The sequence below is a fragment of the Paenibacillus ehimensis NBRC 15659 genome (genome assembly GCF_004000785.1).
In the GTDB taxonomy this organism is placed as follows: Bacteria; Bacillota; Bacilli; order Paenibacillales; family NBRC-103111; genus Paenibacillus_G; species Paenibacillus_G ehimensis.
In genome coordinates this window covers 1-56,130 of record NZ_BILX01000041.1, presented here as the reverse complement: position 1 = coordinate 56,130, position 56,130 = coordinate 1, and the positions used below count along the sequence as shown (strand labels likewise).

Below are 56,130 nucleotides of genomic sequence, written 5' to 3'. Positions count from 1 at the left end.
GGCGAGCCGGGGTCGCGGGAGACGCCCTTGTAATAAATCGGCTTGCCGATATCGCCGCGTGCGATTCTTTTCTTCGCCTCAGCGTAAGCGGGGTCAAACCTTCTCATGAACCCGACCTGGCAGACGACCTTCGTTTCTTCGAGGACGCGGAGGACGTCCGAGGCTTCCTGCAGATCGACCGTCAGAGGCTTCTCCACAAAAATATGCTTGCCGTTGCGTGCAGCCTGCGAGATCATGTCGGCATGCGTACTTGTCGGAGACGCGATAACGACCGCATCGATCGAGTCGTCCTCGAACACTTCATTCAAGTTCCCCGTGTACCGGTCTACGCCGAGCTCTCCGGCCACCTTGGCCGCATGAGCCGTTTGCGGATCGGCCACGCATACGAGCTTGGCTCCCTTCACCTTCGAGGCTACATTTTCCGCGTGCCAGTAGCCCAATCTTCCAAGCCCCAGCACCGCGCAGCGAATCGGTTTTTCCATTGTGTTCTCTCCTTGTACGGGTTTCGGTGATTTCGAAATGATGCCGCCGTCTATTTCTTGAAGGAGCGCTGGCGCAGCACGTCCACATAAACCGCCGCTACGATAACCAAACCGATGATCGCCATCTGAAAGTCGGCGGAGACGTTAAGCAGATTCAAGCCGTTGCGGAGCACCGCGATAATCGTGGCGCCGATCAGCGTGCCCCAGACCGTGCCGACGCCGCCGAAGAAGCTTGCGCCGCCAATGATGACCGCAGCGATCGCATCCAATTCGTAGCCCATTCCGGCCAGCGGAAACGCCGAGTTGACGCGCCCGACCATAACCAGTCCGGCCAAACCGGCCATCAAGCCGCTCAAGGTGTAGACGATGACGAGAATTTTATTCACGTTAATCCCGGACAGACGGGCCGTTTCCTTGTTCCCGCCGATCGCGTAGATGTAGCGCCCTGTCGAAGTGCGGTTCAAGAAAATATCGAAGAGAATATAAACGACGATGACCAGAATAAAACTGAACGGCACGGGACCGATGAACTCGCTGCCTGCGAATTGGATCGGCGCGGCGAAGCCGGCAATCGGGGCCGCTCCGGTAATAATCAAGGCGATCCCGCGGGCGATGTTCATTGTGCCCAGCGTGGAGATGAACGGATGCGGCAGCTTCAGCTTCGTCAGCATGATGCCGTTCGTCCAGCCGAGCAGCGCGCCGACACCGAGACAAACGACAATGCCGAGATATGGGTTAAGCCCCATATTGACGGAAACGATCCCCATGATCATGATGGACAGCGCCAATATCGAGCCGACGGACAAGTCGATCCCCGCCGTCAAAATCGGCAGCAGCATCCCGATCGCCAGCAGCGCGTTAATCGAGGATTGGCGGGCGATGTTCATCACGTTGTCCACGGTCAAGAAATTATCGCTTAGGATGGTCAATACCGTACATAAAATAATCAAGCCGATCAATGCGCCGAATTTGCTTATAAAACCGTTGGACTTGACTTTCCTTGCTTCGCTTTTTTCAACGATGACAGCAGACATCTTAATTCCCCCTTGTCGCGGACTTCATGATTTTTTCCTGATCCGCCTGTTCCCTGAGCATGTCGTCGACGATCTGCCCTTCGTTCATGACCAGAATGCGGTCGCAAATGCCCAGTATCTCGGGCAGCTCCGACGATATAATGATCACCACCGCACCGTCCTGCACCAATGAATTGATCAGCCGGTACACCTCAACCTTCGCGCCGACGTCAATCCCTCTTGTCGGTTCGTCGAAGATGAATACTTTAGCGTTCGTACAAAGCCATTTGGCGATGACAACCTTCTGCTGATTGCCGCCGCTGAGCTTGCGCGCCTGTGCGGCAATATCTCCGGGGCGCACCTGCAGCTCCTTCAAATAATCGTTAGCAAGCGCTTTCATCTTGTCTTTGTGCAAAAACTTGTTTTTCTTCAACTTCTTCAGGCTGGCGACGGTGATATTGAATTCGAGCGTCTGGTCGAGGATCAAGCCTTCGCCCTTGCGGTCCTCGGTAATAAAAGCAAGTCCCGCTTTGATCGCGTCCTCCGGGCACTTGATCTTGACCTCTTTCCCGAACACGTACACCTTGCCCTGATCGATCGGATCGACCCCGAAGATGCCCCGGGCCAGCTCCGTTCTCCCGGCGCCGACAAGTCCGGAGATCCCCAGGATTTGTCCTTGATACGCCGTGAAGCTGACCTCCTTGCTCGAATTCTTCAGCCGCAGCCCTTCGACTCTCAGGCCTTCTTCTCCGAGCTGGAAGTTCATTTTCGGATATTTCTCGTCCAGGCTCCGGCCGACCATCAATTGGATCATCTTCTCGGTGTCCGTCTCCGCCATGCTCAGCGTTTCGATTTTACGGCCGTCCCGCAAGATCGAGATCCGGTCGCCGATCCGCTTGTTTTCTTCCAGCTTGTGCGAAATGTAAACGATCGCAATTCCTTGCTTGCGCAGCTCCATCACCGTCGTCAGCAGCTGCTCGATTTCCGATTCGCTCAAGCTGGAGGACGGCTCGTCCATGATGATCAGCTTCGCATTGATGGTTAACGCTTTCGCAATTTCGACCAACTGCTGCTGCCCGATTCCGAGCGAGGAAACCTTGGCGTCCGGGGAAATATCCTGCCCGAGCTGCTTCAAATATTCCTTGGCCTTGAGCCGCATTGTCTTGCGATCCAGCAGCGAATATTTGCCGTTCTTCTTCAGCTCCCGGCCCAAAAAGATGTTCTCGTATACCGTCAGCTCGGGAATAAGGTTAAGCTCCTGATAGATCGTGGCGATCCCGAGATTCATGGCGTCGACCGGGCCGTTGATTTCCACCTTGTTCGACTCCCAGAGGATGTCGCCGGAATCTTTCGTATACGCGCCGGTCATAATCTTGATCAGCGTCGATTTGCCGGCTCCGTTCTCTCCCAGCAGGACATGCACCTCGCCCGGCCGGATGTCCAGATGAATCTCCTTCAGCACCTGGTTACCCGAGAAGCTTTTGCTGATTCCCCTCAGTTCCAATAAAGCATCGCGTTCTCCCATGTCGTAACCCCTTTCAAAAAGCAAAGCCTTTCTCCGTGTGTACCGCCAGGATGAAAGTAAGCGCTTAATCAAAATCTAAAAAAAATAATCCGTTTCCCCCCGTATAAGCCGCTTTACCATGACCTTGATAACGTTCCATTTTCCACGACTTTCCTTTATTTATCGGCATTGTCATTTGGAAGAGCTATCCCAATCGAGATAAATAAAGCGCTTTCCTTAATGCGATTATATCTAGGGTTTTGAGAAATTGCAATACGCTTCTGTGATTTTCTTTACACGTTTTTTTATTTGCCGACCGTCTCCCATTTTTTCGTGATGACGGACTTTTCCACGGCGGCCAGCACCTCTTGATTGGCCACTCCATCGTCAAAATTGGGCTGCGGGCTGTCCCCCCGGGCAATGCCGTTCATCAGCTCCGAAACCAGATTAATAAACGTATGCTCGTAGCCGATGATATGGCCGGACGGCCAGTAATTCCCGGCAAACGGGTGCTGCGCCTCCGTGCAAAGAATCGTGCGAAAGCCCTGCAATCCCGGCTCGTCGTCCACGAAATACACTTGAAGGTGATTCATATTTTCCATATCCCAGCGCACGGAGCCCTTTTCCCCATTGATCTCAAAACGGTTGCCGACCCGGTTGCCGCCGGCAAAGCGCGTCGCCTCGAAAACGCCCGTCGCCCCGTTCTCGAAGGTGGCCAGAAACGAGCAGGCGTCATCCACCGTCACGTCGCCCATGGGGGCCCTATCCGGCTCCTCTGACATGGGCTGTCCCGGCAGCGGGCGCCGTTTCACAATCGTGTCCATCCTGCCGACAACCTCGCTGATGCCGCCGACCAGAAAACGGGCCAAATCGATAATATGCGAGCCGATATCCCCGAGCACGCCCGAGCCCGTCAGCTCCTTCTGAAGCCGCCATTCCATCGGGTAGCGCGGGTCGATCAGCCAGTCCTGCAAATAGGTGGCGCGAAGATGATAAATTCGGCCGAGCCGTCCCGATGCAATCAATTGCTTGGCGTACTGGACGGCCGGAGCGAAGCGGTAGTTGTGCGAAAGCATGTGCACGACGCCGCTTTTCTTCGCCGCGTCCCGCATCCGGTAAGCCTGCTCCAACGTCATGGCGAGCGGCTTTTCGCATAAAATATGCTTGCCCGCTTCCGCTGCGGCAATCGCAATCTCCGCATGCAGATGATTCGGAGCAACGATGTCGATTAAGTCGATATCGTCCCGCTCGATCAACCGCCGCCAGTCGGTCTCGCAGCTCAGCCACCCCAGCTTGGCGGCCGTCTGCTTCAGCTCCGCTTCGTTGCGTCCCGCGATCGCCTGCAGCACCGGCACAGCCTCCGGCTCGAAGTAGAACGGCACGTCGCGATAAGCGTGGCTGTGCACCTTGCCCATAAATTTGTAGCCGACCATGCCGACGCGAACTTGCTTTTTATTGCCGTGGTTCATGCCGAAGCTCCCTTCTATGAATCGGACGTGCGGCTTCGCTGCCGCCATGCTGCGGCAAGCGAAGCCGCCTCCCCTTAATAGCGGGCTGTCACCATTTTTTTGCGCGTGTAGAACTCGACCCCGTCCTTGCCGTTGGCGTGCAGATCCCCGTAGAACGACTTCTTGTAGCCGGAGAACGGGAAGAAGGCCATCGGCGCGGGCACCCCTACGTTAATGCCGAGCATGCCGGCGTCGATCGTTTCCCGGAACTGGCGCACGGCTTTGGCGCTGTCCGTGTACAAGCAGGCACCGTTGGCGAATTCGGACTGGTTGGCGATTTCAATCGCTTCGCTCAAGCTGTCCGCGCGCACGATCTGCAGCACGGGCGCAAAAATTTCATCGTTCCAGATCGTCATGCCCGGCTTCGCGTGATCGAAGATCGTCGGCCCGACGAAATAGCCTTCTCCCGAAGCCGCTTCGCATTCGCGTCCGTCAAGCAAGAGCGTCGCTCCTTCTTCGCTTCCTTTTTCGATATATCCAAGCGTTCTTTCTTTATGCGATTGGCGGATGACCGGGCCAAGGAAGTTGCCTTTTTCGATGCCGTTGCCGATCGTGAGCTGCTTGGCTGCCGCAACGAGACGCTCGGCCAGCGTATCGGCGGCATCGCCTACGGCCACGACAACGGAGCAAGCCATGCACCGTTCGCCCGCCGAGCCGAAAGCCGCATTAATAATTTCTTTGACGGCCAGGTCCATATCCGCATCCGGCAGCACGATGGAGTGGTTTTTGGCTCCGCCGAGCGCCTGCACCCGTTTGCCGTGAGCCGCTGCCGTTTTATATACGTATTCGGCCACCGGCTGCGAGCCTACGAAAGAAATCGCCGCTACATCCTGATGCTCCAGCAGGCCGTTGACGACATCGTGCGCCCCGTGGACGATGTTGAACACGCCGTCCGGCAGGCCCGCATCCTTCAGCAATTCCGCCAAGCGGCACGCCAGAATCGGAGTTCTTTCCGATGGCTTCAAGACGAAGGTATTGCCACAAGCGATGGCGAGCGGGAACATCCAGCAAGGCACCATCATCGGGAAGTTGAACGGCGTAATTCCGCCGACTACGCCGATCGGATAACGGTACATGTTCGATTCCAGACCGGTCGCGATATCCGGCAGCATGCTCCCCATCATCAAGGTCGGCACGCCCGCAGCGAATTCGACGCATTCGATGCCCCGCTGCACTTCGCCGTAAGCCTCGGCGTAGTTTTTGCCGTTCTCCAGCGTCACCAGCCGGGCCAGCTCATCCCAATGCTCCACGAGCAGCTGCTGGTATTTGAACATGATGCGCGCTCTTCTCGGCACCGGCACGCGGCTCCACTGCTTGAACGCTTCTTTCGCCGTCCGGACCGCTTGGTCGAGATCGTCCCGCGAAGACAGCGGCACTCTCGCCAGCACTTCGCCGGTAGCCGGATTCGTCACGATATCTTCTTTGCCCGAAGTGGCATCCACCCATTGCCCGCCAATGTAATTTTGCAGAAGCTTTTTGTTAGACATGCTCTATGTTCCCCTTTTCTTTGTGGTTGTGTGGATTAAACGCCGCTATTCGCCCGGTGCTCCTTGATCAAATTCTCGATCTGCTCCACCGTCGGCATCGCATCGGAGCAGCTGTGGCTGGACACGACGATGGAAGCCGACGCGCTGCCGAACTCCTGGCACTTCTCGACCGGCCAGCCCTGCAGCAGGCCGTAAATGAACGCGCCTGCGAACGAATCGCCCGCACCGAACGTTTTGATCACCTGCTTCGCCGGGAAAATGCCGCCCCGGCTGCTGCCCCCGTCCTTCGTGAAGACAATGGAGCCGTCCCCGCCATGCTTGACGACGACGATTTTCGCCTGACGCTCGAACCAGCGCTGCGCCGTCGCAAGATCGTCCTTGATTTCCGGTCCGGTTACGATTTCCATGACATCAAATTCTTCTCTGCCGGCAATAATGACATCGCACTGCTCGGCTACCAGATTGCAGTAAATGGCTGTCTCTTCCTTCGACTTCCACGTCCAGCGGCGGTAATCGACGTCGAAAATAATGACCACTTGATGCTTCCGCGCATATTCGATCGCTTGGAATACGGCTTCCCTGGACGGGCTTTGCGCCAGCGCCGTGCCGGAGATCAAAATCGCCTTCGCCCGCTTGATGAAATCCTCCTGCACCTCGCCCGGCTCCAGCTTCAGATCGGCCACGTTGTCACGGTACATCAGGATGCTGCAATCGGTCGGCGACTTGATTTCGGTAAACGCCAGTCCCGTCACCGCGCCGGTATGATCAGTCACCACATTGCGCGTATCGATGTTCAGCTTGTGCAGGTAGCTCTTGATGAAACGGCCGAATTGATCGTCCGATACTTTGCCGATAAAACCCGTGCGCGCGCCTAATTTGGCCAACGCAATCGTAATGTTGGCGGGCGATCCGCCTACATATTTCGTAAAGGTAAGCGTTTCCTCCATCGGCCGGTTAATCTCGTTGGCGTTCAGGTCAATGCACAGCCGGCCAAGCCCGATAAAATCCAGCTCCCGGTCCTGCCGGAACGTGATATGATTCATCTCTCGTCGCACCTCCGTCGTATGCGCTTGGATTTATTTTTGGGGATTCGTCATCAGCCATTCGTGCGCCGGATCGTTATAAAACCGCCAGGTGCGCACCGGACCCGCCATCACGTTCAAATAGTAGACATCGTACCCCGGAGGGGCGGACACGGGATGGAAGCCTTTAGGCACCAGCACGGCGTCCCCGTTTTTCACGATCATCGTTTCATCCAGCTCTCCGTCGAGCGTGTACACCCTTTGCACGGCAAAGCCTTCAGCCGGGTTGATTTTATGGTAATACGTTTCTTCAAGATACGATTCGCTCGGCAAATTGTCCTGATCATGCTTATGCGGCGGGTAGCTGGACCAATGCCCATTCGGGGTAAATACCTCGACCACAAGCAGGCTGTCCGCAGGCGACTGCTCCGGCAAAATGTTATGGATATGCCGCTCGATATTTCCGTAGCCTCTCGTCTCCACTCCGACCTGATCGGGAGCAATGAGTCTCGCCGGATGACTGCCGTAGCCCGGCGCCGCACATACGGCCAGCTCCAGCTCCGTCGTCGCCGTTACTTCGAAGAAATCGCCGTTCGGGACATACACGCTGTACGGAGGGATTTGCTCGAACACGCTCATGCGCTGCCCGATGTTGTTCAGCTTTAGCTCGGAGGTCGCCACATCCGCCTTGCCCGACAGCAGCACCAGGCACACCTCTTGGTCGCCCGTTTCCTTCTTCAAGCGCTGTCCCGGGTTCAGCCGGTACACTTCAAAGCCGACATAGGTCCAGCCCGCCGATGCCGGCGTAATCGCGAGTACGTTCCCTTGCTCGTCCGCCGTCTTGCGGCTCGGCACAATAAGATCCGCCATCTGAAAACATTCCCCTTCCCGTTATCCCGAAATGTTGGTCGTTAAATCGCTGACGATCGCAGCAATATATTCCTTCGACTTCCGCGCGTATTCCACCGGATTAGCCACGGACGGGTCCTGCTCCGCTTCGATGATCATCCAGCCGTCGTAACCGCGGGCGAACAACTCCCGGAAAATCGGAGCGAAATCGATGCATCCGTCCCCCGGAACCGTATAGACGCCCTGGATCACCGCCGACTGGAACGGAATCTTGTCCCGCCTTACCCGGTCGAGCACGTCCTGACGCACGTCCTTAAGATGCACATACGCGATCCGGTCGGCGTACCGCTGCAGCAGCGCAAGCGGGTCGGCGCCGCCGTAGTAAGCGTGGCCCGTATCGTAAAGCATATGAACCAGCTCGGGGTCGGTCGTGGCCATCAAGCGGTCGATTTCCTCCGGACGCTCGACATTCGTGCCGATGTGGTAGTGGTACACCAGCTTCATGCCATGCTCGCGGCAAATTTCCCCGGCTTGATGCAGGCCGTCCACCATATGATTCCATTCCTCGTCGGTAAAAGGAATCACGTCCCGGTCCCCGGGCGACCGTCTCGGGTCGCCGATAATCGATCCTCCGAGCTCGCACGTGACGACATGCTGGCTGCCCATTTTTTGCAGAAATTGCACATGCTTGCGGTAAGCCTCCAGCTCCGCCTCCCGATAGCCCGGGTCCGAAAAAAGCACGCCCTTCCACTGCGAGGTCATCCGAATGCCTTTCTCCGCCAAGGCTTCCCGCAGCACGTCCGGATCTTTCGGGAATTTGCGGCAGTTCTCCGTCGCAACGAAGCCGAGAGACGCGAAATCGGTCACCAGATCTTCGAATGTATAATGATCCCCTAATTCAAGCACATCTTCATTCACCCAGTTAATCGGGGAAATTCCCAGCTTCAAGCGATCGATGTTCATATGCAGGCCCCTTCTTAATAAAAATTAAATTTCCTTCGCGACTTCAAGCTTTTGCCGCATCGTATCGTAGGCTTGATGCACCTTCTCGCTCTCCGATACTTCCGCCACGCCGACGCGCCACCACGATTCGTAGCCGTCCGTATTCGTGCCCGGGAGCACCTTGATTTCGATCAAGGTAGAGACGGTTTGCTCCTTCGCGCTCTTCAAAGCTTCCTTCAGCTCGTCAATCGTGCGCACCGAGTAGGTCTTGACGCCGAGCGCCCGCGCATAGAGCGAGAAGTCGACCGGCATATAGTCGCCTGTCAGCCTGTTCGTGTCGGCGGAGCGGTAGCGGAATTCGTTGCCGAAGCCCTGGCTGCCGTGTCCGCGCTGGAGATTATGAATGCACTGATAGCCGTGGTTATCGAGAAGCAGCACGTTGATTTTTCGCCCTTCCTGGATACTGGTCAGCAGCTCGGAATGGAGCATCAGGAAGCTGCCGTCGCCGACGAACGCATACACCTCGCGACCGGGATCGGCCAGCTTCACGCCAAGCGCCCCCGATACTTCATAGCCCATGCAGGAAAAGCCGTATTCCATATGGTACGTATTCGGGCTGCTGCATCTCCACAGCCGGTGAAGGTCGCCGGGCAGGCTGCCCGCAGCGCATACGATCACGTCGCTTGGATGGAGCGACGCGTTGATCTCGCCGATGACCCTCGTCTGCGACAAACCGTCCGGCAGCTCCATGGCGTACAAGCGGTCGACCTCTTGGTCCCAGGCCAGCTTCTCCGCCTTCAGCTCCTCAGCCGGGTAGGAGCTTTCATATCCAGCCCGCCCTAAGGCTTCCTGCAAGGCGGTAAGCGCTTCCTTCGCATCAGCGACTGCCATGAGCGCGTTCAGCTTCATCGCGTCGAAGGAGCTGACGTTAATGTTCAGGAACGATACGTCCGGATGCTGGAATGCGCTCTTGGATGCGGTCGGGAAGTCGGCCAGACGCGTTCCCACGGAAATGATCAGATCGGCTTCCTTCGCCAGCCGGTTCGCGGCAAGCGACCCGGTTACCCCGATGGCGCCCATATACAGCGGGTGATTCCATGGCATCGCGCTTTTGCCGGCCTGCGTCTCCGTCACCGGAATTTGGAACGTTTCCGCGAAGGCGATCAGTTCCTTCACCGCGAGTGAGTAGTGAACGCCGCCTCCGGCGATGATCAGCGGTCTTTTCTTGCCGCGGATCGCTTGAACCGCCCGGTCCAACGCCCCCTGCGACAAGGTGCGCCGCTCGATGTAATGGACCCGCTTCGCGAAAAATTCCGCCGGGTAATCGTAAGCCTCGCACTGCACGTCCTGCGGAAGCGACAGCGTCACCGCGCCCGTATCGACGGGATCGGTCAGCACGCGCATCGCGTTCAGCGCCGCCGTGATCAGCTGCTCGGGCCGGGAAATACGGTCCCAATATTTGCTGACCGGCTTGAACGCGTCGTTAGCCGAGATCGTGTAGTCGGCCGGATCTTCGATTTGCTGCAGCACGGGGTCCGGCTGTCTGCAAGCGAAAATATCGCCGGGCAGGAACAGCACCGGAATGCGGTTCACCGTAGCGGTACCCGCTGCCGTCACCATATTCAACGCGCCCGGACCGATGGAAGAGGTGCACGCAAAGATTTCAAGCCGGTTGTTCTGCTTCGCGTAAGCCATCGCCGCATGCGCCATGCCCTGCTCGTTTTTGCCTTGGATGAACTGAAGTGAGCCTTTGTCCTGCTCCAGCGCCTCGCCAAGACCCGTGACGTTCCCGTGTCCGAAAATCCCCATGACGCCTTTGACGAATTTGCGTTCTTGCCCGTCAATCTGGATATACTGGTTATCCAAAAATTTCAGCAATGCCTGTGCCATCGTTAAACGAATCGTTTTCATACAGGTCCTCCCCTTTATGAGTATGCGCTTTCCCAATATTCATGAGTAAAGAGCGACATTTCACAAAAAAACGTTTTCATTTTACTGCGAATTCCTTCAAGTAACTCACTTTATTCGGTGGATTTGGAATTTTACGTCGTCATATAATGACCGTTTCGGCAATAAAACCGCTTACAATTCGACAAAAAGCTTCAAGTATTTCGCTTCAAATCAAGAATGTTCATGTTCTTTCCAGAGTAAGCGCTTTACCTTATGTGTGATTATTATAACTCAAGCCTTCCTTCGTTGGCAATAATCAATTTCAAATGTGTGACGAAAGTCCCTATAATTTGAACCTATGAACCGTTCCCTGCAGCTCTTCGGCCATGGTCGTCAATACCGAGGTATTCGCCGACAGCTCCTGCACCGAAGCCAATTGCTGTTCGGTCGCCGCCGACACATGCTGGGTCCCTGCGGCCATCGTCTCGGATAACGAGGCGATCGATTCCATCGACCGGACAATCTCGGCCGCCCCGGCAGACAACCGGCTGGCATCGACGGACACGGCTTGAACCTGCTGCGTCGCCTCGTCGACCAGCTGCTTGATCCCTTCGAATATGCGTCCCGCAGCGCCGGCCACCCGGATTCCGTCCGATACCTCATGCGACGCCGCAGCAACCGAGCCGACCACCTGCTCCGTCTCCGCTTGAATATTATGCACCAGCGCCGCGACTTGTTTGGCGGACTGCTCCGTCTGTTCGGCCAGCTTGCGGACTTCCGCAGCAACGACCGCAAAGCCCCGCCCATGCGCGCCCGCCCTTGCCGCTTCAACCGCCGCATTCAATGCCAGTAAATTCGTCTGGGTGGCGATATCCGATATCACTCTGTTCAACTGTCCGATTTCGGCGGAACGCCGGTTCATTTGTCCGATCACTTGGTCCAAATTGTTCATCGTCGTCTGGATCGAATCCATCTGGCGGATGACAATCCCGATCTCCTTGTCCCCCGCCGATGCCTTGTCCAATGCAAGCCCGGCTAACGAACCGGCCTGCCTGCCGTTATCGGCAATGCGCCGAATGCCCTCCAGCATGCCGCCGATCGACTGTCTGCTTCTCTCTACGGATTGCACCTGCTTCTCCGAGCCGTCCGCAAGCTGCTGCATAATTTCCGTAATATGCTCGGCGGCCGTCCCTGTTTGTTCCGAGCTCGACCGCAGCTCCCTTGAAATTCCTACGACCTGGCCCGAGCTATCGTCGATTTGCCGAACGAGCCGCCGCAAGCTTTCGGCCATCTGGTGAAAGGAATTAGCCAAATCCCCGATTTCGTCCTGCCGCCGGACACGCACATCCTTGACCCCGAGATTCCCCTCGGCGATCAAATCAGCCGCCTTGCTGAGGGCTACGAGCGGTCTGGACAAATATCTCGAAAAAGCAAAGCCAATGATGACAGCCACGGCTAAATTACCCAGACTCACCCATAAGGTGAACATCGTTATATTGTGGACGAGACTCCGGTTCGCTTCCATCTCAGCGGCCATCGCCCGGTCCTGCCGGTCGGACAAATCCTGCGCGAACTTCATCATGGCAGCCCCCAATGGAACAATGCCGGTTCTCGCTTCCTGGCGCGCAACTTCGGCATCTTTTCCGGCCAGCCCGAAGATCTGTTCCGCTTTCGTGCGGTATTGCCGGTTCAGCTCCATGATATAACCAAGCTTCTCTTCCTCGCCGGAATCCGCGAGCAGCGTTTTGGACTGCGTCAGCTGCTTCTCGATCAACTCATTCGCCTGGTTCAGTTCTGCGATGTAAGCAGGATCCTGCGTCAAAAGGTATGAATTCAGGCTGCCGTTCTGCACGGCCGTATGAAACTTGACCTGGCCCGCGATCGTTTTCAGCTCTCCCTGCTTTTCGATCAAATCGGCATACGACCGGTTCATTTGCTGCAGCGAGCTGTAAAACAAAGCGCTGGAAATGCCGGAAATGACCGCCAAAGCCAAGAAACCTCCTGCCAACTTTTTACCGATGCTCATTCTCACCCGGATGACCCCCATTTTGTCATTGTGCTGGAACTCCTTTTGTTGTAAGCGTTTACCGTTTTTTCGTTGCTTTTCTTCGGATGACTATATATAATTAAGCTTAACCAGATGGTTAAGCGCTTTATTAATTTTAAAATAACGGATTCACCCGCGATTTTCAATCCTTTTGTGCAAGCCATATTCCGAAGAATATTCCACTTGATGAAGGAGCGACCTTGGATGAAGACGAATGAACCCGCCCAATTTGAAATGTTCCGCGATCCGTTCAAAATGCTGATCGTTCTGCTGAACCTTATCGCCGAGAAGCAAGGCACGGAACTGGACTACGAGAAGGTGCCCACGTTTGAGAACGAGACGTTTTTGATCCGCCATGCGAACGACGGCGATATCTCCGACGAGCGTATCCCTAATTTTATTTACAAAAAGGATGGGACGGAAATTACTTGGTATCAGTATTTGGGCCGGGATATTTACTGCAATAAAGACTTGTCCCGCGAGGAGTATAATAAAATGTTCGTCGACTGTATGGCTTCGCTGTATCAGTTGAACGGGTAACCTTGCACTCCGGCGGTTGGCGCTCTGACATAACGTGCGTCAGCCTGTTTGGTTTGTCCGGATCGCTTTCTGAAAGCAAAAGTAACCCCGCCGGCGGCAGCAGCGGAGTTAGAAAATAAAACAGACATATCTCCATCAACTTGGGACGATTGGACGTTTTAACACAGGGGCACCTGCTAAGCTAACATGCTGCAAGGGGCAAGTTTTTCCGGTGCTTCCGAATTAAAAGCAGCGTGCACAACGATGGCACCGGAAACAACCGCAACCAAAGCAGCGGAAACAGCCGAAGCAGCCGAAGCAGCGGAAACAATTGAAGCAACCGAAGCAGCCGGGACCGAAACAGGCGAAGAAGCATAGACGAGCTTCAGACGCACCGGGCTGGCCTTGAAAATGAAGCGGCATCGTCCGGCCTGCTTTAAAATCGGAAACGTTCAATTTCTGAAGCTCATTTTTGAAATCGTCCATTGTTTAACCTCCGTTTTATAGACCTCATAGATCATACTTTAAATTTATGAATTGGAATCCGCTCTTGTTACGATTGGCAAGCTTCTTTTGTCAAAAAAAACATAAAGCCATCATTCCCGATGGAAAGATGGCTTTGGTGAAATTTTCGCAATTATGTCGCCGGGCAGCGAATCGTACATGCCGTAGACCGTTTTTCCTACTGCGGATTTAGACGCACATTAGCTTTCACCGGACTTCACGTCATGTCATGAAAAGTTCAGCAGCCACTCTTCCGCTTCCCCGGCACTGCCGAATACCCTGAAATCATTTCCTTTGTTGGCTTCGGTCAGCAGCTCTTTAAATCTCCCCTTCACAACCCGTTCGTTCGTTATAATAAGGGCTGCTTTCACACGATAGTTCATGAATTTTTGCAGCATCTCTCCTGCCAGACCCGTTCTAAGGTTGAAGAAATCGTCGGAAAGCGCCTCCGCGTGAAGCATTAATAGATTGGTGTCATTTTCAAAGCATGCCGCGATCAGATCCAATGCATCTTGTCCTGTGCGCAGCGTCGTTTCGGCAGAAGCGCATTCCACGTATTTTTTCGTACCTCTTTCAACGACTTGAACCTTCAATTGATTGACCTCCTTCTCCATCGGAATAAGCAGTTCATTGCGCAGCTTTTGAATCCATTCCCACTCGCGTTTATAGAAATCGATCACATTATCGTAGATCATATCCCACAAGTAGATTTCTCTGGCGGTTCTGCCGGGAGAAAACGGGCCTCTGAGCTTTTTTTCCTTCTGCAATAAGACCTGCGTTCGGACTTCCTCTTCATATTTTGTGAGCAGGGCGTTCAGTTCGTCTGTGTTTAGCTGGTCCGCCCAAGCAAGCTGAATCAGAAACGACTTTTTCAAGTCAGGAGGTTCGGGCGTGGAAACCACCCAATCCTTCAGCTCGGCCAGTCCCTCTTCCGTGATCGTATAAATCTTCTTCGAGGGCGAGCTTTCCTGATGCTGAACTTCGCAGGTCACGAAGCCTTCGTCCAGCAATTGCACCAGCGATTTGTAGATCTGATTGTTGTTGGCCGACCAGTACATGAAAGGGGAGTCCTGAATGATTTTTTTCAAATCGTAGCCCGTAACAGACTTCCAGCTTAAAATTCCCAGAATGGCGTGCGTAATGGACATGAGCAGCTACTCCTCGATCAGTATCATATGTTAATAGTAACATAGGTTATTTGATGTTTCAATATTCGGTGGAAGGAAACTTGCTCTCTGGCACGGCAAAACAAAAAAGCCCTTCATTTCGAGGGCTTCTGGAACAGTTCTATATTCGTTTGTTGTGTTGGACCAGCCGTTTCCTTAAAACAGTTCCCGTAAATAGTCTCTTCGGCTGTGCAGGATCCGATGGATGATCACTTCGTTATTTATGATTCTGTAGAAAACCAGGTATGGCGAAACAACAATAAAACGATACCCGCGCTGTATTAATGTATAGTCATCCTCTGACAATACGGATCCCATATGGGGAAAATCAGCAAGTCCTCCGATTTCACGGTTCAACTTTTCCAGCATCTTTTCGGCGTTCTGCCGGTTATCCTGGGTTATATACGAGAAAATTTCATCCAAATCATCTACCGCTGCCGGTGTATATCTCACTCTACTCTTTGGAGGCATTCACTTTCCTCCGCATGTTCGTCATGACTTGATCATGATCCAATAGTTCAGCACCTTCAGCAACTTGCTTCTCGGCTACCAGAAGCTTGGCTTGCAATTTGATTCTGGCTTCCATACGGCGAAAAGCATCATGGCTCATAACCACCAAATCGGCTTCTCCATTGCGTGTTAGCACAACTGGTTCATCAATCTCATGGCAAAACTTCGAAAACCCGTTGTAATCCTGACGAATGCTCGTAGACGGCTTTATATGCATCGTTTCACGCCCTTCCCCATACCATTAATCTGACTATATTATATCATTATTATTGTATCCAAGTCATCCCGTTTTAGTACGTAATGCGCTCTCAGAGTGATAACTTAACGGATAAGGATCCTAAGCATACTTTTAAAGAAGCGCTACGCATTGCTCATTCTCTTCGCAAGAAAAGATCTAAATACGAGTCAGGAGAATACTACGAACTTTTAGCAAGAACTCTTAATATTGATACATTACTACGTGTTCCTGCATTTTCCGTCTTTTATACAGAGCTAACTGAAACACTTAGACGAATTAGAATTATTTCATGAACATTTTAAGTTACAATGACTTTTATAAAATTCACCCCAACATTAAGAGGCCGCTAAAGCAGCAGCCTCCTATTTTTGTTCCAATAACTATTGAAAAGCCCTTCTTGCTCCTACCTAACTAATACAATCGCTTCGTGTAGCTCTCCTGCAGCATTTGATCCACTTCATCCACTGTAAGCTCCGCTTTGCCCTTGACATGGGCGGCGAGGATCTGCGCAGGGGACGGTCTGTCGCCCTCCGGCAGCCAGGAGTCCGGCTTCCACAGCCCGGACCGCTTGAACGCTTTGGCGCAGTGCATGTAGCACTCCTCCACCTCGACTCCAATGCCAAGTAGCGGCTCCTTACCGTTCACGGCGGTCAGCTTGAGCAGCTCCGGATCGCGGGTAACACAGGCTTTGCCGTTCACGCGGAACGTTTCTTCCAGGCCGGGGATGATAAAAATCAGACCGATGTGCGGATTGGCGATAATGTTATGAATGGAATCCATCCGGCGGTTGCCGGGACGCTCCGGGATGAACAAATGCCGGTCGTCGAGCACATGCACGAACCCGGGAGCATCCCCGCGCGGCGAGACGTCGCAATGTCCCTCGGCATCCGCTGTCGCGATGGCGACAAACGGCGCTTTGGCAATAAACGCTTTGCTGTGAGCGTCAAGCGCATGGATGACTTTGTCCGCCGCAAGCTTGCCTGGTACACCCAAGACCGGACGCAAAGCTTCGAGCTGGTCTTCCGTTGTTATCCGCTCCCGAAATACATGTTCCATACCGCTTCACCCTCGTTCCCAGAAATATAAGCTCATTGTAACATGTTCCGGCAAACGGGGGCGAATCCCTCGGCGATATTTAGCCGCTCATAAATCCGACCCGGGACGATTTTTGATCGGAATGCCACATCTGGGTGCGTCCTTTGCCAAGCTCCGCATTCATCTCGCTCACAAGCTGCTCCACATCGACGGTTTGCTCGTAATGCTTGCGCAGCGCAGCCGATACATACAGCTCGCCGAGCTGCGCGAAGGTGAATCCTTCCGTCGCTCTCGCCGCCACCGCGACCGCTTCGTCGTCGAGAAGCTCGTGCAGCCGCTTCAGCCGCAGGTAGCTGTGCCGCTGATCTTCGTCCGGCAGCTTGATTTCGTATGCCCGGTCGAACCGGCCGGCCCGGTTCATCAGCGCCGGGTCGATTTTCTCCGGATAGTTCGTCGTCCCGATCAGGAAAATGCCTTCCTTGGAGGTCGCCCCGTCGAGCGTGTTCAGAAAATACGACCGCGCCGACTCCGGCATGGAATCGATATCTTCGATCACGAGCACCATCGGGGCCATGCGGACAGCCGCAGCGAACACCTCCTGGATCGAATCGCTTGTCGTATATTCGGTAATTTGCCAATAGGCAACCGGCGCGTCCACGCTGCCCGCGATCGATTTGACCAAGGTCGTTTTGCCGTTGCCCGGTTTGCCGTACAGCAGAATGCCCCGTTTGTAGGGGATGCCGTACGTTTGGAAAAAGTGCCGATCCTGTGCGAAAAACTCGTCAATGGAACGATAAATTTCCGTTTTCACGCCTTCGTTCATCACCACTTCGTCACGGCTTACCCCGCGGGTCAAGGATTCGCGCTCGCGGTCCAGCCCGTCGCGGGTGTCCTTGAATACGGTCACCTGCTCCCTGTCGTACTGCCGCTGCCGGCGGGACATATCGGTCAGGAACTCGGCCAAGCCCGCGTCGGATTCGGCCCATATAAAATCCTCATTGAAAATGCCATGCTGCCGGAACATCGGGACCCGTGCCATGGCCACCCGAAAACGCGGGTAGACAAACACATTATTGCGCACCGACGGAAACATGCGCGGTCCTTCCCCCTCCAGCGCGTCTCCGAACGTGAAAGTTCGGGCCTCCACCGTATCGAAGACGGCGCAAAGCCGTTCGGGCTCGGGATTCGCCGCCTGTACGTCGCGCTCCAGCTGGTCCCAAAGATCCTGTCCGTAATCCTCTTGGATATATAGTTGAAAACGGGTCCGGTAATGACCCTCCAGCCGGGCCTGGATGGACTGAATGACGAAGGCGTAATCGCCATACTCGACGATCTCGATGCCCGGTATGCCGTCACCGGAAGCGGTAATGATCGGCTGCGGATGGTTTGCTTTTTCGTTTATTTTAATGATAGAACTCATCGTAAGTGTATTTCCCCGTTTCTTTTTTTGTTTCGATTTAAACACCCTTGATGCTTGCCAGCGGCTTGCATTTGGCGACGACGGACGCGAGTCCGGCTCCGACTACGCTCTCGATGATCTGATCGACGTCCTTGTACGCCTGCGGCGATTCGTCGATGATCGATTCCAGCATACGCTGGTTGACGACGATTTCGTCCGCCGTCCCGACGCGCAGCGACGATTCGAACTGATCGACGGTTACAAGCCGCTTCGTCGCGCTGCGCGAGCGAATCCGGCCGGCTCCGTGGCAGATGGAGTAATAGTTGCGTTCCCCGCCCGGCTGGCCGACCATCAAATACGACGAGGTGCCCATGGACCCGGGGATCAGTGCCGGATGGCCGGTCGCCAGATACGGCTCCGGATTGTCCGGATGCTGCGCCGGCAGCGCCCGCGTCGCCCCCTTGCGGTGCACGAACATAGGCGTGCCGCCATGCGTTTCTTCCCAGGCGTAATTGTGCATCAGATCGTACAGCGTCGTCATCTCGAACTTCGAGCCGCAGACGTCCCGGAACGCTTCCCGGATGGCGTATGCGATCAGGTGCCGGTTCGTCACGGCATAATTCAGCGCGGAATACATCAGATGGACGTAAGCCGCAGCCGCTTCGCTGTCCAGCGGGGCAAAGATCAGCCGCGGATCGGCCGTTCCCGTCCCTGTGCGGCGCATCCATTTGCCGATCTCGGAGCCGCCGTACTGGCTGACCGCGCCGCCCCAAGCCCGCGAGCCGGAGTGGATCATGACGATGATTTGACCGTCGCGCAGTCCCCATTTCTCGGCAATGGCGCGGTTGTCCTCGTGAATCTCAATCGCCTGAATTTCGGCAAAATGATTCCCGCTCCCCAACGTTCCCAGCTGCCGGTGGGACCGGTGCCAGTACATTTCGGGCAGGCGATCCAAGTGCGACTCGTCAAAAGCAAACTTGCTGTGCTCCACATGTGTGAGCGACGTCGCTTTTTTCGGCGTGTAGCCGTCCGGGATGTACTTTTTGGGGAGACCGTGCAGCCCTTTGCGCAGCACGTGCTCCAGCCGGATGTCCGAGAAATGCCCGCGGGCATGCTCTTCGGCAGGAAGCAGCTTCTCGATCGCCTTGACCAGCTTGCGCCGCAGCTTTACCTCCTGCAGATCGTCCCGATGCAGATTTGTCAGGTGAACGCGCATCCCGCAGCCGATATCGCTGCCGACAATCGACGGGGAGACGTAGCCGCTCGCGGCTTCCCACACCGCTGTCGTGCCGATGCACGTACCGACGCCCACGTGTACGTCCGGCGTATAGCTCATATAGAGGCGGTTCGGAATTTGCAGATTGTTGTTGGCCATGTCGAACACTTTGTAATCCAGCGCTTCGAACAGCTGGTCTCCGGCAAAGACGTGCAGATCGCCCGCCGGCAGCTGCACCTTGCGATAATATTTTTCGTTTGCTTGTTGATCGTTGTAAGTAAACATATATGATGACAAACTTCCTTCCTGATTCTCTTATTCCGCTAAAAATGAATGCAAAAAGACCGTAAGCCATAAGCCTACGGTCGTCGTATCACGCGTCAATGCGTACGATAGCATGGAGCAAGACGCATTTGTGCGTCCGCTGCGCCGCTCTTCTTCATGCCGCTGTATCGATGCAAACGAAGGACCCTGCCGGAAACGTCGTTTATGAAACGAACGTGCCGGGGGTTGCCCTCGCTTACGTCGGGCCCGTAGAGGCCGATGGAACGAATTCCGATATGCGATTGTCGCTCAAACGGTCGGACAACAAAACAACATGGCGGATCATGCGGATCGGCCTCCTTTCTCCATTCAAGATATGGTTATCATAAACGCGACAGGGAAAGTTTGTCAACCATAAAACAAAAACTATTTATTCGTTATATTTGTTTTTTCTATTGCACCGGTAAATGAGGCCGGAGTGTTTACGGTTACAGGAGAGAGCTTTGGCGGATGCTTGGGGTTGCTTGAGCTACTTTGGGGATGCTTGCTCCCGTCCCTGGCTTGCCAGCCTATGGTTAAAATAGCTTAAAAACCCACATTCCCCCATCGTCTCTGTAATAGAGGAACTCTGATGCGTTAAGAAGGTCGGGAGAGCTGGTAGCAGGAATATAGAGGAACACACGTTCGTTATCCGTGTCGAATTTTATCACCTTTGCCCAGTTTGGCAGACATAGCGCATCGCAGTTCCTTTATCCTGTCGGCTCCAACCAATACAGCCAAATAAGGCATCCACGGTTCGCTATCATGGCGAGCAATAGGAGAGATTGGTGCCGTGTGCTAACGCAGAAAAACGCGCTCCTGCAACGGATAGCCGTTACAAAAAGCGCGCCCTCGGCACGGACCGAATACGGGCAGCAGCTTACCCTCGTCCGATCATCTGTCGGATACGGGCAGCAGCTTACTCCCCTCCGATCATCCATCGGATGCGGGCAGCAGCTTACTCCCGTCCGATCATCTGTCGGATACGGGCAGCGCCTGGCTTGCCCTGCCGCCATGAATCCCGCTTTGCACGGGCCGCTGCATCAGATACGGATACAGCAGTATCAAGCCGCCTACATACAGCAGGCAGGCGAAGTACGCCGGAAGCAAATGAATAAAATCGGTGTAGCCGATTTGAAAATGCACGCTGAGGCCCGCCAGAAAGCCGGGCAAGCCGCCCAGCAGCAGCGTCCACCAGACCCAGCGCTGGCCTTGGCCGATGCCCCACAAAGCGATGATCAGCACGGCGAGGGCGTTCGAGAACAAAGCCCCGCCGAAGCCCGCCCGGTCGTGCGCGATCAGCGGGATCAAACGCTCGTTGATGTCCGCGAGCATCTCCGCCGAAGCGCATAAATAAGCAAGGTCCGTCGGCACGAAGACGAAGGTGATTCCGACGCCTGCGATCACGACGCCGCCGACGGCAAGCGCGAAGCCGAGCGTGACGAACAGAAGCTGGCCCCATTGGGCGCGCCGCCAGATCCGGTCGTTCGCCAGATTCGGCGGATCGTACGAAGGCCGGTCGGCCCGCGCCCGCATGGACAGGATGAACATCGGCAGCAGCACCGCCGCCGCCAGCGCATGCAGCGGGTCGAAATACCCGTACCCGAGGTACAGGAAAAAGCTGCTGAAGCCGACCAGGCCGGAGGTCATCAAGGCTGTTTTCGTCCAGTGCAGGCCTTTTCGGAGCCCGTGCCTGGCTAATTGGTAATACAAGATGCCGATCGAGATCATCGTTCCCGCCAGCGTCACCCGGTCATGCGACATAAAGCCGAGCAGCCAGCGGTTCGCCTGTCCGAGCATCGTCTGGTCCATGCCGAGATATAACACGTCGTAGGGCAGCATGACCGTGGTCGCCGCGATCATCCAGGCCAAAATGCCGCCGAGGATCATGCCGATGCCGAGCAGGCACATCCAGCCCCAATCCCGCCAAAAGGACGCTTCCGGCGGACTATCCGTCTCCCGCACCTTCTCGTAGATCAGCGCCTCGTTGATCCGCTTCGGCAGTCCCGGCCCGGAGTAGACGAGCCCGCTGTGAAGCTGCACGCAATCCGCTCCCGCTTCCACCGCCAACAGCGCGTCCAGAGGCTCGTGGATGCCCCCGGCCAAAACGATCGTCAGCTCCGGCCCGGCAAGCTGCCGAAGCTGCTTCACCCGTTCCACGCCCGGCGCAAGCGCCTCCCGCCCGATGACGAAGCCCTCGGGCGTCCGCACGGCATCGCCTATGACGATGCCCTCCCATGCCGCCGTGTCGATCCGGCTGAGCAGCGCTTGCAGCTGTTCCGCCGGATCGTCCGGCGCCACGTACAGCAGCAGCGGCTTCCCCGGCGCTGCCTCACGGGACGCCTGCCGGACCGCGTGCAGATACGCTGCCGTCGCTTCCGGCGGCCAGCCCGTATCGATGCTGTCGATGTAGAACGCGGCGGCCCACGGGGCGAGCCGCTCCATCATCTGCCGCAGCTCCGCCTGCGCCTGTTCCGGCGAAGCGCCGGGCATCGGCCGCAGCCGAAACATCAGCGGCAGCCGGTGTCCCTGCTTGCGCTGCATGCGCCCGGCGAGCTTTTCCAGCCCTTCGTTCGCGCCGACGTTCGGATAGAGCAGCGCTTCGCCGGATACCTCTCTCCGAATCGGGCGGTCGTCCGTCACCTCCCGGACCGTCACCGGGCCGATCTCGATAAAGCCGAACCCGAATTGAGCCAGCGCCCGATGCGCCGTGCCGTGAACATCCAGTCCGCCGCTAAGGCCGACGGGATATTTCAGGCGCAGCCCCCCGCAAGCTTCGCTTTCCAGAATCGGATGCGACTCCATATGCCCGAGCGTCTTGATGACCAGCGTCCCCCCGGGCAGTCTGCTAAGCAGGCCCATCGCTCCCAATGTGAAATCCCTCGCCGTCTCGGCGGGCAGTCCGAATAACAACGGGCGAAACAACGTCTGATACGACCAATCCGGCATCCTCTCACTCCCGTACTCCGTCATCCATATGCTGCCATTGTATCACGCGCCGGGGTTGTTTTGTACATAGCACATGTACGCCATCGTTAAAGTACTCGTATCGGCGGTCATTATCGGGATCATTACGGAAGTGGCGCGCAGATTTCCCGCTCAGGGCGGAATCATTGCGGCGTTGCCCATCGTTAGTCTTTTGAGCATCGTGTGGCTCCATATGCAGGGCGAACCGACGGATATGTTAAGCAAATTTGCTTTTGGCGTCGTATCCGGACTTCCTGCAGCCGTGGTCATGCTGGTGATCGTGGGCCTATCTTTACAGCATTCTCTTCATCTTGTCGGTTCGTTAGCATTGACTCTATACGCTCAGGACATGATCGTCAAACATTGGGCTTAACCGGGATCAGCCGCGCCCCTCTCCTGCCGACAAACGCTGCCGGAATTCGGTCGGCGTCTGCATGAATTTTTTGCGGAACACCTGCGTAAAATGCCGCATATCCTGGTAGCCGATCCGCTCGGCCACGTCGGCGAGCCTAAGCTGCGGGTCCTGCAGCAGCTCTTTGGCCCGTTCCATCCGCAGGTGGATGACGTATTCCTTGTATCCCTGTCCGGTCTTTTGCTTGAAGAGCTGGCTGAAATAGACCGGATTCAAGTACACGACGGACGCCACCTTCTCCAACGACAAATCGCTGTGAAAATGCATGCGGATATATTGCAGCGCCACCTCGACCGGGCTGTCTCCGCAGGGCTCGCGCTCGGCCGCAGCCTCCGGCGCCGCCGTCCGGGAGCGCAGCTGCCTCACCTGCTCCGGCACGGATTGGATATCCGTCACCAGCCCGCTGTGAACGATCTGGAACGGCACCTTCACATAGCGCTTCAAGTGGGCATGAAGCTCCTCGCGGAAGGCTTCCGCCGACGTATCCGCACGCAGCATCACGAGCCCGAGCAGATGATGGCTGTCGAGGCTGGCGGCGAATCCGCCGCCCCGCATCTCGATCAGCTCGGAAAGCACGTTGTCGACGATAAAATGCTCCAGATGCGCTTTTCCCGGACTGCCCAGCGCGACCAAGACCAGATGAAATTCGGGGTAGCTCCGTTCGAGAGCCGACATGTCGAAGCGGCCGATATCAAGCCCTGCCGCCCAACGCTGGAATACCGCCTCGCGCAAATATTTCAAATTTTGCTTCAAAAGCCGGCTTTCCGCCGATACGGCATGCTCTTGACGCAGCTCTTCCCGCAGCGTATGAATCAGCTCGATCAGCCGCTCCTTGCCGATCGGCTTCAGCAGGTAATCGCGGGCTCCGAGCCGGACCGCTTCCTGCGCATAAGCAAATTCCGAGTGCGCGGAGATGACGACCCATTTCACCTGCGGATGCCTGCGCCGGGTAAGCCGCATCAATTCCAGTCCGGTCATTCCGGGCATCAAAATATCCGTCAGCACGACATCGATCCCGCAGGAGCCAAGCGTCTCCACCGCTTCCTCCGGCGTAGCGGCCAAATGCACCTCCGCGTCCGGAAACGCGCCCCGGACCGTACGCTTGACTCCTTCCCGGATCACCTTTTCGTCATCCACAATGAGCAGTTTCATGCTTCGGTTCTCCCTTCCCCGGGCAGCGGCATCGAAATCGTCACCTTCGTTCCGCCCCCCGGCGAGCTATCGATGCGCAGCCCGTACGCTTCTCCGAACATAAGCCCCAGCCGGCGGTGCACGTTCTGCAAGCCGATCCCGCCCCGCCGCACCTCGCCGGCCTCAAGCACCGCAGTCCTACTACCGTCCTCTCCCGTCGTCACGGCATTCGCTCCAAGCGTATGCCGCAGCCGGTCGAGCACATGCGGCTCCATACCGCTTCCGTTATCCTCCACATACAGGCAGAGCCGACGGTCGTCCGCCTTCGCGTAGACGCGCAGCACGCCGGGCCGGTCCAACCGCTCAAGCCCGTGCTTGACCGCATTCTCGATCACCGGCTGCAGCGTCATCTTGGGCAGGCGGATGTGCTCCCACCCGGGATCGACGTCCATTTCGACGGAAACCCTTCCTTCGAGCCGCGTTTCGATGATCGTCAGATAGTCCCGGATCTGCTCCAGCTCGTCGCGCAGCCGAACCTCGGAGGAGCCTTCCCAATGACTGCTGTAGCGGAACATATGTGAAAGCGATAACACGACTTTGCCGAGCCGTTCGTTGCCTTTTTCGTCAAGCATCCAATAAATCATATCGAGCGTGTTATACAGAAAATGCGGGTTCACCTGCGATTGCAGCGCCAGCAGCTGCGCGTTTTTTTCGCTGATGGACACCGCTTTGACCCGTTCGATCAATTCGTCCATCCGGTTGACCATCTGGTTGAAGGACGCAACCAGAATATTGATCTCTTCGTACGATTTGACGTGCAGCAGGCCGCGGAAATTGCCGCGCTCCACCTGCCTCATCTCCTGAATGAGCCGCTTGAGCGGAGACGAAATCGTCCGCGACACGAACGTCGCCAGCGCCGTCGAGACGACGACGAGAACGGAGATGACCAGCAGCAAAAAGCGCTTCATCTGGTCCTGCTCCACGTTCAGATCGGCGTCCGGCGTCGAGCTGACGACCTGCCAATCCGCCATGGACGGCTTGGAGGCAACGATCAGACGCCCCGCCTGCGGATCGACGCGGACCTCGCCTTCGCCGAGCGCATCGCTCCAATGGTCCGCGGCGGAAAGCTCCTTCGGCGTCCCTGCGGATACGGCCATCACCTGCTTCGCTTTCGAAAGGATGTAGACCTCGCTGCGCGGGCTCAGGCTCAGGTTCGCAAGCCCCGACAAAATCGGCTTCGGGTCCGTCTCGATGAGCACGATGCCGATCGGCCGGTGCTCGTGCAAATCGTAGAGCGGCCGCCCGAAGGCGAACACCGGCCTCTTCTCCGCCTGATCGATGATCGAATGCTCTTTGACGCCGAGCCAGACCATTTCGCCGGACGATTCGCGTATGCTCCGGTACCATGAGGATTCCGCGAAGCCGGGGTCGATGACGCTCATCGAGTTGCCGTAGCTGTAGACCGCGCCTGAGTTTGACATTACATGAATGCCGATCGTATCCTCCCGGGAATAATAAATCGCCCCGATCAGATTCGTAATCGTCCGTTCGTTGATCATGCGCAGCGCGGAATCCTGTGTCGGCGGCGCCTGCAGCAGCCGCTGCAAATCCGGGTTGCCGTTCAGCGACTTGGTCAGGCTGTCATATCCTTTGAGCAGCAGGTCGAACAAGTCCATCGTTTGCGAAAAGTTTTTTTGCGCGATCTCCCCGATCTTCTGGTGCAGCTGGTCCGTTGTCCGCTTGTAGTACAGCGCGCTGACGATAAGCAGCAGCCCGAGCATGCAAAACAGGAACAGCAGAAACAGACGGGTATGAATGGAATGAAGACCTCGCTTCAACCGGAAACTCCCCTTTCCGTATCTTTCCTGTTCCTATCATATCACGCAGGCTTGGAGGGCGAATATGGGGGGTGATCTTACGCTTCTTACCCCTTCACCGCTCCGGCCACCATGCCCTTCGTAATCCGTTCCGACAATGCAAAATAGATGAGGATGACCGGCAGCGCCCCCAGTACGAGCAGCGCCCCGATTGCGCCGTAATTGACCGAATATTGGCCGATGAAGCTGTTGACGCCGAACGGCAGCGTTTTGAGCTTCTCCGACGAAATGAACGTCGCCGCCAAAATATACTCGTTCCAGATCGAGATAAAGGTCAGGATGCACACCGTCATGATCGGCGGAACCGAGACCGGCATAATGATGCTGCGGAACGTCCGGTATACACTGGCCCCGTCCATGATCGCGGATTCTTCGATTTCGTACGGGATCGATTTCATGAACCCGCTCAACACGAACACCGCAATCGGAGTCGAGAACGTAATGTAGGGCAGGATCAAAGCCAAATGCGTATTGAGAATGCCGATGTTTTTGAAAATGATCATAAGCGGCAGCAGCGTGGCCTGAAGCGGAATCATGATGCCGATCAGAAACACCGTCATGACCAGCGTGCCGTAGCGCCAGCGAAACCGAGTGATCGCATAAGCAACCATCGAGCTTAGAACGATGACCAGCGCCACCGTCACCGAGGTGACCAGCAGGCTGTTGAACAGATATTGCAGATAATGCCCCGCCTCGTAGGCGTCCTTGTAGTTCTGCCACCGCAGCTCGCGGGGAAAGGAAAAGAAGCTGCCGTCCAATATTTCTTCGTTCGTTTTGAACGAATACAGCACCAGCCAGACGAGCGGATACAGCTGCGTGACGAACAGGACGGACAGGAACGGCAGCACCGCCGCCTTTTTCCATTTGAACGTCTTGCTCCGCAGGCGTACGGAAGTCTGCTGCACCGCTGCATTCGGGGATGAATTCATCGACATCGGAACGTCCCTCCTGTCCTTAAGATAGCTTGTGCTCGATCCGCCGGAATACCGCATTCAGCAGCAGCGTAGCGGCCAGACATTCGACGACCAAAAATACCGCCATCGCGCTGCCGTAGCCGTAACGCATCGACAGGAACGACATGTTGTACATATGGGTGGACGTCACGTCCGTCGCATGGGCCGGACCGCCTCCGGTCATGACCATGATCATGTCGAACGCTTGCAGCGAGCCGATGATGGCGAGCACCAGCGAGATTTTAAAAATCGGGACGACCATCGGGAACGTAATGTAGCGGTCCGCCGTAAAGCCCTCTGCCCCGTCGATCCGCGCCGCCTCGTAGATTTCCGACGGAATGTTCTGGATGCCCGTGAACTGGATCAGCACATGGTAGCCGAGATACTGCCACAGCGCGACGAAATACAGCGCGATCATCGCCGTATTCGGATCGGTCAGCCACGGCTTCGTCCACGAATCCAAGCCGACCATCATCAGCAGTTGGTTCAGCATGCCTCCGAGCGAAGCGGGGTTATAAATGGTTTTCCATAATTGGCCTACGACGACAACGGATAAAATGACCGGCAGAAAGTAGCTGGAGACGAGAAAATTAGGCTTGCGCACATAACGGCTGATCAAGATGGCGACGAACAGCGCGACCGGAATCTCGGCCATGGAAAATAAAGCGAACATCAGCGTCCGCCCCACGGACGGCCAAAACACCGCATCCCGCGTAAACAGCTCCTTGAAATTGTCCAGCCCGATAAACCGCGCTTCGCCGATGCCGTTCCAATCCAGCATGGCGCTGTAGAACGACACAAGGATCGGCACGAACACCAGACCGATATAGAGCAGCAGGCAGGGAAGAACGAAGACGGCGATCGTCCGCCGGGAAACCTTCATGGCATGCACGGCTCAAGGGCACCTCCTTTGGTAAAATGTGACTAGCAGTGTAAAGCATGAGATGATCAAAGCGAAACCTATTGGTTTCGTTTTCTTGCCCGGCAAGGGAACGCGCGCCTCTTCGGCGCGCGCTGCGGCAACACTGTTGAAGCCCGCTTCGCAACAGCAACCCTCGCACAGTCGGTCTTTCGTTACTTGTTGTTCGTTTCGAAGGCGGTCTGATGCTCCTTGCCGACATCCTTCGGATCTTTTTTCTGCACGAACAAATTCTGGATGCTGGTCAGATGCGCCTGCGCCGTTCCCGGATTCATCGTGTTGTCGAAGGCGAGATCGCCGCCCTGTACGTTTTTGAACAGCTCAAGGATATCCATGGCAAGCTGCGAGTAGCCGGCCGCTTTGAAGTCGCCCTCTACCTTCTGCGCAATCCCGACAGCGTTCTTCATCTCGAAGGAAACCTTCGGGAAGTTGACCATAAAGTAGTTCAGGAATTCCTTCGTCTCCTTCAAATGCTTGCTCGTCGCCGATACGGCGAAGGCGCTGCCGGGAGCGATCATGTACTGGTCGGGGTTGCCCTTGCCGCCTACGGTCGGGAACTTGAAGACGCCGATTTTGCCTTTGACCGACGAATCGTCGATCGCGCCGGTGGCCCAGGTTCCCATGAAATACATCGCGCTTTTGCCCGTCTTGAACAGGTTCTCCCCCGCATTGTAGTCGAAGGAGGTCGCCCCTTCCTGGAACGCGCCAGCCTGCACCAGGTCTTGAAACTTGCTTGCCGCATCGGTAAATGCGGAGTCGCCGAACGTTTTCTTCTTGTCCAGCACGTCTTTCAGGAAGCCGGGACCGTTGTTGGTGCGAAGCAGCATGTTCATAAACAGGAACGACCCGGTCCAGCTGTCCTTTTCCCCGATGGCGATCGGCGTAATGCCTTTGGCCTTCAGCTTCTTGACCACTTCGATCATCTCTTCGAACGTCTTCGGCACTTCGACGCCCGCTTGGCTGAACAGCTCTTTGTTATAGAAGACGACTCCGATATTGTTGCCGTCCGGAAGCGCATACACGTTATTGTTGAACGAATAGTAGTCGAGGATGCCTTTTTGGAACGTGTCCTTCAGTCCGTTCTGGTCGAGCATATCGTTCAGCGGCGCGAGCAGGCCCGCATCGACGAACGGCTTCATCTGGGCGGCGGGGTTCACAATCGTAATGTCCGGCACTTCTTTGGCTGCGGCTTGCGTTTTGAGCTTGAGCTTTTGCTGGTCCGTGTTCAAGGAATCGAGCTCGATCTTAATATTCGGGTGCGCTGCCGTGTAATCCGCGACGATCTTCTTCATGATTTTATGGTTCGGCGCGGTCGGGTCCGGATAAATGTTCTGGAAGGTGATCGTCACCGCGCCCGGCTTGTCCTTCTCCTTCGCCGCCTCTCCGCTTGACCCCGTGCCGCCGCTGCCCGCCGCCGGTTTATTCGCGTCCGTTCCGCATGCGGCAAGACTTACGGCCAGCGTTCCGGCCAAGGCGACCTGCGCCCACTTCATCGCTTTTACCATCGTTCGTTTCCCCCTCTGGTTTAATAAGCTCATTATGGCGGATACGTTCCGTTCGAACAATGCATGAACTTCAGGAATGAGGTTTGATTTTTTCAGGTGGTTAGGTGGCGGGACGGAAGGTGCGAGCCGGACATCGGTAATAAGATGAACCAAGGTTAATCAATTGCAATTTTCATGGAAAAACAGTGTAAAAATATTGAAAAAAATTCAGGGTCCCGTAGGATAAGATGACCTTATAAGCTGTATCACTTGAGCAAAGAGAGGAGGTGGGAATAAGCCCGATAAGCAGGTTCATGCTCTAATGCGGATTGTTTGTAATCAATATGCTTGATTCATGTGCTTTCCCAAAAGCTTTAACACCTACACTAAACATGCAAAGGAGTACTTCATATGCCAACTGATATTTATAATGTGATGAGCTATAACGGTTCGGGCAGCACCCAAAGAACGTCCGGCAGCATTGCCGCCGGTACGAATACCCTGACCGTTACGAATGTGATTGATTTTAAAGTGAATCAGGGCATCGCCATTTATGGAGCCGGTCCGGGCGGCAGCGTATTGCTGGAAGCGGTAAAATCAATTAACACCACAACGAAAGTCATTACCCTGTACGGCAATGCAAATACGACTGTAACCAACGCGATCGTCGAGCATGACGATCAAACGGCTGTCGAACTAGCGGCTGCGGCGGCAAGGAATGCAGGTGGAGGCGTCGTTTATTTCCCGAAAGGAACCTACCTTACCCATTCCATCAACTTCGGCGTCTACGATAACGTAACGTTTCGGGGGTCGTCTGCCCACGCCTCGATCCTGCAAAGCCATATAGGCACCACGATGCTGAGAATTCGCGGCTCCAATATTGTCATTGAAAATCTAACGTTACAAAGCACAAGGGATGTGGCGGACGACCCGGATACGAAGGATACAGACGAGAGTACGAATATACTGCTATCCTTCGAAGGAAATAATTCCAATATCAAGATCCGCAATAATATTTTTACCGGAAAAACGAATACGACGACCGGCTTGCCTGCCGCAACAGGAATCGAAATCAATTCGAAATTAAATTCCAATATTGAAATCGCCGGCAATGTTTTTGATAACTTGGGATACGGTTTTCTGGTCAATGACCAGGCCAACGATCTGCATGACGTACTTATCACGAATAATAAATTTACCAATATTTCAGGAGACGCTATTGAACTGAATCATCCCATTCAGATTCCCGGATATGACCGCAAACCCGAAGATGCAGGCTATAATTACGTCATTTCGAACAACATCATTACCGCTAATTTAGGCAAGGGGACAACCGCCGGATTTGGGATTGGCATTGCCGGCGCTACCAGGGTCTGCATCATGGGCAACCAGATTTCCAACTTTAGAAGACAAGGAATTCATCTCGAAGATTACTGCAGGTACATTACGATCACAGGCAATGTCGTTACGGGAACCAATGCGGCTCCCGACCCTGCTGACGCCATTCATTCGGGAATTTATTCGATCGACAGCGATTATGTAACGATTTCGAATAATGAAGTGACATCCTGCTCCAATTACGGAATCCATCTCGATTATAGCGATGGCACGCAAACGCAAAGCAGCGTTATTTCAAACAACATTGTAAAAGGATGCAAAAACGGCGGGATCAGCTACGGGGCAAATGTTCAAAGCGATGTCATCATTTCAAACAATATTGTCGAAAACAATACGGGTTCCGGCATCGTACTGCTTGGCGATGGAAGAAATGTCAAGGTCGTAGACAATATTTGCAGGCTCAACTCGGAGTACGGACTGAAATTGGCACATGCCAGATTTGGCTTGGACATCAGGGGCAATTCCTTCTACGATAATACGGCCGGGGATATAAACCACGGAGGCTTTCTGCATGCGGTTCCGGTAAAAAGCGCGATCAATGTTTTCGAGTCTGCTGTCTCTGCGACCATGGATCCTGCGACAACGAAAAGAATTGTAAATAAAGTAAATGGCATGTACTTGGGCATCTGCGCAGAAGGGCTGCTCTTTATTACGGCACGGGAAATGGGCTCGGTAAGCAATATGGATAACAGGATGTACAAATTGAGCTGGAACGGGACTTCGCTTGCTGTAACCGAATTAAAAAGCAAACAAGTTGGAAACTTAATAATTCAAACTCCGACAGTAAATAATTCGTATCTGCAAATCAATGCCGTTAGCGGAAGTTCGAGCGGTAAAATCATTTGGTTCGAAATGCAATTTGAAGGCATGATTATGCATATGTGATTTTTTAGTCCAGCGCATTTGGCCGGTCTGTGAAAATTAGCGGAGCCGCAAGGGGAGTATCGAGCCGAAATCCGAGTGAACGAAAATTTTTCGACACGGATGCAGCCCCCTTGTGCTTCCGCTATTTGCCGACAGACGTTCAAAATGCTCCGACTATCCTATCGGAGTTCCTTTATTTTTCCGGCCGGATTTCCTTCTCTTTCAAGGCGTCTCCGACCGAGAAGAGATCCTGTTTCAGAAGCTCTCTTTTATTCTCGTCGCGAAATACGGCGGACGGATGGTAGGTGGGCATGATGCGAATCCCGTCCTTTTCCTGCCACACGCCGCGAATATCCGTTATTTTCGCTTTTCGATCCAAAACGGCCTGCAAGGCGATGCTTCCCAGACAAACGATGACCGCCGGGCGGATCAGTTCAATTTGCCGGAGCAAAACCGGCATCGCCTCTTTCACCTCCGAGATCCGCGGCGTCCGATTGCCGGGAGGTCTTACTTTGATGACGTTCGTCACGTAAGCCTCCTCCCTGAGAAGGTCCGCCTCCTGCAAATATTTATCCAGCAGTCTTCCCGAATTGCCGACGAACGGCCGGCCGGTCTCGGCTTCTTTTTCCCCGGGGGCCTCCCCGATGAGCAGCAAGCGGGCATGCTCCGGTCCTTCGCCGAACACAAGCCGCTCTCCGGGTTCCGGTAAAAAGACACGCTGACAGAAGGCTTGCAATGCTTCCAGATGGCTGATCGCATGCAAATCCTGAGGGATGGTCGTCGCAACCGTCATGTGGGAACCGCCTCCTGCTCCAGCATCTCCCGCAGCATCCGCCCGTTGATGACCGCCTGCGCCCGGTAATGGTTGTTCATGCTGATGAACGTCTTTTCCGTTTTTTCGGCAAGCTTGCGAATATTCGGAACCCAATTCTCCAATTCGTTCTCGCTGTACAAATAATCATACCGTTCGTACGCCTCTTTGTGATGCCACCATTTCTTATAATTCCGGCCGTGAAACCGGACATACCCGATCGGGCCCGTCGCCCGGATGATCGGCGGAACGAGCGTCTTAAACTGCGGCTCGTCCACGCAGACGTAACCCAATTGCTCTTCTTCCAGCAGGTCGAATATCCGTTCGTCGATCCATTCTTCGTGACGAAATTCCACAACGACCGGAATGTCGCCCATTTGTTCCTTGAATTCCTTCAAATAATCCCGGTTTTCATCCCGGTTCCGGAAGCTGGTTGGAAACTGGGCCAGCACGCATCCCAGTTTGCCCGCTTCGATTAACGGCTTCAACGATTCCTTAAAATCGCGGAAGTGCTGCTCGTTATCTTCCCTTTTGTGCGTCATCCCCCGGTAGGCTTTGATGACAAACTGAAAGCCCTCCGGCGTTTTTTCCCGCATATGATACAGCATAAACCGGTTGGGCATCGCGTAAAACGACGAGTTTACCTCGGTAAACGCAAATTCCCGGGCGTAGAAGGACAGCATTTCTTTTTTGTCCAAATCCTCCGGATAAAAGACCCCTCGCCAATCCTCATAGCTGTAGCCGGCCGTTCCGATCAAGAGCATAGTCATCCTCCAAGCGCTTTGATTTTATCCGCAACGACGTGCACGCGCTCGTTCTGCAGCCGAACGATGCCTTCCAGTAATATGCCCCGGGGATTCAATTCGTATAAGAAAGATTTGTATGTTTTGGGATACACTACGACTTCGATCATATCGGTATGATCCTGTACGACGAGCGTAAGCACGTATTGTCCGTCATGGGTCGGATACCGTCTGCTTTGAATGATTGTTCCGCATAGGCGGACACGGGTATAATCGGCGGCATCAAGTAACGCTTGGATCGGCACGATGTTGTAACGCTGCGCAAACTGTTTCCATTTGCCGGAAGAACACGGCTCCAGCGAAAATCCGAGCAGCGCCTTTTCCAGCTTTCGTTTTTCCGGTTCGGTAAAATCGGGTATCGCTGCTGCGGATAGCGGATCATCACCGACTGCGGTCGGCAAGCCGTTCAAGTAGGCCATCATCTCCCGCCGGCAGCCCATCCGATCGCAGGCGCCCGAAGCGACCCAGGCTTCGAGCACCGGCTTTTTAACCCGGCCTGCTTTCATCCGTTCAACCCATTCGTGAAAAGACCGGAATTCGCCGTCGCCGCAGCGGGAGCGCAGCAAAGCGATCACCGATTCCGGTCCGGAGCCTTGGATCGCATCCATACCTGCGCGTATCCCTTCGTCTTCAGCCTGATAACCGAACCCGCTCCGGTTAACATCCGGGCCCAGCAGGGAAAGCCCCATGTTCAAGATCTCCCTAACGTATACTTTTTTGTCGTAGTACCCTCCCTCCGCGCTTAATAAGGAGGCCATATACTCTTTCGGGAAATGCGACTTTAAGTAAACGGTCCAGTAGGCGAGATAGGCGTAGGAAACGCTATGGGCTTTATTAAAGCTGTACCCGGCAAACCGGGCCAAAAAATCGAATACGGCCAGCGCCTCCTTCTCCGTCACGCCCCGCTTGGCCGCTCCCTCCAGAAACCGCCGTTGGTGAGTGGACAGCGCTTCGACGGATTTGGCGGAAAGCGCGCGCCGGAGCGAGTCGGCTTCGCCCAGAGAGCACCCTGTCACCGCTTGTGCTATCGCCATCACCTGCTCCTGATACAGGATCAGGCCGTAAGTCGGCGAAAGAACCGGCTCCATTTCCGGCCGTACAACCTGGAAGGTCTCTTCGCCCCGGTGCCGGCGCAAATACGTTTCCACGATTCCCTCGTTCCATGCCCCAGGCCGATACAGCGCAAGCAAGTCCGCTAAATGGCTGATGCTCTGCGGCCGCATTCTGCGCAGCAGTTGGCGGATGCCCATGCTTTCCAGTTGAAAGCAGCCCAGCGTATTCCCGCCGCCGATGGTGCGGAACGTTTCCGGATCGTCCGGAGGAATCGCGCTCACCGCAAGCTGCTTGCCTGTCCGTTCGCGAATCGAGGCAAGCGTATCGTGAATGATCGTCAGATTGCGCAAGCCGAGAAGATCGATTTTCAATAAGCCTATCGATTTGATGTCTTCCTTGGTAAAGGGCGTCATCGTTTCCCCGTTCGGCCTTGGCTGCAGAGGAATCGTCCGGGCCAAATGCTCATCCCCGAGTATGATCCCCGAAGGGTGAGCGGAGTGCTGATGAGGCAGCCCTTCCAGCCGTTCGGCGAGCTGGAACAGCGACTTGAACGGCTCTTTATCGATCGGCAGCTTTTGCAGCTCCGGCAAAGTCTCCAGGCAGTGGCGGATGCCGCCTTTTCCGGAAAAAGAGGGGAGCAGCTTGGTCAGTACATCGACTTGTTTTTTCGGCAGGCCCAAATAAGTCCCGGCTTTCCGGACTGCCCCTCGCGTCCCGTACGTGTTCAGCACACCGATATGCGCGATCCGGTCCGCTCCGTACTTGACTTTGACGTACTGCAGCAGCTCATGGCGTCTTCTTTGACAAACGTCGATATCGATATCCGGTAAATCGGCGCGGTCCGGGCTCAAAAAACGTTCAAAGGATAGGCCGTGCAGCAGCGGATTCACCTCGGTTATGCCGAGCAGATAGGCCACAAGGCTTCCGGCGGCCGAACCCCTTCCGGGTCCGACGGGAATGCTCCGGTTTCGCGCATACCGCACGATATCCCATACGATCAGGAAGTAGTCGGAAAGCCCTCGTTTCGTAATGACCTCAAGCTCCCGGTTCATTCGAGCTGTCGCATTCTCCGGTGCCGAGCCGCCGAGAGCGGAATCGAACGAACCGAATCGATCCCGCATCCCTTCCAGGCATAAATCGCGCAATGCGTCATCCGCGCTGCGCGGCGGATTGGCGGAGTCTGCTTTGGCTGTTTCGGATCGATTACCCGAAGGGGCGGCTGCGCTCCGCATCTGCGAAACGGGGAAGCGCGGAAGCCTGTACGCTTCCGGTTCCATTTGAAACCGGCATCGCTGCGCGATTCGGACCGTATTGGCCAAAGCGTCCGGGAGATGGCGGAATTTCGTCTTCATTTCTATGGGAGAGGGGAGATAAAACGGCCCGGTCTTGGGCGGCGAAACCGTCTTGGGCTGCTGCGTTCCATGCCGGATCCTATGAAGCAAAGGGGCGTCTTCGGGAGCGAGGTAATGCACATCGTGGGTAGCCACTAGCGGAAGCTTTAATTCGCGGGAAAGTTGAACGGTTCGTTCGAGCCATACATCGTCATCTTCGAATCCGTGGTGCTGCACCTCGAGAAAAAAATGCGCCTTCCCGAACCATTTGACATATTGAAGCGCTTGCCGTTCGGCCAGATCCAGCCGCCCGCTTGCGATCAGACGATGAATGCTTCCAGTTCTGCCGCCGCTCAGCGCGATGATATCCCCTTGGGAGGCAGGGGGAAGGAACGAAGCGCCGTTCAACAGCTCGACGATCTGCTCGCAGCCCCGAGAGGTAGCGGCCAATAAAATGAGCGTGTCTCCCGCATCGCCGACCTCCATCTCGCACCCGATAATCGGCTGGATGCCGTATTTCCCTGCCAGCTTGCGGAAGGGAATCATCCCGTTGACGACGCCCTTATCGGTTATCGCCAGCGCCTCCATGCCCCATGATTCGGCGGTTTGCAGCAATTCTTCCAAGCGGCATGCCGCTTCCTTCAAACTATATTCCGTATGCACGTGCAGATGTACAAAGCCTGTCCCCAACTTGTTCATGACAGCACTCCTCCGAACGGGAACGTTTGTTTCTATCATATCGGGAGGATCAATCGTTGTCCATTGGAGGTTATTTCCGGTTCCGTATAGAAACCACCTTTTCAATAAAAAAGCGGCCGGGCAGAGTTTCTCTCTGCTCGACCGCTTGAATGCAGCCATTCACTTCTTCGCTTCCTTCCCCGCCCTCGCGGCGAGCTCCTGTAAATTCCGTCCCTGCAGCGCGCCTTCGATCAGCTCGGGAAGCATGTCCGGCGTGCAGCCGAAGCAGGGGATGCCGAGCTGCGCAAGCGATTTGGCGACTTGCTCGTCGTACGACGGAACGCCGCTGTCCGATAGGGCCAGCAAGCAAAGCGCCTGCACGCCCGCCTGCCGCATTTCCCCCATCCGGCGGATCAACGCAGACCGGTTCCCGCCCTCATACAAGTCGGAGATCAAGATAAACAGCGTCTTCTTTGGTTCGGTGATAAACTGCTCGCAGTAGGCGACCGACTTGTTAATGTCCGTCCCGCCTCCGAGCTGAATCCCGAACAGCATATCGACGGGATCGTCCGCGCACTGCTCCGTCAAATCGACGACCTCCGTATCGAACACGACGACACGGGTGTCGAGCGCGGGCAAGCTGGCGAAGATCGAGCCGACCACGGAGGCGTAGATAACGGAATCGGCCATCGATCCACTCTGGTCGATATCCAAAATGACCGTCCATTCTTTGCTTCGGCGCGCACGGTCGAAGAAATAGAACCGTTCCGGGATGAGCCGCTTCGTTTCCGTATCGTAGTGCTTCAGATTCGCGCGGATGGTCTTTTTCCAATCCATCCCGGATAAGGACGGAAGCGGCGAATGCTTCCTGCGGTTTAAAGCCCCGGTGACGGCCTGGCGAATATCGTGCTCAAGCTTCTTGGCGATTTCCTCCACCACGGCTTTCACGAGCTGGCGGGCCGTATCCTTCGTCTTCTCGGGAATTTTGCCGCGCAGCGCCATGAGCGTCGCGACCATGCGGATATCCGGCTTCACCTGCGCCAGCGTTTCCGGTTCGAACAGCAGCTGCGTCAGCCCTTTGCGCTCGATGGCATCGGCTTGAATAACCGAGACGATGTCCGAAGGGAAAAAGGTACGGATATCCGCGAGCCATTTCGCCACCTTGGGCGAAGAGGGACCCCGCCCCGCAGAACGCGCCCCCGTGGAGGCATCGGCTTCCAGCCCTGTGCCTCCCGTACCGTCGTAGATGGCCGCCAGCGCTTCGTCCAAAATTTTTGTCTCCTCGTCCAGCAGGCCGTCTCCTTGCGAGTACGCTGCGAGCTTTTCTTCGGACGCCTCTCCCAGAATCAGTCTCCATCGTTGCAACGCTTTATTTTGATCCGTCATCGTCTACAAATCTCCGAAATCAAAATCGTTAAGTTCATCCAGCTTCCCTCTTTCGTCTTCGCTTAGCGGCTCTTGCAGCTGCTCTGCGGCCCCCTGCCCGTCGAGTCCCCACAGCACGCCCAGCGTCTCGGCAATCGACGCTTTCTCCCTGGGCTCGAACGAGCCGAACGCCCTGCGCAAAAAGACCAGCGAACGCAGGAACGCTTCGTCCTCCAGCGATGCGATATACTCGTCAAGCTGCTGCCACAGCCCCGAGCGCGAGAGCAGCGCATACCGGTTGCGCATCGATACGCCTTCGAACCAGCCCGCGCCCAGCTCCGCCGGAATTCCCGGCGACAGCCGCCGCGATACCTCCTGCGAGCATTGGTCGTGAGAGATCAAATTCCGCTCCAGCAGTATCGCAAAAGCAAATCCGGACAGCTTCGCATTCCGGTCGTCCCGGGAAGCGAGCGCCCACAGCTCGGCAAGCCACCGCTCGTCGTCCACCTCGTCCAGGTGCTCCTGCGAGATGCGGTGCATCTCGTTCATGCCGGTGACCATGGCGCCTGCCGCCTCGTCGCTGCACACGGCCGCGTCCACGAGGAGCAGCGTCCCTCGCAAAAACAGCTGCTGCAGCAGCGGCACGAACGACGAGGTATCCACCTTGCGAATGTCCCCGTAGCGGATCAATACCGACAATTCGTTGGCCGCGGCGGCGATCTGCGCGAAGTCTCCGGCATCGACGGCCAGCCGCTGCAGCGTCAGCCTTGCTTCTTCCATCGCCTCGGGAAGTCCGCATTGGCAGGCCAAGCGGATGATCCGGGAAGCTTCCGACAGATCCGCGCACCCTTCGAGCCGCTCATGCAGCACAAACGCTGCCGCAAGCTCCACCGTTTCCCCTTTGAGCGTCGATTCCACCGCTTGAATCTCCGCCTCGGGGGTCCACTGGAGCACCCAGTGCTCCGCCCAAGTTGCCGCGTCCTGCCGAACCTGCTGCTTCCGTGCAAAATCGATACCGAGCAGCGCAAGCCGATGCAGAAAGACGGACCGGTGCAGATCGAGAAACGCCGCTTCTTCGCTTTTGACCCGCCGGTTTTCCCGCAAATCGAGCTCCAAGTCGGCAGCGACGGCGGATTTATACTTCTCCAGCTTCAGACGTTTCAGGTGCCGGTTCAGATCGTCTTGAATCGGCGTCTGGCTGACCCCTTCGGGCAGCACGCCGATCGCCGTGCCGATATCCGCGCGGGCCAGCGCCTCGGCCACCGAAGCCAAGTCCCCGAACCCGAGACAGACGACGGCCGCGTCCCGCAAATCCCTCCAAGTCGGCATGCTCCCGCCGCGCAGCGAGGCCAGCGATTCGGCCAGCCGTACCCCTTCGATGACCGATGCGGTGGAACGGTGCGTTCCGCTCTCCCTCAAGGACGAGGCCACTTGCGACAAGTACAGCGACGGCAGCCTCGATGCATCCTGCCGGTTCAAGCACTCCCACAGCCGCTCGAAATAAGCCGGGGCCTGATTGCCCGCGCCGTAGCCGGATTGGACGGATAGCTTGTAGTACGAATAAGGCATCAGCGTCAGCTTGGTGGATGAGCGGGGCAGCTTGCGAAGCTCGTCGTCCGACATCGCTGGCAGCGCCAAGTCCATCGCCGAGACGTGATGCGCCCCGGTCACGACCACGATGCGGTCCGACGGTCCGGTCGCATCCAGCACCTGCTGAATCTGCCGCCGCATGTAAGCTTCGCGCACTGCGTTGTAGGACGCTTCCCGCGGGTCATGCGCCCGCTCTTCCTGCTTCAGCAGCTGGCGCATTTCGGCGGAGAACCGTTCGATGGCGTGGCGGTACGCTTCCTTGCTCGGACTATGCTCGAAATGCCGCTCCCAGTAGCTGTCGTAATCCGGTTCCCCGGCCAGCTCGGCAACCCGCCCGTACAGCTCGTTCTGCCGCCGGTAAAAGGCTCTGCGTTCCGCCAGCGCATCCTGTCGGCCCGTTTGACCGCCCTCGCCATCAAAATGAACCGCTTGCTCATCCTCCCGGTCCGTTTCCTCCGGATCCGCGCCGGCGCGTCTTGCCGCGTGCAGCGTCACCGCCGCATCGGAAGGAAGATCGATGAACTCGGCGCGGGCCCCGTTTTCCGCCGCCCATAGAAACGCCTGATACTCGGGTGAATACGAAGCCAAAGGGAATACCAGCGTACGGACCGGAAGCTGATCGGTATAAGCAAGGATCGCGATCGGCGGCACGACGCCGCGGGAAGCGATCTGCCCGATCAAGTCCCCCGCATCCGAAGGCCCTTCCACCAGCACGACCTGCGGCCGGATTTCGTCCAGAAAGGCCCGCAGATGAAAGGCGCCCGCAGGCGACAAATGGCGGATGCCAAATACATGGACTCTCCCGCCGCTGCTGCTCAATCGTTCATCTCCCGGCACGCGTTGTACAGACTCCGCCATTCCGATCCCCGCTTTTTCATCACATTTTCCAAATATTCTTTCCAGGCAATACGGTCCTTCTCCTCATCCTTCACAATCGCGCCTTGCAGAGCGGCCGCCAAATCCTCCTCTTGAATCCGGCCGCTTCCGAAGCTGGCGGCGAGCGCCATGCTGTTGGTCAAGAGCGAGATCGCTTCCGCCGTCGAGATGACGCCGCTCGGCGATTTCAGCTTCTCCTTGCTGTCCAACGTAACCCCGGCGCGCAGCTCCCGGAAAATCGTAACGATCTTGCGCACCGCCTCTTCCTCCGGCAGCGCCGCCTGCAGCTCGTAGTTGGCGGCAATTTCGCCGACGCGTTTGCGCACGATCTCGACTTCCGTCTCCAGACCGGCCGGCGACGGCAGCACCAGGATGTTGAACCGGCGCTTAAGCGCGGCGGACATTTCGTTCACGCCCCGGTCCCGCGTATTCGCCGTTGCGATGATCGAGAAGCCTCTGGCCGCCGACACCTCGCGTCCCAGCTCGGGGATGGAGATCGTTTTTTCCGACAAGATGGAAATCAGCGCATCCTGCACCTCGGAGGCGCAGCGGGAAATTTCCTCGAAACGGGCGATTCCTCCGCCTTCCATTGCCCGGTAAATCGGGCTCTTGATCAACGCTTCGTCCGACGGACCGTGAGCCAGCAGCATCGCATAGTTCCACGAATACCGGACATGCTCCTCGCTCGTTCCGGCCGTTCCTTGAATCACCTTGGACGAGTCGCCGTGAATCGCCGCTGTCAAGTTCTCGGACAGCCACGATTTCGCCGTTCCCGGCTCCCCGATCAGCAGCAGCGCCCGGTCCGTCAGCAGCGTCGCGACGGCAATTTCCACCAGCCGTGTGTTGCCGATATATTTGGGCGTGATGTTTACGCCTCCTGCCTGTCCCCCGGTAATAAACGTCAGCACGGACCGGGGAGATAGCTGCCAGCCCGCCGGCCTCGGGTCTTGATCCGCTTCCTTCAACGCTTCCAGTTCCTTCGCATACAGCCGTTCCGCCGGCAGCCTCAATACATTTTGCTTTTGATCCATTCGATCCATCCCGCTCCTTTGCCCATTTCCGCTTCGTCCTTCGTTTTCGTTTTAAGCCGCTCCGCCACTTCAAGAACCTCCTGCTTCGCTCTCTCGTAGGAGAGCAGGGCCGCGAACTTCTCCAGCCTTTCGGCATAGCTGCCGGGAAGCAGCGACATCAACACCAATTGGTCCCGGTCCATGAAATAAAAACGCTTGCCTTCCGAGCCTTCCAGCGCCTGCATCAGCAGCTCAGGGGTTTCCCGATGCCCGATCTTGAACAAGGCGAAGAACAGCGAGATCGTTCTCGGCTTCATCAGCTGCGGTGCCACCGCCAGCTTTTTCAGCAGATAATCGACGACCTTCCGGTCCGGCCCCTCGACAAACCGGCACACCAGCTCTTCTTCGTCGATATCCACGAACAAGTGCACCCAGCGGGGGTCCCACGCAATCGGAGATAGGTCCTCCGCCTCGAGATACAAGGTAAGGGCCTGCTGCTCGGTCAAATCGTACAGTGTACGCAGCAGCTCTTTGGCTTGCGCCTGCCGTTTGTTGCGAAGCAGATCGGCAAACCGGTCGTAAACCTCCTCCGGGGACAGGCAGCGAAGCGCCGCTTGAAAGCTGTACGCAATGTGCCTTCCGCCCCACTGCCGGTACAGCGACTCGACAAACCGGTAGCCTTCCGGCCGCTGCATATCGAGCAGAAGCTCTGCCGCATATTCCTGCACAGCCGCCGTTTCTTTGACCATAAAAGCGGGCGAGGAGAGCAGCTTTTCCAAAAAGACGCGGACCGCCTCATCGTTCTTTCCTTTCAGGCATTGCACCACCGCGAACAGTTGCTCCACGGCTTCCGTCTTTACGGCGCTTCCGTCAAACGCATTCAGCCATGCTTCCGCTTGGTCCAGTATTCGCTGGATCAGCGTCGGATGGGAGTAAGCTTGGATCGGCTCCACCGCCAGCTCGCGGTCCTTGCCGACCAGCGCTTCGAACAAGCGGTCGGCCGCCCGCCCGGTCCCCAGCCGGGATAAGGCCGACAAGGCGGCCCGCCGTATTTCTTTTCTCCGCTCATACGACTTCTCCAGCACGACGTCCTCCAGCTCGGGGTAGTCCCCGAGAATGTCCACGGCCGCGATGCGGACTTCGGCCGCGCCTTCGCCGGCCGCTTGCAGGATCAGCTCGGCATTCACCGGACCCTGCAAATGGTGGATCAAATACAGCTTGCGGGCGTCCCCTTTGCCGCCCTGAAGGTTCAACTGCCGGTGTAGTATCGGTACGACCGCCGGCCCGATCGACGGAATGACGTCGTCGTACATAAACTCGGCAATCTCCGCATAGGCGTCTTCCAACGCAGCGACGGCAGGCACATGCGTCCGGAAATCTTGAAACAGCGAATCTTCGTACCCCTGACGGATCACTTCCAAGCGGCCGGGCCCGCGTTCCGTCAATGCGTCGATGAGAGACTTCATCTTCCGGTACGGGACCGCTGTCACCCCACGGGTTTCTGTCACCTGAACCTCCTCCAGCGTCCCTTGCGCCTCCGTCCGTCCTTGGGTATACAGAATGGAGTGGAGCAGGGTGCCAAGCTCCAGCAGCTTGGCGGAGGCTTGCTCGGGCCTCGCTTCCGTTACGAGCTGTACGGCATCGGCCAGCCGGTTGAACACCGGCGCGTTCTCTCCGAGCTTGCGCAGCTGAGGCAGCAGCCGGGTTAGCCGCAGGTCGCCTACGGCGACGGAACTGCCGGCGATAAACAACCGGCGCACTTCTTGATGCAGATCGGTAAGTACCTGTAAGCTCATGGGTTTTCTCCTTGTTTTAGTAAATAAACCGGACGATTTCGGTTGATGTCACGAGAGCAAGCGGCTGAGCCAGCAGCCTTCCATCGGCAAAATCGTGCTGGAACATGACCAGCATGGCCTGATCCCGCGTATCGCCTTGCTTAAGCAGCGGCAGCAGCTGCGTGCTCGGCTGGCCCAACGCCGGAATATCGGCGAGAACGATCCGTTTGCCCTGCTCATCCTCCAGCACGTAGTCATTCCCGATCCGCCCGAGTCCTGCGTAGTGAAGCAGCATGACCGGATGTTTATCGGACAGCGGGTTTTTCAATTGATTTTTGACCGTCTTGACCGCCTCGACATACGAACGCCGGGCATGACCCCGGATTGTCCCATAATCCTCCTGCTTCAAATCGCGGACCGTCATGTCCTCCCAGCGCGCCCGCGGATTCAAGTCTCCGGGATAGACGAACAGCTCCTTCGCGGCAACGACCGAGAAGAACGAATCCTCTTCCTTCAAATGCTTCGCCGCCCGGAACGGCCGGTAGCTGCGGACCGCGAAAATGTCGCCGCTCTGCAGCTCCATCCAAAAGCCCTCATCGACGTATTCGCCTCTTGCCTCATCCGTATACGAACGGAACGTGAGTTGCGCCAATTCCGCCTGAGGCCGGGATAATCCGTGCTCGCGCAGCTCGGCGAGCTGCCAGGCATGCCCGAGCCGTTCCTCCAAGCTGCTGTCCGTATCCGGCGGAAGCTCGGGATTTTGTTGTCTTTCCGTTAAATAATCCTTGCTTTTCTTAACCAGAGATTGCAATACGGTTAAGCGGTCCATCGCTTCCGTATAGCTCCGTTCCCGGTCCTCCGACGTACGAAGCGCGAAAAGCAATTCGCGAAACGCCGCCTGAACGCCGGGAATATAGTAGTTTCCGAGCTGCTTCGCTTGGTCTTCCATCATCTTTGCCGTTTTTGCATCGAGTCCTGCCAGCCCGTTCTGCACGATCTGGTGAACCAGCTTTTCCAATAATCCGATGCCTTCGAGCTGGGCAGCCCGTTTTTTAGCCAGTGCCGATTTGTTCGGCTTTCGCTTGACGGTCGTCTCTTCGCCCGCAGCCGCCGCTTCCTTCTTCTTCTCTTCCCTTTTCTCCGCTTTGTCCCGCTTGTCCGCGATATCTTGGGGAATCGCTTCAATCACGAATTCTTTACCGAGAACGTAGGCGTACATCAAGCCTAAAATATGCTTGCACGGAAATTGCCGGCTCGGGCAGCTGCAGCGAAACACGGGGCTGTCCGGCTTGACGAAATCGACGGAGCACCGGTACGGCTCCTTGCCGCTTCCCTTGCACTCCCCGAAAATGAGCGTTTCGTCCTCCGACCGGCACAGCTTGGGGAAGCTGTTTTTCTTGACGAGATCCCTGCCGTTCTTGATCGCAGCGGCATTTAACGCCACGGAATCCACATAAGCTTCTGTCATCGTAGCTATCATCGCATGCTCCTTGGTAAAAATAAGGTGATCTTAGCCTTTTTCCACATCCAGGAGCCATTTTCCTTTTTTTAAAATGTTAAAAAAATAACATTCCTTCTCCAGTGGCGTTGCCCTGAAGGCAAAAAAAGACCAAGCCCGCTCCAATCGGACTTGGTCTATCATCAATTGCTATATAAAAGAGATGGCTTTGAGCAGCCGGTAAAGCATGGTCGCCGCCTCGGCCCGCGAGGCTGAATCGGACGGACGGAAGCGGCCTCGATCGTCGCCTTCGATAATCCCCGCTAGTACCGCCTGACGCACCGCGTCGCCGGCCCATCCGGAAATGTTGGCGGAATCTTGGAACGTTTCGCCGGAGTTCCGGGTGTCTGCAGGCTTGGCCCCAACGTATTTGATCGCGCGTGCCGTCATGGCCGCCAGCTCTTCCCGGGTGACGGTTTGGTTCGGACGGAGGGTGCCGTCTTCGTACCCGTCGATCAGCTTCGCTTTATGCGCTGCGCCAACTGCCGACGCGAACCAATCGCCTTCTTGAACATCGCCGAATGGCGCCTTCTCTTGCGAAACGTTGAGCCCCAGCGCGCGAACGAGCAAGGCAGCCCATTCCGCCCGGGTCACGCGGCCTTCCGGTTCGTATGCATCGGCCTCCCGCCCTTGCACGATCAGCTTGGAGGCCAGCGATTCGATTGTCGCTTTCGCCCAATGTCCCTGCAAATCGCCGAACGAAGCGGAGCGATCGAGCACCGTGTATATGCTGAAGCCTTGTCGTTTCAGCTTGGCTGCGGGCTTGCCGTCCCGGGTTTCAAACACGGTCGGGACAAACCGGTATTCACGGGCTTCCGGGTCCCACCACACGCCGGTGGCGTTCGCCGCATTCGCTTGTTCATTTAACGGCAGCGTACGGACGATGTAGCTGGTGAAGACATTTTGCTTCACTTCGTTGCCCTTGCTATCCGTGATGCGAACGTAGAAATCGAGCGGTGCCGTCAGCTCTCTTCCTCCCGTACGGCGGATCGCCTCGCTGAGCTGGCCGCGCTCTTGGGCATCGGGCGTTCGGATTCCAACGTTAATGGCGATATCGCCTGCCGGCAGACCGAGCAGCTTCGCCAGCGTCTGCGGGTCGATCTGCGCCAGCGGCAGCTCGATCAGCCCGCCGGCCGTCTGGAACAAGATCGACAGCTCCGGATTCATCGCCAGCAGCTTCGCAATCGTAGCCGAAGGCAGCTCCACATAAGCGGAGGAAGCGGAAGACGTAATCCGGACAAGGCCGGTGCGGATGTCGTCCTGCGAGACTTTAATGGTTTCTTTTGAACCGTTATCCAGTCCGATATTCACCGTAATCCCCTCAGGGGCCGGCGTTGGAAGCGGACCTGTCCCGGTGGACGGAGATGGAGACGAGTCGCTGTCGCTGTCGCCGCCGCCACTGTCGTCGCTCCAAGAGCTTACGCGTACGACAGCCGTCGCCGAGCGTCCGCCATACGTAGCTGTAAGGAACGCCGTCCCTGGCTGCAGCGCAGTCACGACGCCTTCCGCGTCGATCCGGGCGATCCCCGCGGTTTCGAACGCGTAGGCGGCCAATCGGCCGATCGGCGCCGTGCTTCGATCCGTGAAATCCGCTACCAGCATGGTTGGAACGGATTGACCCGTTTTCAGCTCGTACGTATCCGGCGTAAACCGGATACCGGTTAGGTCTAGGTCGACGACAATCGTCGTCTGGACCGTATCCTCGCCGTACGTTGCGCTCGCAACGGTGGTTCCCGCCTGTTTGCCCGTGACGACTCCGTGCAAGTCGATTTCCGCGATAGCGGTGTCCTTGACGGAGTACAACACTCCGTTCGTCAGGACGATCCTTCCGCCGCCGTACGTTGCGCTAACGACCGTACTGACCTGTTCTCCGACCTTCAGGCTATAGGAAGGCCGTTCGAAGGCGAGGCCGGTGATGCTTTTATTTACGAGGACGGACGTTTCAGCCTTAGTGCCGCCATACGTAGCCGCCAGCACGGTGCTTCCGCTCTTTACACCGATGAGTTGACCGGATTCGTTGACCAAGGCCACAGACGTATCCTTGATCGTATATACCACTCCAGTCGTTAATCTGACAACCTGACTATCCGAGTAAGTCGCCTTCAAAACGGTGTCCCGGGTTTCCCCGGTCTTCACCGCATACTCCGATTCCTCAAAAGCGATTCCCACTAAAACCGGAGGATTGATTTTCAGCGTCAGAACCTTGATTACGGCTATGCCGTTGCCGTCCTTCACTTGAATCGTCACCGGATACACACCGGCTTCCTTCGGTGTCCCGTCTATCGTTCCCCTGGAAGCATCCAGTGTAAGGCCATCGGGCAGACGGCCCTCTTCGACGCTCCAGCGGTAGGTGCCGCTTCCGCCCGTCGCGCTTAAGGTTCCGCCGGCATAAGGCAAGCCTACGGTGCCTTCCGGCAGAGGAGCCGCTGTGAAGATCAACTCTGGATTCACTTGGATGCTAAGGTTCTTAACGACCGTTTCCCCATTGCTGTCCTTCACCTGAACCTGAAACTCGTAAGCTCCTGCCGCCGTCGGCTTCCCTTGAATGGATGCTTTCTTCGGATCGAGCGGGTCGACGGTAAACGTCAGTCCCGCTGGCAGCGTACCGCCGACTGTCCACATATAAGTTCCCCTGCCGCCGGCTGCGGAAAACTCTTGGTTGGCGTAAGCAACGCCGACCGTTCCTTCGGGCAGCTCCGGCGTTTGGACCGTTAATGCCGCATGGACCCGCATTGAGAGGGTCTTTATCGCCTTCACCCCATAGCCGTCTGCAACCTGGATCGCGAAGCTATACGTGCCTTCCGTCGCCGGTGTCCCGCTTATAGCGGCAGTCGCCGGGTCGAACGTCAGGCCTGCCGGAAGCGAGCCGCTTGCGACCGACCACGTGTACGTCCCGTTCCCGCCGCTTGCGCTGAGCGTCTGCTGCGGGTAGGCGGTGCCCACGGTGCCTTCCGGCAGAACCGGCGCATGAATGACAAGCTGCGGATGAATCTGAAGCGTCAGCGCTCTTGACGCCGTCAGCGAGTTGCCGTCCGTCACAAGAACCACGAAAGAGAATGTCCCTTCGCTCGCGGGCGTGCCGCTCAAGGTCCCGTCCGCCGCAAGCGTCAGTCCGCCTGGCACCGTACCGGCGGCAATACTCCAAGCGTAGACGCCATTGCCGCCCGATGCCGCAAGCGAGGCCGTATAAGCCGCTCCGACAGCTCCATGCGGTACGCTGGTTGTGGACACCTCAAGCATCGGGTTCACCTGAATCGTAAGCTCCTTCGTCGCCGTTACGCCGTTGCCGTCGGTAAGCTGTACGGTAAAGCTATGGCTGTTCGCCATCGTAGGTGTGCCGCTGAGCTTCGCCGTGGCGGCATCGAACGTTACACCCGCGGGCAGAGCGCCGCCGGTCACGGCCCACACATAGGCCCCGTCGCCGCCTGTCGCCGTCAGCGTTTGCGAATAGGCGACGCCAACCGTTCCTTGCGGCAAGCTCGAAGTGGCGATTTGCGGCTTCGGATGAATAGCAGTCACATCGCTGGCCGAATTATTGCCCGTATGGATCTCGCCGCCGCCGGAAACGACTGCCGAGTTCGTGAGAGCCGCAGGTGCAGCTTGATCTACCGATACCGTCACGGTGAGCGGAGGATAGGCGTTCCCCCCTGCCAGCGCATCGGATCGGGTACAGCTTAACGTCCCGGAATCGCAGCTCCAGCCGTTGCCGCCAAGGCCCTTCAACGTGAGCCCGGCCGGCAGGGTGTCCGTTACGGTTACAGCAGAGCCGTCCGTTGTACCTTGTCCGCTATTTGTCACCGTTATCGTATATACGGCCGAGGCCTGCCCCTGCGTAAAGCTGCCCGTATGGGACTTCGCAATCGTCAAGTCGGCCACGGGAATGATCGTCGTCGGATCGCTTGCCGTATTATTGGCGTTATTGACGTCGCCGCCGCCTGAGACGTTAACCGTATTCGTAAGCAGCGCAGCCGCATTGGCCGCAACGTCCACCGTCAAAGTGATCGGCGGATAGCTGTCCCCGGAAGCAAGCGCGTCCGACCTGCTGCATGTGGCCGTTCCCGCATCGCAAGTCCAGCCGGAGCCCGCTACCCCCGTCGCGGTCATCCCCGCAGGCAGCGTATCCGCCACCGTCACCGTACCGCTTGTCAGGCCGGTACCGGCATTGCGGACGGTGATCGTATACGAAGCTCCCGTTTGCCCTTGCTTAAAGTTCCCAACATGCGATTTCGCAAGGGTCAAATCGGGTAATTGAATGATGCTTGTCGGATCGCTGACCGTGTTATTCGACGCATTCGCATCTCCGCCGCCTGCAACTTCGGCCACGTTCGTTACGCTTGCGGGCGCATTCGCCGCCACGTTTACCTTCAGCGTAATGTCCGGATAACTCGCTCCTGCCGCCAACGCGTCGGTACGCGTGCAGACGAGCGTTCCCGCATCGCAAGTCCATCCCGTTCCTTCCAGCTCGGCGGCCGTTAATTCAGCGGGCAGCATGTCCTTGACCGTCACCGTACCGCTTGTGCTGCCGCCTCCGAGGTTTTTAACCTTCATGGTATAAACCGCTCCGGTCTGCCCCTGTGTGAAGTCGCCGGTGTGCGTCTTGGTAATGGACAGGTCCGGCGGGCCCGTAACCGTCAGCTTGAACGAAGTGCTTAAACTGCGGGACATTCCCGAAACCGAGCTGTCGGCGGTTACTTGAATCTCGGCTGCTCCGCCTGCCGCAGGCGTAACGGTCAACGTGCGGGATGTCCCGCTGCCTGTTACGACGACGTTTCCGTTCGGAACCACCGTTTGGTCCGAGGAGCTGGCCGCCAGCCCGGAGAGCTTCGTTTCGTCCCACGGAAGGGTTACGGCATAGGTGCCGTTCACGCTGATCGAAGCATCCGGCATTCCCTCATAAGCGCCGATATCGACTGCGGCGTTCGTTTTCCGCGGGAAGCCGCGCTGGTCGAACGTCGTCGCCAAAACATTGCTTCCTTTGCCGAGCGCAGGGCTGTTTCCCTTCAAAGCATTCGTTTCGCCCAAGCCCCCGTTGGCGCTTAACGGAAGCACACCCGGGTCGGCCACGTCCACCTGGTTTCCATTCACTGCCTGCAAAAGTCCGTTGCCGCCCAGTCCGATCAGGTTGTAGCTGCTCGTTGCGTCGATTCCCGCTATTACGTTTTGACCGGTCCTTGCTTCAAGATCGCTGGCAGCGCTCCCTGCCTTGCTGTTCCCGGCGGCAAGCGTGTTCGACAGTTTCGGATTGCCGTTCAGCACATACAGCCCGCCGCCCCCCTGATCGGCTTGATTGTCGAACAGGGTGACGTGCGTCAGCGTAGTATTTCCAACCGAATTATACAGGCCGCCGCCCTTCCCTTTGGCCGTATTTCCGCTGATCGTCGTATTCGTGATTAGAGCCGGTGCGCCGAGGTAAAGCCCCCCGCCGCCTGCCTGAGGATCAATCGTTCCGTTGGCTTGGTTGCGGGAGATCGTTGTGCCCTCAATCCGGATCTGCCCCGCTGCCGAAGCGGGAAAAACAGTCATCCCGCCTCCCAGACCGTTCGAAGCGATATTTCCATCGATAACGGAGCTGAATACGTCGATGTTCATGTCGCCCTCAAAATGCACCCCGCCTCCCCGTTCCACAGCGGTGTTGCCTTGAACGGCCGTGTTTCGAAGAACCGCTTTGCCTCCCTGCAGTCCGGCGATATTCAAGCCGCCACCCCAATGGCCAGCGGCTGATACGGAATTTCCGGTGACGACGCAGTTCTCGATCGTTACCGTGCCTTGGCTGCCTGTGTAACCGAGAATTCCTCCGCCGCCGAACTCCTCGCTGGCGGCAAGCTGCCCACCGCTGACCGTCAGCGCCTTCAACGAGATGCTATAGCCGGTATCCGAATCCGGATTCAGATTGAATACCCGTTTGCCTGTCCCGGCCGTCTGCTTGATCACCGTGCCCGCTGGATTCCCGTTCGGGTCTCCTCCCGCTCCGATGATCGCCACGTTGCTGCGAACTGCCAATTCTCCCGAGTTCAGCACGTAAGTCCCGGCCGGGATTTGGATCGTATTTGATCCGCCCGAGCCGTTGCTTTGATTCACCGCCGCCCGCAGCGAGCATTGGCCCGCTACCGAGCAGTTTCCCGGTATATCGGCTGCCGTGTCCACGGTTATCGTAGCTGCGAAAGCCGAGGAAGCTGCAAACATGGACAAAAGCAACAATAAAACCGCCGCACCGCCAAAAACGGCAAGCGTCCGTACGAAGCCAGCGGTTTGCCTCGCTTCGGCATGATCAACCATGGCGTTTATTCTCATTCATACCCTTCCTTCGTCTCGCCGATTCTCCCTTTTAACGGCCAAATAACGTACCGGATGCCGGCGTATTAGCTGTCTCTAGGAGGAAAAATACCATTAAGGCAAATAATAAAATGAATGGCAAGATAGGGCTGCATATTGTTATGAGGCTGGGACCCCCCCGCCGATTGGACCGCTCCCGGATGCATCGGAACGGAATTGGTAAAGCCACCGTAAGCTGCTCCCCCGACACGCCCCGGGGTTTTCGCCCACAACATCCCTTCTACCGTAGTTCCGGAACCCGCAGCGGCGGTGTTGACTAAATGCGTATGCGCGGGAAGCTGCGATGTCAATAGCGTTACCGTCCGGCTGCCTCCCGACTGTCCGATATTCCGCGGCGTTAACCCCGGCCCGTTCCCCCAATGCATCGGAGCCGCTCCCTGCAAATTGGGCAGGGCAAACGTCGTTTTCCCGTCTCCCCCATACTGCGTGCCGAGGATCGAAAACAACGGCGTATTTTGCGAAATCGGGATAAGCTGTCCGTTGCAGAAAGCCCAGCCTTTAGGAGCAAAATTGCCCGCAAACATCGTAATCTCCCCTAAAAAACTATCCATAGGCCTGCTCCTTCCTCCTAATCCCTGGTTGGGTAACTGCCATCGATCGCAATGCAAAAATTCAAGACCGTATAGGGCTGCATGTTCGTGTGAGCTTGATTTTGCCCCACATTCCCCACAGCGCCCGCACTTAGCTGTTTGTCGGCTTGCGTATGATAGGAGCTTACAGCTGTTTTAGCCCAGACGTTATTTACGGGGCTTTTGGACGAGGCGGTGTCATTGCTCCCCCACGCCTGATGGGTATGTGCGGGTATTTCGTTTACGATCAGCGTATGCGCTTCCTCGCCCCCGGCTTGTCCTAAGGTGACGCCGTTCCCCGGATGAACCGGCACCCGTCCGCGCAAATCCGGGAGCGCAAAAGTAGTCACTCCGTTCCCGCCGTAGGTCGTGCCGAGCAACGAATACAAAGCCTGATTCTGATTGATCGGCAAAATGGCTCCATTGCATAGAGCCCATCCGCGCGGAGCAAAGTGAAAAGCAAATAATTTAATTTGTCCGAGATAAGGTTCTGACACCCCGACTCCTCCTTATGCATTCCTTCTGAACTAGCTCTGGGAAGGGTAAGCCCCATGCAAGGCAATGATGAACGAAACGGTCGTGAAAGGCATCACATTGTCATGCGGTTGCCCTCCCCCGGAGGGCGTTAAGGCGTTGGGGTTCATCGTTCCGCCCGGCGTCCCGCCGCCGAACTGCGTTAGCGTAGAGTTCGCCCAGTATCCGCCTGCCGGCGAATTCGATGTCCCCTGCTGCGACTGAGCCATCACGCCATGCGTATGCGCGGGCATCTGATTCGCGATTAGCGTTACGGATTCGACGCCGTCCTTTTGTCCCAAGGAATAAGTGCTGCTTGTTGCAGGATTTTGTCCCATATGAATCGGCACCCGTCCTCGCAAGTCCGGCAAGGCGAAGTTCGTTTGTCCGTCCCCGCCGTAGGTCGTGCCAATCACCATAAAGAGAGTGTCATACTCTGCAATGGACAACAGTCGTCCGTCGCACAACGCCCAACCTAAAGGCGCAAAGTTTCCGGCAAACATCCGGATTTCGCCCATATATGGCTCTGCCATCCATAATCAACTCCTTTTTCGATTGATATAGCGAATGCTATTCCGCCGCTAACGGGCGGCTAAATACAACTTCGTACAAGAAACCATCGGGATTTTTGCCTACGGGCACCGTAAACAGGTGGAGTTCGCCCAACTGTGGATGTCTGAACAAGTAGATTTGCTGTGGGAGAAACGGTTCAAGGGGGCCTGAGAATAGTAATGAGAACCGCTCGTAATCCGGGGTGGAGCCTGTATCCTTGGCTTCGATCAAGCTCAATTCGGCGTCGCTTTCATCCAGCGCCACTTTAAAGCTGGTGTGCAGCACACTACGAAAGGAAGAAAAACAATCCGGTCGCAAAATATCACCTACATCTAGAATTGAGTATTGGCCTGCCAGATCATCTCGCAATACAAACCGTTTTCTTGCTGTGTACGGAACCCGAGCCGCTCGTATAAACGCCGGGCCGGGTTATGAGCCTGTACGCTCAGACAAAGCGGCTTGCCGGCTTTTTGCGCTTCCTGTTGAAGCGATTGCAGCAGCGAGGTGCCGATCCCCTGCCGTTGATATATAGGAAGCAGGGCCAAATCGACCAGCACGATCCGGTCTTCCAGACGGGCCGTCATCCTTCGGCCGACCCGTTGCTGCCCGTGCCAAACGAGCTCCCACCCGGCCTCCGGATACTGCGCGGCGTATGTCTTTTGCTGAAACTGGTACTGCATCCGGAGAAAGTGGTCGATCTGCCCGGGTCCCCAGCCCCACGTCCCGACTTCCTCCATCCGGCTGCTTGCGTACACTTCATAAAGAAAGGACTCGTCCTCCGCCTGAGCGCGGGAAAACCGTAACACCGCCTGCACCTGCCTTCGGGCCTGATTGCCGCCAAAAAAATCATCCGCTGCGTCTGCCGCCGTATTCCGCAAACCCGCATTTTATGCTATCTTAAACTTTAGGTATAAATTACTAGATTGTTCAATTAAATTATACATAGTTTCCTACCATTCGGCTACAACGAATTGATGCCCTAATAGAGGAGATCGCTGATGAAAAACAAAACGCTTTCCCGACGAACGTTTCTGGCTTACCTTGGCACCGGGGCCGTTACGATTGCCGCCGCATCGACAGGCTTGGGCGCTTTTACCGGCAGCGCCGCCGCAAGCGATAGCTTGTTCGACCGGAAAACCGGCAAAGTAACCGACGCTTTCACACCGATCGAACCGGGAGCGGGCGACGAGCTCGTCCTCCCCAAAGGCTTCAGGCACGACGTTCTGGTCAGCTTCGGAGATCCGATTAACGGCAAGGGCGATACGTTCGGCTACAACAACGAGTTTACCCGCTTCTTTCCGTTTGACGACAAGCAGGTGAACGGACTTCTCTGGGTCAATCATGCCTCCGTTCATCCGCTGCTGGCCTTGAATCAGCGGCAGCAGGGCCCGCTCGGCGCGGACCAGGTCAAGTCGCTGTTGTACGGTCAGGGAGCCTCCGTTGTCGAAGCGTACCGCGATCGGGAAGGCAAATGGAAAATCAACCCGGATTCCGCATACGCGCGGCGGATTACCGGCTATGACCGTGTCGAGCTGGCCGGCCCGGCCCGGGGAACGCGCGCCGTGAAGGGAGCCGGGTTGGTACAAGGCACCTTCGGGAACGGCGCAGGCAGCGTCACGCCATGGGGCACCGTGCTTTCTTGCGAAGGAGATTTCGAGAGCACCTGCGGGAGCGCCGGACTTGAGCTTTCGCACTACGGCTGGGTGGTCGAAGCCGATCCGTTCGACGGCAGCTTCAAGGTGCGAAAGCATACCGCCCTCGGCCGGTTCCATCATGGCCAGCTGGCCGTGACGCTAAGCAAGGACGGCCGCGTGGTCGTCTATATGGGGGACACGACCCCGGATTCGTGTCTTTACAAATTTGTCAGCGCCGGGAAGCTCCAGGCCGCGTCGGGAAAAGCGAACGCCGACCTGCTGACCGAAGGCACGCTTTACGCCGCCGACCTCGTCGACGGACGGTGGGTTCCGCTGACGATCGAAGCCGTCAAGAACGCGTTGAACCGCGACGACTTCCAAGTGCCGTTCGGCGTCAATCAAATTAAGGAAGTGCTCGTTGAGCGGTATAAGGAGCAAGCCGACGTGCTCGTCTATGCTCAGGACGCCGCCTTGATCTTGGGAGCGACGCCGACCGACAGGCCGGCCGGATTGGCTGTCCATGCCAAAAGCGGCGCCTTGATCGCCGCCTTCCCGAATAATATACGCCACGGAAATATCCACGGACATCTGGCGCAGCTTGCCGAGCAGGACGGAGACGCAGGCGCCGCGGCGTTCGACTATGAGGTCGTATCGAACGGCGGGCGAGGCAGCGGCTACAGCTCGCCGGGAACGCTGCTCTTCGACGACCGGAGCAACCTGTGGGTCGCCTCCGATATTCCGGCGGACAAGCTGAATCAAGGCGCGTACGCCCCGTTCCGCAACAACGGACTGTACGTGGTCCGCACAGCCGGTCAGGATAGTGCGGCGGCGCAGCTTTTCGCTTCCGCGCCTGTCGAAGCGGCCTTTACGGGCCCTTGCTTCACGGCGGACGAGCGGACCTTGTTCCTGTCCGTCTCGCATCCCGGTCAAGCAACGGTGCCAACCGGCAAACCGACGAGCCTGTGGCCTCACCGTTCCGGGGATTCCGGCCCGCGCCCGTCCGTCGTCGCTATCAGCGGTTTCGCTTAAAACGTAAGACAAGCCTCCTCTGCGGAGGCTTTTTTCCTCGTAAAAAGCATCGAATTTACGGCTAAATGCCGTCGAATCGTGTCGAAGCCTTGGAATTTTTCCTTTCAAAGGCTATAATGTCATCAGAGTGAAATTGGCAGAAGAAATGGAAGTGGAATGAACTTGCGAAAAATTGGAAGAAACGAGCCGTGTCCCTGCGGCAGCGGCAAGAAGTACAAGCACTGCTGCCTACTGACCGGTGAAGCGCCTCAACTCCAAGCGGCAGCGCCGAATACGGACTCGCCGTCCCTCAGCCGGCCTTCAGCGGATCAAGGTCCGTCTCTCAATGCGGAAACCGTGCAAACCCTCATTGAGGTGCTGGACTGGCCTCAAGAAATATATCAATCGGTCGCCGGGCAATTAGCCGGACAGATGGCAGGAACCTTCGATTGGCAGCGCATTACGGAAGCGGTCGCCTTGTGGCACGCCTACGCGTCCCACGAACGCCCGCAAATCCGCAAAGCGGACGTGATGCTCGCCGCTATGGAATACGCCATCGCCTCCATGCACGGCGTTGCCGAAGTGACGCAATCTGCGCTTTCGGCGAAATATAACGTTTCCTCCGGTTCGATCGCCCAGCGGGCGCAAAAAATTACGGAGTTCGCCGAGCAGATGAAAAACGGCAAATAAAACGTAACTTACGCCACACACACCAAAAACCGTTCTCCCGACTCATCGGGGAAACGGTTTTTTTGTCGTTTCGACGAAGAAAAGATCGTCTGCCGCCGCGAGAGACCTAATACCACTGTAGGATTTACAACATCAATCATCCATTTTAGTATTTATACGAAATGTATATAATTTGTTTTTATGTAAATTTATACATCCCCTTTGTCCATCAAAGTAGCGGGAGGTGATCCGTTTTTCTTCTATCCCGGCCGTAGCCGGAACTCAAAAACTTGGAAAGGAAGTCGTGAGTGATGCGAAAATTATTAACGCTTGTCGTTGGCCTGGCCTTGATTGCGAGCGCAAATTTTGCGGCGGCCGCCGATCCGGCCCCGGTTTCAGTTCCGGCTGCCGCAGCCGGAGGAG

General features: G+C 56.5%; 41 protein-coding genes. 5 read left to right on the top strand and 36 right to left on the bottom strand.

Annotated features, from left to right (window positions below):
• From PEH01S_RS21725 to PEH01S_RS21680, 10 genes are all read right to left on the bottom strand, one after another.
• Positions 1-482, bottom strand: a 482-nt coding sequence (locus PEH01S_RS21725) for a Gfo/Idh/MocA family oxidoreductase (RefSeq protein WP_164827969.1), incomplete at its 3' end; no start/stop codon positions are given.
• Between the two features lie 50 nt (positions 483-532).
• On the bottom strand, positions 533-1,516 hold the full coding sequence (locus PEH01S_RS21720; RefSeq protein WP_025852898.1) for an ABC transporter permease: 984 nt from the start codon (positions 1,514-1,516) through the stop codon (positions 533-535).
• 1 nt (position 1,517) lies between these two features.
• Positions 1,518-3,020: a sugar ABC transporter ATP-binding protein gene (locus PEH01S_RS21715; RefSeq protein WP_025852897.1), complete on the bottom strand. Its 1,503-nt coding sequence runs from the start codon at positions 3,018-3,020 to the stop codon at positions 1,518-1,520.
• Between the two features lie 284 nt (positions 3,021-3,304).
• Positions 3,305-4,468 (bottom strand): Gfo/Idh/MocA family protein, encoded by a 1,164-nt coding sequence (locus tag PEH01S_RS21710; RefSeq protein WP_246063027.1) that lies wholly within the window; start codon positions 4,466-4,468, stop codon positions 3,305-3,307.
• Between the two features lie 74 nt (positions 4,469-4,542).
• Positions 4,543-5,994 carry a CoA-acylating methylmalonate-semialdehyde dehydrogenase gene (locus PEH01S_RS21705; RefSeq protein WP_127487965.1) on the bottom strand — a complete coding sequence of 484 codons (1,452 nt, stop codon included), beginning with the start codon at positions 5,992-5,994 and terminating at the stop codon, positions 4,543-4,545.
• 35 nt (positions 5,995-6,029) lie between these two features.
• Positions 6,030-7,037: a 5-dehydro-2-deoxygluconokinase gene (gene iolC / locus PEH01S_RS21700; protein ID WP_025852894.1), complete on the bottom strand. Its 1,008-nt coding sequence runs from the start codon at positions 7,035-7,037 to the stop codon at positions 6,030-6,032.
• A gap of 33 nt (positions 7,038-7,070) precedes the next feature.
• Complete coding sequence (gene iolB / locus PEH01S_RS21695; protein WP_127487963.1) at positions 7,071-7,886, bottom strand: 5-deoxy-glucuronate isomerase; 816 nt, start codon at positions 7,884-7,886, stop codon at positions 7,071-7,073.
• A gap of 21 nt (positions 7,887-7,907) precedes the next feature.
• Positions 7,908-8,828 carry a myo-inosose-2 dehydratase gene (gene iolE / locus PEH01S_RS21690; protein WP_127487961.1) on the bottom strand — a complete coding sequence of 307 codons (921 nt, stop codon included), beginning with the start codon at positions 8,826-8,828 and terminating at the stop codon, positions 7,908-7,910.
• Positions 8,829-8,852: 24 nt separating this feature from the next.
• Positions 8,853-10,718 (bottom strand): 3D-(3,5/4)-trihydroxycyclohexane-1,2-dione acylhydrolase (decyclizing), encoded by a 1,866-nt coding sequence (gene iolD, locus PEH01S_RS21685; protein WP_127487959.1) that lies wholly within the window; start codon positions 10,716-10,718, stop codon positions 8,853-8,855.
• Between the two features lie 322 nt (positions 10,719-11,040).
• Complete coding sequence (locus tag PEH01S_RS21680; RefSeq protein WP_281281508.1) at positions 11,041-12,723, bottom strand: methyl-accepting chemotaxis protein; 1,683 nt, start codon at positions 12,721-12,723, stop codon at positions 11,041-11,043.
• 225 nt (positions 12,724-12,948) lie between these two features.
• Here PEH01S_RS21680 and PEH01S_RS21675 point away from each other — a divergent pair, with 225 nt between their 5' ends.
• The gene (locus PEH01S_RS21675) at positions 12,949-13,284 is read left to right on the top strand and encodes a hypothetical protein (RefSeq protein ID WP_025852889.1); all 336 of its coding nucleotides are present in this window, start codon (positions 12,949-12,951) and stop codon (positions 13,282-13,284) included.
• 710 nt (positions 13,285-13,994) lie between these two features.
• On the opposite strand, the gene PEH01S_RS21670 is transcribed toward PEH01S_RS21675, so the two are convergent.
• The 7 genes from PEH01S_RS21670 to PEH01S_RS21640 all read right to left on the bottom strand — a co-directional run bounded on the left by PEH01S_RS21670 (position 13,995) and on the right by PEH01S_RS21640 (position 22,583).
• Positions 13,995-14,915, bottom strand: coding sequence for a DUF4180 domain-containing protein (locus tag PEH01S_RS21670; RefSeq protein WP_127487955.1), 921 nt, complete (start codon positions 14,913-14,915; stop codon positions 13,995-13,997).
• Between the two features lie 174 nt (positions 14,916-15,089).
• Positions 15,090-15,404: a type II toxin-antitoxin system RelE/ParE family toxin gene (locus tag PEH01S_RS21665; protein ID WP_025852886.1), complete on the bottom strand. Its 315-nt coding sequence runs from the start codon at positions 15,402-15,404 to the stop codon at positions 15,090-15,092.
• On the bottom strand, positions 15,388-15,660 hold the full coding sequence (locus PEH01S_RS21660; protein ID WP_025852885.1) for a type II toxin-antitoxin system Phd/YefM family antitoxin: 273 nt from the start codon (positions 15,658-15,660) through the stop codon (positions 15,388-15,390). The genes PEH01S_RS21665 and PEH01S_RS21660 overlap by 17 nt, the downstream gene beginning before the upstream one ends.
• A 432-nt stretch (positions 15,661-16,092) precedes the next feature.
• Entirely contained in the window at positions 16,093-16,737 is a 645-nt protein-coding gene (locus tag PEH01S_RS21655; protein WP_025852884.1) for a pyridoxamine 5'-phosphate oxidase family protein, read from the bottom strand.
• 79 nt (positions 16,738-16,816) lie between these two features.
• A complete protein-coding gene (locus PEH01S_RS21650) occupies positions 16,817-18,136 on the bottom strand; it encodes an AAA family ATPase (RefSeq protein WP_127487953.1) in 1,320 nt (439 codons plus the stop codon).
• 37 nt (positions 18,137-18,173) lie between these two features.
• A complete protein-coding gene (locus PEH01S_RS21645; RefSeq protein WP_127487951.1) occupies positions 18,174-19,616 on the bottom strand; it encodes an RtcB family protein in 1,443 nt (480 codons plus the stop codon).
• Between the two features lie 990 nt (positions 19,617-20,606).
• The gene (locus PEH01S_RS21640; protein ID WP_127487949.1) at positions 20,607-22,583 is read right to left on the bottom strand and encodes a dihydroorotate dehydrogenase; all 1,977 of its coding nucleotides are present in this window, start codon (positions 22,581-22,583) and stop codon (positions 20,607-20,609) included.
• A 73-nt stretch (positions 22,584-22,656) separates the two neighbouring features.
• Between PEH01S_RS21640 and PEH01S_RS21635 the strand changes: the two genes are divergently transcribed.
• On the top strand, positions 22,657-22,974 hold the full coding sequence (locus PEH01S_RS21635) for a DUF3147 family protein (RefSeq protein ID WP_127487947.1): 318 nt from the start codon (positions 22,657-22,659) through the stop codon (positions 22,972-22,974).
• 6 nt (positions 22,975-22,980) lie between these two features.
• Here PEH01S_RS21635 and PEH01S_RS21630 read toward each other — a convergent pair whose 3' ends face one another.
• The 5 genes from PEH01S_RS21630 to PEH01S_RS21610 form a co-directional block, all read right to left on the bottom strand.
• Positions 22,981-24,165, bottom strand: coding sequence for a response regulator (locus PEH01S_RS21630; RefSeq protein WP_025852878.1), 1,185 nt, complete (start codon positions 24,163-24,165; stop codon positions 22,981-22,983).
• Positions 24,162-25,982 carry a cache domain-containing sensor histidine kinase gene (locus PEH01S_RS21625; protein ID WP_174807155.1) on the bottom strand — a complete coding sequence of 607 codons (1,821 nt, stop codon included), beginning with the start codon at positions 25,980-25,982 and terminating at the stop codon, positions 24,162-24,164. Before PEH01S_RS21625 ends, PEH01S_RS21630 begins: the two co-directional genes overlap by 4 nt.
• An 86-nt stretch (positions 25,983-26,068) precedes the next feature.
• On the bottom strand, positions 26,069-26,950 hold the full coding sequence (locus PEH01S_RS21620) for a carbohydrate ABC transporter permease (protein ID WP_025852876.1): 882 nt from the start codon (positions 26,948-26,950) through the stop codon (positions 26,069-26,071).
• A 25-nt stretch (positions 26,951-26,975) separates the two neighbouring features.
• On the bottom strand, positions 26,976-27,857 hold the full coding sequence (locus PEH01S_RS21615; protein WP_407669463.1) for a carbohydrate ABC transporter permease: 882 nt from the start codon (positions 27,855-27,857) through the stop codon (positions 26,976-26,978).
• A 191-nt stretch (positions 27,858-28,048) separates the two neighbouring features.
• Positions 28,049-29,398 carry an extracellular solute-binding protein gene (locus PEH01S_RS21610; protein WP_127487945.1) on the bottom strand — a complete coding sequence of 450 codons (1,350 nt, stop codon included), beginning with the start codon at positions 29,396-29,398 and terminating at the stop codon, positions 28,049-28,051.
• Between the two features lie 390 nt (positions 29,399-29,788).
• Here PEH01S_RS21610 and PEH01S_RS21605 point away from each other — a divergent pair, with 390 nt between their 5' ends.
• Positions 29,789-31,660 (top strand): right-handed parallel beta-helix repeat-containing protein, encoded by a 1,872-nt coding sequence (locus tag PEH01S_RS21605; protein WP_127487943.1) that lies wholly within the window; start codon positions 29,789-29,791, stop codon positions 31,658-31,660.
• A gap of 172 nt (positions 31,661-31,832) precedes the next feature.
• On the opposite strand, the gene PEH01S_RS21600 is transcribed toward PEH01S_RS21605, so the two are convergent.
• The 14 genes from PEH01S_RS21600 to PEH01S_RS21540 form a co-directional block, all read right to left on the bottom strand.
• Complete coding sequence (locus PEH01S_RS21600; protein ID WP_127487941.1) at positions 31,833-32,432, bottom strand: uracil-DNA glycosylase; 600 nt, start codon at positions 32,430-32,432, stop codon at positions 31,833-31,835.
• A complete protein-coding gene (locus PEH01S_RS21595) occupies positions 32,429-33,214 on the bottom strand; it encodes a DUF72 domain-containing protein (RefSeq protein ID WP_025852871.1) in 786 nt (261 codons plus the stop codon). The genes PEH01S_RS21600 and PEH01S_RS21595 overlap by 4 nt, the downstream gene beginning before the upstream one ends.
• Positions 33,215-33,216: 2 nt before the next feature.
• Positions 33,217-36,336, bottom strand: a complete 3,120-nt coding sequence (locus tag PEH01S_RS21590; protein WP_164827965.1) for a DNA polymerase III subunit alpha — start codon at positions 36,334-36,336, stop codon at positions 33,217-33,219.
• Between the two features lie 159 nt (positions 36,337-36,495).
• Positions 36,496-37,701 (bottom strand): VWA domain-containing protein, encoded by a 1,206-nt coding sequence (locus PEH01S_RS21585; protein WP_127487937.1) that lies wholly within the window; start codon positions 37,699-37,701, stop codon positions 36,496-36,498.
• A 3-nt stretch (positions 37,702-37,704) separates the two neighbouring features.
• Positions 37,705-40,128: a DUF5682 family protein gene (locus tag PEH01S_RS21580; protein ID WP_127487935.1), complete on the bottom strand. Its 2,424-nt coding sequence runs from the start codon at positions 40,126-40,128 to the stop codon at positions 37,705-37,707.
• On the bottom strand, positions 40,086-41,177 hold the full coding sequence (locus PEH01S_RS21575; protein WP_127487933.1) for an ATP-binding protein: 1,092 nt from the start codon (positions 41,175-41,177) through the stop codon (positions 40,086-40,088). Before PEH01S_RS21575 ends, PEH01S_RS21580 begins: the two co-directional genes overlap by 43 nt.
• On the bottom strand, positions 41,153-42,952 hold the full coding sequence (locus PEH01S_RS21570; RefSeq protein ID WP_025852865.1) for a HEAT repeat domain-containing protein: 1,800 nt from the start codon (positions 42,950-42,952) through the stop codon (positions 41,153-41,155). The genes PEH01S_RS21575 and PEH01S_RS21570 overlap by 25 nt, the downstream gene beginning before the upstream one ends.
• A 16-nt stretch (positions 42,953-42,968) precedes the next feature.
• On the bottom strand, positions 42,969-44,408 hold the full coding sequence (locus tag PEH01S_RS21565) for an SWIM zinc finger family protein (RefSeq protein ID WP_127487967.1): 1,440 nt from the start codon (positions 44,406-44,408) through the stop codon (positions 42,969-42,971).
• Positions 44,409-44,579: 171 nt separating this feature from the next.
• Positions 44,580-50,720, bottom strand: a complete 6,141-nt coding sequence (locus PEH01S_RS21560) for a putative Ig domain-containing protein (protein WP_127487931.1) — start codon at positions 50,718-50,720, stop codon at positions 44,580-44,582.
• A gap of 68 nt (positions 50,721-50,788) precedes the next feature.
• Positions 50,789-51,313, bottom strand: coding sequence for a phage tail protein (locus PEH01S_RS21555; RefSeq protein ID WP_127487929.1), 525 nt, complete (start codon positions 51,311-51,313; stop codon positions 50,789-50,791).
• A 17-nt stretch (positions 51,314-51,330) separates the two neighbouring features.
• Entirely contained in the window at positions 51,331-51,828 is a 498-nt protein-coding gene (locus PEH01S_RS21550) for a phage tail protein (protein WP_127487927.1), read from the bottom strand.
• 30 nt (positions 51,829-51,858) lie between these two features.
• Positions 51,859-52,377, bottom strand: a complete 519-nt coding sequence (locus PEH01S_RS21545; protein WP_127487925.1) for a phage tail protein — start codon at positions 52,375-52,377, stop codon at positions 51,859-51,861.
• A gap of 37 nt (positions 52,378-52,414) precedes the next feature.
• Positions 52,415-52,714, bottom strand: a complete 300-nt coding sequence (locus tag PEH01S_RS36195) for a DUF6916 family protein (protein WP_025852856.1) — start codon at positions 52,712-52,714, stop codon at positions 52,415-52,417.
• Positions 52,715-52,728: 14 nt separating this feature from the next.
• Positions 52,729-53,202 carry a GNAT family N-acetyltransferase gene (locus tag PEH01S_RS21540; protein ID WP_127487923.1) on the bottom strand — a complete coding sequence of 158 codons (474 nt, stop codon included), beginning with the start codon at positions 53,200-53,202 and terminating at the stop codon, positions 52,729-52,731.
• Between the two features lie 192 nt (positions 53,203-53,394).
• Here PEH01S_RS21540 and PEH01S_RS21535 point away from each other — a divergent pair, with 192 nt between their 5' ends.
• Positions 53,395-55,059 (top strand): PhoX family protein, encoded by a 1,665-nt coding sequence (locus PEH01S_RS21535; RefSeq protein WP_127487921.1) that lies wholly within the window; start codon positions 53,395-53,397, stop codon positions 55,057-55,059.
• A gap of 156 nt (positions 55,060-55,215) precedes the next feature.
• Positions 55,216-55,728: an SEC-C metal-binding domain-containing protein gene (locus PEH01S_RS35165; protein WP_218032714.1), complete on the top strand. Its 513-nt coding sequence runs from the start codon at positions 55,216-55,218 to the stop codon at positions 55,726-55,728.
• Positions 55,729-56,130 lie beyond the last annotated feature (402 nt).

Bases quoted from the DNA above. Each gene is read 5' to 3' on its own strand.
- PEH01S_RS21720 (WP_025852898.1), bottom strand. From the start codon at position 1,516: ATGTCTGCTGTCATCGTTGAAAAAAGCGAAGCAAGGAAAGTCAAGTCC.
- PEH01S_RS21715 (WP_025852897.1), bottom strand. From the start codon at position 3,020: ATGGGAGAACGCGATGCTTTATTGGAACTGAGGGGAATCAGCAAAAGC.
- PEH01S_RS21710 (WP_246063027.1), bottom strand. From the start codon at position 4,468: ATGAACCACGGCAATAAAAAGCAAGTTCGCGTCGGCATGGTCGGCTAC.
- PEH01S_RS21705 (WP_127487965.1), bottom strand. From the start codon at position 5,994: ATGTCTAACAAAAAGCTTCTGCAAAATTACATTGGCGGGCAATGGGTG.
- iolC (WP_025852894.1), bottom strand. From the start codon at position 7,037: ATGAATCATATCACGTTCCGGCAGGACCGGGAGCTGGATTTTATCGGG.
- iolB (WP_127487963.1), bottom strand. From the start codon at position 7,886: ATGGCGGATCTTATTGTGCCGAGCCGCAAGACGGCGGACGAGCAAGGG.
- iolE (WP_127487961.1), bottom strand. From the start codon at position 8,828: ATGAACATCGATCGCTTGAAGCTGGGAATTTCCCCGATTAACTGGGTG.
- iolD (WP_127487959.1), bottom strand. From the start codon at position 10,718: ATGAAAACGATTCGTTTAACGATGGCACAGGCATTGCTGAAATTTTTG.
- PEH01S_RS21680 (WP_281281508.1), bottom strand. From the start codon at position 12,723: ATGAGCATCGGTAAAAAGTTGGCAGGAGGTTTCTTGGCTTTGGCGGTC.
- PEH01S_RS21675 (WP_025852889.1), top strand. From the start codon at position 12,949: ATGAAGACGAATGAACCCGCCCAATTTGAAATGTTCCGCGATCCGTTC.
- PEH01S_RS21670 (WP_127487955.1), bottom strand. From the start codon at position 14,915: ATGTCCATTACGCACGCCATTCTGGGAATTTTAAGCTGGAAGTCTGTT.
- PEH01S_RS21665 (WP_025852886.1), bottom strand. From the start codon at position 15,404: ATGCCTCCAAAGAGTAGAGTGAGATATACACCGGCAGCGGTAGATGAT.
- PEH01S_RS21660 (WP_025852885.1), bottom strand. From the start codon at position 15,660: ATGCATATAAAGCCGTCTACGAGCATTCGTCAGGATTACAACGGGTTT.
- PEH01S_RS21655 (WP_025852884.1), bottom strand. From the start codon at position 16,737: ATGGAACATGTATTTCGGGAGCGGATAACAACGGAAGACCAGCTCGAA.
- PEH01S_RS21650 (WP_127487953.1), bottom strand. From the start codon at position 18,136: ATGAGTTCTATCATTAAAATAAACGAAAAAGCAAACCATCCGCAGCCG.
- PEH01S_RS21645 (WP_127487951.1), bottom strand. From the start codon at position 19,616: ATGTTTACTTACAACGATCAACAAGCAAACGAAAAATATTATCGCAAG.
- PEH01S_RS21640 (WP_127487949.1), bottom strand. From the start codon at position 22,583: ATGCCGGATTGGTCGTATCAGACGTTGTTTCGCCCGTTGTTATTCGGA.
- PEH01S_RS21635 (WP_127487947.1), top strand. From the start codon at position 22,657: ATGTACGCCATCGTTAAAGTACTCGTATCGGCGGTCATTATCGGGATC.
- PEH01S_RS21630 (WP_025852878.1), bottom strand. From the start codon at position 24,165: ATGAAACTGCTCATTGTGGATGACGAAAAGGTGATCCGGGAAGGAGTC.
- PEH01S_RS21620 (WP_025852876.1), bottom strand. From the start codon at position 26,950: ATGAATTCATCCCCGAATGCAGCGGTGCAGCAGACTTCCGTACGCCTG.
- PEH01S_RS21615 (WP_407669463.1), bottom strand. From the start codon at position 27,857: ATGAAGGTTTCCCGGCGGACGATCGCCGTCTTCGTTCTTCCCTGCCTG.
- PEH01S_RS21610 (WP_127487945.1), bottom strand. From the start codon at position 29,398: ATGGTAAAAGCGATGAAGTGGGCGCAGGTCGCCTTGGCCGGAACGCTG.
- PEH01S_RS21605 (WP_127487943.1), top strand. From the start codon at position 29,789: ATGCCAACTGATATTTATAATGTGATGAGCTATAACGGTTCGGGCAGC.
- PEH01S_RS21600 (WP_127487941.1), bottom strand. From the start codon at position 32,432: ATGACGGTTGCGACGACCATCCCTCAGGATTTGCATGCGATCAGCCAT.
- PEH01S_RS21595 (WP_025852871.1), bottom strand. From the start codon at position 33,214: ATGCTCTTGATCGGAACGGCCGGCTACAGCTATGAGGATTGGCGAGGG.
- PEH01S_RS21590 (WP_164827965.1), bottom strand. From the start codon at position 36,336: ATGAACAAGTTGGGGACAGGCTTTGTACATCTGCACGTGCATACGGAA.
- PEH01S_RS21585 (WP_127487937.1), bottom strand. From the start codon at position 37,701: ATGACGGATCAAAATAAAGCGTTGCAACGATGGAGACTGATTCTGGGA.
- PEH01S_RS21580 (WP_127487935.1), bottom strand. From the start codon at position 40,128: ATGGCGGAGTCTGTACAACGCGTGCCGGGAGATGAACGATTGAGCAGC.
- PEH01S_RS21575 (WP_127487933.1), bottom strand. From the start codon at position 41,177: ATGGATCAAAAGCAAAATGTATTGAGGCTGCCGGCGGAACGGCTGTAT.
- PEH01S_RS21570 (WP_025852865.1), bottom strand. From the start codon at position 42,952: ATGAGCTTACAGGTACTTACCGATCTGCATCAAGAAGTGCGCCGGTTG.
- PEH01S_RS21560 (WP_127487931.1), bottom strand. From the start codon at position 50,720: ATGAGAATAAACGCCATGGTTGATCATGCCGAAGCGAGGCAAACCGCT.
- PEH01S_RS21555 (WP_127487929.1), bottom strand. From the start codon at position 51,313: ATGGATAGTTTTTTAGGGGAGATTACGATGTTTGCGGGCAATTTTGCT.
- PEH01S_RS21545 (WP_127487925.1), bottom strand. From the start codon at position 52,377: ATGGCAGAGCCATATATGGGCGAAATCCGGATGTTTGCCGGAAACTTT.
- PEH01S_RS21535 (WP_127487921.1), top strand. From the start codon at position 53,395: ATGAAAAACAAAACGCTTTCCCGACGAACGTTTCTGGCTTACCTTGGC.
- PEH01S_RS35165 (WP_218032714.1), top strand. From the start codon at position 55,216: ATGAACTTGCGAAAAATTGGAAGAAACGAGCCGTGTCCCTGCGGCAGC.